Raw genomic sequence first — 55,068 nt, 5'->3', positions numbered from 1 at the left:
CAGCGTCTCGTTCATGGGCTCACTGCAGGGCGCGGAAGCGCCACTCGTCGACCTGGTAGACCCGGGTCGGGTGCGCTGGTTCAGGCGGCACGCGTCCGGCGCGCAGATCGGCCAGCGTGGCCGCCGGCCAGATCACCACCCAGCCCGAGCGGAACGGCTGCACCAGCAGCGCATAGCGCAAGGTGTTGTTGGTGAGCTTGTCCGGGTGCTCCACCACCAGCGCATCCGGGTGCTCATGGGCAAAGGTCTGCAGCGACGGGCCCTCGTAGAGCCGTTCGAGCGACCCGGTCAGGCGTCCGGCAAAATGGAACTGCCCTTCGTAGTTGCCCAGTATCCCGATGGCGCGGTGCTCCGCATCGGCGGCGCCCAGCAGCTGCGCCGAGGGCTGCAGGTCGAAGTTCTGCCACATGGTCAGGGTAAACAGCGTGTTGAGCGCCAGCGTGCCGACCAAGCCGGCGAAAGCGAGGCGCCGCATCTCGCCGCGGCCGCGCAGCAACAGCAGTGCGCCCAACAGCACGAACACCACGCTGAAGAAGCGGCTGTAGCGCTGGGTGCTGTCGAACCATTCCCCGTGCAGGTCGTTGTGCGACACCAGCACCGGCAACACGAACAGGAAGATGCCGAACAGGATGCCGCCCACGCCCAGCGGCCAGGTGCCCAGCCAGGGGTTGTTGGCCAGCGCCGGTCGCTGGTCGCGCAGCGCGGCCACCGCGCCGGCGATCAACAGTGCGCCACCGGCGAACTCCGGCAGCGGGTAGTACATCTGCTTGCCGCTGATGAACGAGAACACCAGCATCACCGGCAGCACCCAGCACAGCGCGAAGCGCAGGCCGCTATCGAGCGGGCGACGCAGGGTGCACAAGGCCACCCAGGCACGCGGCCAGCCGCTGAAGGGGAACAGTAGCGCGGGGATGATCGGCACGTACCACCAGAACGGGCGGGCATGGTCGAACGCATTGACCACGCGTCCGGCGGTCTGGGTGAAGAACAGTCGCTGGCGATACGCTTCGCCGCCGCTGAAGCCGGCCGGCAAGGCCCAGGCCAACAGCAGGGCGCCACCCAGCAGCACCGACAGCACGCCACGGCCGTACCAGCGCGCGCGGTGGTCGCGGGCCCAGTCGTTCCACAGCGGCCCCAGCAGCCAGGGAAAGGCGATGTGCAGCAGCATGACCGGGCCCTTGGTCAACAGGCCGGCGCCAATGCACAGTCCGAACAGCAGCCAACGCGGCTCGGCGCGCCCGGCCTTGGGCGTCAGGCAGAGCAGGGCCGCCAGCACGCAGACGGCCAGCAGCACCTCGTACATGATCTGTAGGCCGAACAGGAAGGCATAACCCAGCGCCAGCAGTATCCACGGCGCGGCCTTGGCCACCCAGGGGCGATTAGGGAACAGTCGCCGGGCCAGCAACGACACCAGCACCAGCTGGGTGCCGCCGAAGATCACCTCGAGCACGCGCGGCCAGATGTCGTTGACGCCGAACACGAACCAGCCGGCGTGGATCAGCCAGAACAGCAGCGGCACCTTTTCGCTGTAGGGCGCGCCGTTGATGTGCGGCACCAGCCAGTAATGGTGGTTCCACATCTCCCACGCCACCGCCAGCGTGCGGGTGGAGTAAAGCGGCATCGGCCCGTGCGAGAAGATCGCCAGCAAGGCGGCCAGCGCCCATAGGGGCAGCCATGGCCAGAGGGAGCGCAGGTGTTCGGAGCGGCTGTAGCTGCTGGATACCACGGGCAGTCTTCTTGGTGAGATGAGGCGATTCTAGCCCGAGCGGGTGGAGGCGGTTTGGATGCAGGGCTCGCCCCAGCCCCGCTCCCGCGGGGTTAGGGTCCCGCGCAACCGGGACCTCAGGCCCGACCCCAATAGCCGATCCGCCGCCGAATCTTCAGCTTGCGCCAGAAATTCCAGGGCTTGCGCCGCCGGTTGCGCCCGCCCGCCGCGATGAAGGTATCGATGGCCTGCAGGATCCGCTCGCTGGAATGGCCATCGCGATACGGATGGATGGCATCGCCGTACTCGCGGATGGCCTGCATCAGTTCCGGCGGCCGCGCCAGCGCCCGCTCGATGGCCGGCTCGAACTGCGACACCTCGTCGATGTCGATCAGCTGCGGGCCCGGGCGACGGTTCTTGAAAGTCACCACCGGCTTGCCGGTGAGCAGGAACTCGTTGAGCGCCGACGAGGTGTCCGAGCACATCATGTCCACCTGCGGAAACAGCTCCAGGATGTTGTCGTTCTCCGCAAACGTCAGGTATTCGTTCTGCAGCGCCTTGAACTTGGCCGTCGTCTCCGGGTTCATCTTCGGATGGAAGGTGACGATCCAGCGCCAGCGCCCATCGCGCGAGAGGCGCTTCACTTCCTCGTACAAGGTTTCGGCGGCGCTCCACGAGGGCGAGAAGGTGGAGTGGTACAGGATCACCGGCGGCTGGCGCACCGGCGGAATCGGGCCGGTGATCTCCCGCATGAAGGGATCGAGCTTGGGAAAGCCGGTCTCGATGACGGAGAAGTGGCCGACCCGGTCGGCGATGGCCTGGAACTTCGCCGTGTCGCGCGGCCCGGTGGTGCAGTACAGGTCGAAGAAACCGCGCACATAGATATGCCGCGGCTTGCCGGCATCAAAGCCGTGGAAGGTTTCCACCTTCACGCCGGGAAAGAAGTGCGGCACCGCGTTGCTGGAGGTGATCACCGCGCGCGGCTGCCATGCGCGCACCTCTTCGACGGTGAGCAGGCGCTCGCCTTCCACCAGGTCTTCCGCGCCGGGGCCGTCGAAGAACCAGGCCGCTTCGTCGCCACGGGCGCGGATGGCCTCCTGCACGGGACGCAGGATGGCCAGCGCGTAGCGCTCGGAGCCGTAGAGAAGGTAGTGCTGCTTGCTCATCGATCGATTCCGTGGCGGACCAGGGCATCCGCCGCGCTTTCCAGCGAGGCGGGATTGCGGCGCATTTCGTAGTAGCGCATGCGCTTGTAGGCGGCATACGAGGCGGCCGTCTGCGCGATGATGAAACCGCGCCAGCCGTCCATGAAGGCCAGCCGGAAAACATAGTCCTTGATGAAGGCTAGCAGGAACACGAACGGTGTCTGCCACATGCGCGCCGGCTTGTCTTTTTCCAGCCAGTCGCGGCATTTCAGCTCGGCATAACGCAACACCTTGATCTGCTTCTGCGGCAGGCTCGGGTTGTTCTCGTGGTTGAACGGGGCCTTCAGCGTGACCGAGGGGCCGTCGAAACGCAGCGACTCGTGCACGCGCACGTCGGCCCAGCGTGCGCGGTCGCGGTGGAACAGGCGTGCCATCTTTTCGCCCATCGCCGGCAGGTACCAGCGCATCGGCGCGCCCATGTAGATGGTGGCGCGGCGCAGGTAGGCCGCGCAGATATCGCTGGCCATCAGTTCGGGCAGGCGCTGCGCCAGTTCCCCGGCCAGCGCGGGCGAGAGGTATTCGTCCGCGTCGAGCGCGAGGATCCACTCGTTACTGCACTGGGTAGTCGCGAAATTGCGCTGGGCGCCAAACCCCAGCCACGCCTGTTGCACCACGCGGGCGCCATGCGCCTGCGCCACGGCGACGGTGTCGTCGGTGCTGCCGCTGTCGATCACCAGCTTCTCGGCCGCAAACGGCACGCTGTCCAGGCAGCGCGCAATATTTTTCGCCTCGTTGTAGGTGATGACCACGAGGGTGAGGGGCAAGGTAGGCATGGCGCGGATTCTAGCCGGATTCGCCCGGCCTTCCGTGCTTCCCGCGGCATCCCGGCGCCGTGCGATGGTCGGCTCATTTTCAGCTGCCGGTATGCACTATGTGCTGACAAAGGGCGCCCCAGGCCCGAGACTATCGGGGGCATCGGCGCCGTTCGACGCCGAACGGGCGGGGCGTCCCCCGGGCCGTAACGACGATCGAAGCAAACAGGCAGTATGGAAAGCAGGGCGACCTCATTGAACGCACAAGTCGAGCCGCGCAGTCGCGAAATCGGACGCTCGATCGTAGGGATGGGTATCGCCTGGATGATGCTCGGCATGGTGATCATGCCGGCGGGCGTCTCGTTCAATCCGGGCAAGGCTTACCAGGCCAGCCTGATCGTGCTGCTGTATCTGCCCGCGCTGTGGCTGGCCTTTTCGCAGCGCGCCCGGGTATGGCGCCAGTTGTGGCCATTGCCGGCCTTTCGCGTGTTCCTGTTGCTGCTCGCATGGGCCACCGCATCGCTGGCATGGGGCAAGCTGTCGCGTCCCGGCGACGAGTTGGGACGCCTGCTCAGCGTGCTGGCCTTCGTGCTCGGATGGCAGGCGTTCGCCGCCGACGAGGTGGCGCGCATTCGCGGCCTGCTGCTATCGGTGGGCGTCGCCATTGCGGCTTGCGCCGCCTTCTATTGCGTCACCTTCGCCATCACGCCGGTGTCGGACGGCCGCATCATCGGCGAGGGCACCATCGCCACGGCCAACTACGCGGCCGCCCTGATGGGGGTGGTGGCGCTGTGGCTGAGCCAGCTGGATATCGCCGGGCGCCAGTGGTCCGCATTGCGCTATGTCGCGATGGCGGTGTTGCTGGTGTTCGTCGGTTTTACGCATACGCGTAATGTTTGGCTGGCACTCTGCGCCACCCTGGTGCTGATGCCGCTGTGGCGGCCCGGCCGGGGTTATCGCTGGCTCGCCCTGGGTGTGTTCGCGGCGGTCGTGCTTGCCTTGTCCTGGCGGTCGGCGTTGCTGATGGAGCGTGGTACGTCGTTGCGTCCGGAGCTTTTCGCGCAGTCGATGCACCTGGCTTCCCAGCAGCCATGGCTTGGGCTTGGGCAGGGGGTGCCCTTCACGCTGATGGTGTACGGGCAGCCCTATACCCATACCCACAATGTGTTGACGCAGATGCTGGTCGAACTGGGCATCCCGGGCCTGCTGCTTACGCTGGCGCTGTGGCTGCTGGTGGGCTGGCAGGGCTGGCGCAGCCGCGGCCTGATGCAGGGGCGCCTGGTGCTGGCGCTGTGGGTCTACGCCTCGGTGGTGCTGCAGTTCGACATGCCGCAGATGCTCGATAGCCCCCGTCCCGCCTGGCTGCTGGTGTGGCTGCCGTTCGCGCTGGCGCTGGGCCTGGCCTGGCGCCAGCGTACGGTGGACCGGACAACTCCTATCCATTGAATTTAAAGTACCCCGATGTGGATTGGGGACTCGGGGGCTTCACGATGAACAAGGTGCTGGTAACCGGTGGTGCGGGCTTTCTCGGCTCGCACCTGTGTGATCGGCTGTTGAGCGATGGCCACGACGTGCTGTGCGTGGACAACTTCTTTACCGGCAGCAAGCAGAACATCGCCCATCTGCTCAACCACCCCTACTTCGAGCTGATGCGGCACGACGTGACCTTTCCGCTCTATGTGGAGGTCGACCGCATCTTCAATTTCGCCTGCCCGGCCTCGCCCGTGCACTACCAGTACGATCCGGTGCAGACCACCAAGACCAGCGTGCATGGCGCCATCAACATGCTGGGCCTGGCCAAGCGCACGCGCGCTCGCATCCTGCAGGCCTCCACCAGCGAGGTGTATGGCGACCCGGAAGTGCACCCGCAGCGCGAGGATTACTGGGGCCGCGTCAACCCGATCGGTTTCCGCAGCTGCTATGACGAAGGCAAGCGCTGCGCCGAGACGCTGTTCTTCGACTACCACCGGCAGAACAACCTCGACATCAAGGTGGTGCGCATCTTCAACACCTATGGCCCGCGCATGCACCCCAACGACGGCCGCGTGGTGAGCAATTTCATCGTGCAGGCGCTGCGCGGCGAGGACATCACCATCTACGGCGACGGCAGCCAGACGCGCAGCTTCTGCTACGTCGACGACCTGATCGAAGTGATCGTGCGCATGATGAACAGCGAGGCCGGCTTCACCGGGCCGGTGAATATCGGCAACCCGGTCGAGCACACCATGTTGCAGCTGGCGGAAAAGGTGCTGCAGCTGGTGGGCGGTCGTTCCAAGCTGGTGTTCCGCCCGCTGCCGTCGGATGACCCGCGCCAGCGCCAGCCGGACATCGCGCTGGCCAGGCAAAAGCTGGGCTGGCAGCCGCAGGTGAGCCTCGACGACGGCTTGCGTGAGACCATTGCCTACTTCCGCAAGCAGCTGGCGGGCGAGGTACGGGTATGAGCAACAGCGTCAGCTTCAGCGTCGTCATCACCAACTACAACTACCGCGACTATGTCGGTACGGCCATCGAGAGCGTGCTGGCCCAGACGCGTGCCGCGGCGCAGTTGATCGTGATGGATGACGGTTCCACCGATGGTTCCGCGGCGTGGCTTGTCGAGCAGTACGGCGACGATCCGCGGGTGACGTTGCGCTGCGTGAGCAATGGCGGGCAGCTCTCCGCCTTCGTGAAGGGGCTGGATGGCGTCACCGGCGATATCGTCTGCTTCCTCGATGCCGATGATCACTGGGACAAGAACTACCTGGCGCGTATCGGCGAGCTCTACGACAACCGCCGCGACATCGACTTCGTGTTCACCGACGTCAACCTGTTCGGCAACGAACAAGGGGTGCTCGGCTATGCGGACCGTCCCACCGATCTGGGTTATACCGCCATCAGTACCTGGGTAACCGCCTACTGGTACGGCGCCGCCACGTCCGCGTTGTCCATGCGCCGTTCGTGGGCGCAGCGGGCGCTGGACCTGCCCTCGACGTTCCAGGACACCTGGCGCATTTCGGCCGACAACTGCCTGGTGTTCGGCACCAGCGTGCTCGGCGCGCGCAAATACTTCCTGCCGACGGGCATGGTGCATTACCGCGTGCATGGCGCCAACGGCTGGTGGCATGCGCGGCACAAGGAAACCCAGTTCACCAATTGCTATCGCTCGCGCACGCTCATCAACTATTACGCCGAGCGCATGCGCATGAACATCTTCACGCTCGACCTGACCAAGCTGGAGTTCCGCAGCAAGCCGGAGCCGTCCTGGGATGAGGCGCGCCGCTACGCCAAGATCGCCATCCGTCGCAGTGGCGCCGGATGGATGAAGCGCGTGGAGCGTTCCGTCGCCATCCTGCGCCGCGGCTGGCGCCAGCGCCGCAAGGACGGTCGGCGCGCGTGAGCGAAGCCATGCCAGTGGATGCTGCCGTGATCCCGCGCGTCAGTGTGGTGGTGTTGACCTACAACTGGCCGGCGGCGCTGGAGCGGGTGCTGGAAGGCCTGGCACGGCAGACCGAACTTCCGTGCGAAGTGATCGTGGCCGACGACGGCTCGGGACCGGACACCGCCGCGCTGATCGCTCGCATGGCGCTGACGTTCCCCGTGCCGCTGCGGCACCTGTGGCAGGAGGATCGCGGTTTCCGCGCCGCGCGTGCGCGCAATCGCGGCATCGCGGCCAGCCGGGGTGATTACGTGATCCTGCTCGACGGCGACATGCTGGTGCACCCGCGTTTCATCGCCGATCACCTGATGCTGGCCGAGCGCGGCTATTTCCTGCAGGGCGGCCGCCTGAAGGCGACACAGGAAGAATCGCAACGCCTGCTCGCCGGTGGCCAACCGGTGTTCACCCCGTGGGTGCATGCCGATTTCGAGGAATTCGACGGCACTCGCCGGCTGTACGCGTTCCGCGCACCGTGGCTGGCGCGCTGGAAGGCGCGCTCGCGCAATGGCGGCCGCGTGATGAGCTGCAACATGAGTTTCTGGCGCGACGACCTCCTGCGCGTGAACGGCTTCGACGAACGCATGGAAGGCTATGGCGCGGAGGATCGCGAACTGGCCGCGCGCCTGGAAAACACCGGGCTGCGCCGTCGCGCGCTGAAGTGGGCGGCGCTGGCCGTCCACCTGTGGCACAACTCGCGTTCGCCGCCGGATGTCGATGACATGGCGCTGCCGAACAATCGGCTGTTCCATGCCACCCGCACGCAGCGCATCACCTGGTGCGAGCGTGGCATCAACCAGCACACCGAGCTGCTGCGCGAGGACGAGCGCGCGACATGAAGCTGCTCTATACCAACTTCCATGCCGGCGATGGCGGTGGCCACACCACCTACATCCGCGAACTGGCGGCAGCCCTGGCAGCGTCTCATGAGGTTCACGTGGCGGCGCCGCCCGGCAGTCGCCTGAATCGCGAGGCGCGCACCCTGCCTGGCGTGTTCGTCATCGACCAGCCGTTCCCGAACGGGCTGAACAGATGGAGGGCACGCCGACGCGCCCGCGCGCAGCTGGCGCACTACTTGCGTACACAGGCGTTCGACATCGTGCACGTCAACGGTTCGGCGGATCATCGGCTGGTGCTCTCGGCCATGCCGCCGACGCGCCCCGCGCTGGTGTGGACCAAGCACAACTCCAAGCCGGTGCGTGGCCTGGGTCATTGGCTGCGGGCGCGGGTGACGGACCAGGTCATCGCGGTATGCGAGTTCACCCGGCGCGAGCTTCTGCATACCGCCTACCGGCGATGCCGGCTCGATACCGTCTACAACGGAGTGGACATTGATCACTGGCTGCCATGGCCCGCCGGGCTGGCGGCGGCCGAGCGACAGCGGTGGCAGGGTGGCGATGAAGCCGTGTTGCTGCTGGGCAGCAATGCCGGCACCGCCAGCTACAAGGGCTGGATGGATCTGCTCGAAGCATTGGCGCAGTTGCCGGTCGAGACGCGCCAGCGCGTACGTGTGCTGATTGCCGGCGTGCCGCCCAAGGCGGAGCAGCTGGCGCGTGTCGAGGCGCTTGGCCTGGCCGGCCAGGTGGTGTTTCCCGGCGTGCTGACCGATCCCCGCCCGCTGGTGGCCGCGCTCGACGTGGGCTTCGTGCTGTCCTATGACGTGGAGACCATCTCGTTCGCCTGTCGCGAGATGATGGCGATGGGCAAGCCGGTGTTGCTCAGCGACTATGCGGGGTTGCCAGAGAATATCGATGCCGGCGTGGATGGCTGGCTGGTGCCGGTGCGTGATCGCCGCGCGATCGCGGCGGCGGTCGCTCGCCTGCTGGAGCAACGCGCCGCGCTGCCCGCCATGGGTGCGGCAGCGCGCCGGCATGCCGAGCGCGAATTCGGATTGCCGCAGTTCGTGCAGCGCACCGAGGCGGTGTACCGGCGCCTGCTGGATGCGCGCCGGCGCTGAGCGTCACTCTTCCAGCGACGCCGCCGACACGCGGTCGACGTTTTCGTCGGGCAGGCAGCCCGGCACCACCGCATCGGCCTTGAACATCCACCATTCGCGCCGGTTCGCATGCCCCAGGCTTACCGCCTTGCTGCGGTCCACGCAGTTGGCCATCACCGCGTCGAGCGCGAACAGCCAGCGGTGCGCGGGGTCCTGCGCCTGCCACTTCACCGCGGCGGCGTATTGCTCGTGCCACGGTCGGGTGAAGCCAAAATCGGTGGCCGGATGATTGAGCATCAGCAGGTTCTGTTCCTTCCAGGCGACCATGCCCAGCTCATCGCCGGGCGGCAGGCGCTCGCGCACGTCCTGCATCAGGCCGGCGGCGGAGCTGGAATCGTTGAGGATGGGATAAGCCCACAGGCTCCACACCAGCCACATCACGGCCATGCCGCCGACCACCGCCGCCACCGCGCGGCGCACGCGCAGGGTGGCGATCAGCAGCAGTTGCGCGGCGCCGATCACCACGAACATCCACCACAGCGCGTGGCCGCCGTCCTCGAAGCCGCGCGCGGTGGCGAATTCGCTGGCGAACTTCGGATGCGCCGCCAGTGCCACGCCGCCCACGCCGAGCATCGCGGCGCCCATGATGCCGATGAACAGCAGGCCCGCCACGCGCAGCCAGCGCTTGTGCAGCAATTCCTCCAGGTACGGCCCGCTGACCAGCGCCAGCATCGGCAGCGCCGGCATGATGTAGACGTCGCGCTTGCCCTTCGGGATGGAGAAGAACACCAGCAGCAGCACGATCCAGCCCAGCGGCAGCAGGATGCGCGCGTCCTTGGCCTTCAGCGCGCGCCACCAGCGCGGCAGCGTACCCGGATAGGTCAGCGACAGCGGCAGCCAGGTGAACAGCACGATGGGTATGTAGTACAGCGGCGAATGGTGGTGATCCCACGACTTGCTGTAGCGGCCGGCGGTCTGGTGGAACAGGATGTCGTTGACGTAGGCCGCATAGGCCGGGTCGCCCGCATGGCTTTTCGCGCCCAGCAGCATCGGCACCAGCCATAGCGCCACGGCCGCCAGCAATGCCACCAGGCCCAGCGGCCAGCGCCACCAGGCGCCCGCGCCCATGCGCGCCACGCCATTCCAGTGGCCGAAAGCGGCAACGAGATAAGGCAGGAACATCAGCAGCGCGAGCACGCCCACGCCCTTGGTGATCACGCCCAGGCCCGCGCAGAAACAGCCGAACCAGAACGCGCGCCAGTTCGGCCCCTTCAGCATGTGCACCAGCAGGCCCCAGTTCGCCGCCGTGATGGTGAACATCACCAGCGGATCGATCTGCGCGCGCTTGGTCTGGTAGACGAACTGGAACGTGATCAGCAGCGCCGATGCGGCATACAGCCCGACCTGCCGGTTCCACAGCCGCCGCCCGAGGTCGTAGACCAGCAGCAGCGTGCCCAGTGCGGCCAGCAGCGACGGCAACAGAAAGGCGATGCGCCAGCTGCCGACCACCGTATAGCTGGCGGCCTCCAGCCAGAACAGCATCGGCGGCTTGTCCGAGTACAGCTCGCTGCCGCGATGCGGGAACAGCCAGTCGCCGCTCTCCACCATCTGCTTGGCCGCCAGCGCGAAGCGCGGCTCGTCCGACGGCCAGGGATCGCGCAGGCCGATGCCGGCGCCGATCACGACCAGGGCGAACAGCAGAAACAGCCAGAACCGGCGGCGTTCCTGCGAGGTGGCTTGGGAAGAAGCGAGCATGCGTGGATTCCGGAGCGGCGGTGCCGCGTCGTAACGGGTTGAGCCTAAAGGGCGGTGCCTTGGGTCGCGGGCGCGGTCATTCTGCGCCGAGCCCGCAGCTGGCGTCAGGCCTTTTCGAGCACGGCATAGTACATGCCGTCCAGGTCGCCATCGCCGGGCAGGATCTGCCAGCCCACGCTGGCGGCCTGCCCGACCGGCAGCTCGAACGCGATGGACCGGGCATCCGCCTGGCCGGCCAGCCAGGCATCCACCACCGCATCGTTTTCGCGCCGCAGCAGCGAGCAGGTGATGTAGACCAGCCGCCCGCCCGGTGCCAGCAACGGCCACAGCGAGGACAAGATGCGGCTCTGCTGCGCCACCAGCGCGGCGATATCGCTTTCGCGGCGATGCAGGCGCACATCGGGCCGTCGGCGCAGCACGCCGGTGGCCGAACAGGGCGCGTCGATCAGGATGCGGTCGAACGGCCGGCCGTCCCACCATGCCGCCGGTTGCCCGGCGTCGCCGATGACCACGTTGGCGGCCAGGCCAAGGCGGTCGAGATTCTGGGTGATGCGCTGCGCGCGCTTCGGCTCGAATTCCAGCGCGGTCAGCGCCACCTCGGCGCGTTCCAGCACGTGGCAGGCCTTGCCGCCGGGCGCGGCGCAGGCATCGAGCACGCGCTGGCCGTCGCGCACTTTGGCCAGGTCGGCGGCGATCTGCGCGGCGCCGTCCTGCACGGCGAAATCGCCAGTGGCGAAGCCAGGCATGCGGGTGATGTCGCTGCTGTGCGGCAGCACGATGGCGTCGACAAGCCAGGCATGCGGTTCGGCCGTATAGCCGTCCGAACGCAGTCGATCGATGAATACATCGCGCGATGTGCGGCGGCGATTCACGCGCAACATCAGCGGCGGCTCGATATTGTTGGCCGCCATCACGGCATCGGCCTGGGCGGGCCAGTCATGGGCGATGGCCTTGGCCAGCCACGCGGGATGGGCATGCCGCGTCTGCGGCTTGGCGTCGAGCCTGGCGAGCAATTCGATGCGCTCGCGCTGCCAGCGGCGCAGCACCGCATTCACCAGGCCGGCCATGCGCGGACGTTGCAGCGTTCGCGTCGCCTGCACGGTGGCGGCCACGGCGGCGTAATCGGGTAGCTGGAGAATCTCCAGCTGCACCAGGCCCAGCACCAGCAGGGCGTGGATGGCCGGTTCCTTCTGGCGCAGCGGCTTGTCCAGCAGTTGGTCGAGCGCGGGGTCGAAGCGCAGCCACCAGCGCACGCCGTCGCTCAGCAGGGCCATCAACAGCGCGCGGTCGCGCGAATCGGCGAGTCGCGGCGCGTAGCGCTCCATGGCATCGCGCAGCGAGGCGCCGCGCAGGGCGATGTCGGCAAGGGCCTGGGCGGCGAGGGCGCGGGTGTCCTGGCTCATGGCAACCTCAGCGGCGCAGTTCGGGGCGTGCGTTGAGGTAGTCGACCGCGCCGATGCGCTTGCCGCCCGCGCGCTGCAAGGCGGTCACGCGCAAAGCGCCCTGGCCGCAGGCGATGTCGATGCCGTCGCGCCCGGCGCCGAGCACGCTGCCTGGTTCGGCATGGTGGTCGCGCTCGATGGCTTGCGCCGCCCAGATGCGCAGCGGCTCGCCGGCGATCTCGCCTTCGGCCACCGGCCACGGATCGAACGCACGCACCTGGCGTTCCAGCTCGATCGCGGGGCGGTTGAAATCCAGCCGCGCCTCGGCCTTGTCCAGCTTGTGCGCATAGGTGACGCCCTGGTCGGGCTGCGGACGGGGCACCAGCGTGTCGCCGGCCATCACCCGCGCCAGGCCTTCGGCGAGCACGTCGGCGCCGAGCGCGGACAGACGGTCATGCAGCGAACCGCCGGTGTCCTCGCGGCCGATCGGCGTGCGTCGTTCCAGCAGCACCGGCCCGGTATCCAGGCCCGCTTCCATCTGCATCAGGTCGACGCCGCTTTCGTGGTCACCCGCGAGAATCGCGCGCTGGATCGGCGCGGCGCCGCGCCAGCGCGGCAGCAGGCTGGCGTGCACGTTCCAGCAGCCCAGGCGCGGCATGGCCAGCACCTTGCGCGGCAGGATCAGGCCATAGGCCACCACCACCATCAGGTCGGGCCGGTAGGCGGCCAGCGTGGCCTGCACCTCGGCCGACTTCAGCGCCTCGGGCTGTTCGACCGCAATGCCTGCCGCCAGCGCCGCCTGCTTGACCGGGCTGGGCGTCAGCTTGCGGCCGCGCCCGGCGGGGCGATCGGGTTGCGTATAGACAGCCACCACCTCGGCGCCGCTGGCGCGGCACGCTTCAAGGCAGGGAACGGAAAATTCGGGAGTGCCCGCGAAAACGACGCGGAGCTTCAAGCGCTGGCCGCCTGCTTGCGCTGCTTTTCCATGCGCTTGAGCAGCATCGAGCGCTTCAGCGGCGATAGATAGTCGACGAACACCTTGCCGGCGAGATGGTCCATCTCGTGCTGGATGCACACCGCCAGCGGGCCTTCGGCCTCGACGATGATCTCGTTGCCGTCCACGTCCTGCGCCTTCACCTTCACCTTCAGGGCGCGGGTGACGTCGGCATAGATGCCGGGGAACGACAGGCAGCCTTCCTGATAAACCTGGGCGCCGTCCTTCTCGATGATCTGCGCGTTGATCAGCGCCAGCGGCTGGTTGCGTTCGTCGCTCATGTCGGCGACCAGCACCTGCCGGTGCACGTTGACCTGGGTCGCGGCCAAACCCACGCCATTGGCGGCGTACATGGTTTCGAACATGTCCGCCACGAACTGCTTCAGTTCGGCGTCGAACACGCGCACGGGCTCGGCGCGGGTGCGCAGGCGGGGATCGGGAAATTCGATGATGGTCAGTGCGGACATAAGCTTTGCCTCAGCGCGCAAACTGCGGGCAAATCGGTAAAAACCAAGCCCGGGCGCGATCTAGAATGGGCCTTATTGTACGTCGCCAAGCTCGTGTCTGGCATGCCATTTTGCCAACTGGCGCCAGTTGCGTGCTTGAACTGTTCGGTTACACTCGCCCGAGCGTCGGGGGATGGGGGATTCCCGTTTATGATCAGAAAGTCCATTGGGCTGCTGGCCGGCATGCTGGTCACGGTGGCTGTTTATGCTGCGGGCGCGCAACTGCGTGCCGATCACCCCGATACCTATACCGTGCGCAAGGGCGACACGCTTTGGGCGATTTCGGCGCGGTTCCTGTCCAAGCCCTGGTTGTGGCCGGAAATCTGGCAGGCCAATCCGCAGGTGCAGAATCCGCATCTGATCTATCCGGGCGACGTGCTCAATCTCTCCTTCATCAACGGCCCGCGTCTGGCCCTGCAGCCGCGCGTGCGCGCTGAAGGCGACGCCATCCCCGCCATTCCGCTGTCCGAGCTGCGCATGTTCCTGAGGGAGATGCGGGTGCTCGACTCCGATCAGGTGAAGTCATTGCCGTACGTGGTGGGCTTCGAGGAGGCCGACCTGCGCGGCACGGTCGGGCGCCTGGTCTATGTGCGCAACCTGCAGGCCAATCCTGGCCAGCGCTACGCCATCGTGCGTCCCACCCAGACCTTCCGCAATTTCAACGGCAAGGCCGGACGTGATGGCGGTGCCGACCTGGTGGCCCATACGCTCGATTCCGATGCCTCCACGGTCAAGAGCCCCTGGTCGGAAGATTTCCGTGCCGATGGCCATTACGGCCGCGGCGAGGATATCGGCACCGAGGTCAGCGTGATCGGTACCGCCGAGGTGCTGCGCACGGGCGATCCGAGCAGCCTGCTGCTGCTTGACTCCACCGTCGAGATCCGCAAGGGCGATCGCATCCTGCCGGTCGACGACAAGCCGTATGACCCTTACTACTACCCGCATGCGCCCAAATCGCTGCCAGGCAATGCCCGCGTGATCGCGTTTGCGCTCGACGCCTACGATGCCGTGGGCCGCAGCCAGGTGGTGGCGCTCAACATCGGCTCGCAGGACGGCGTCGAGAACGGCCAGACCTATTCGATCTACCAGCCGGGCGAAACCATTGCCGACGACGTGGCCAGCGACAGCTGGGACCGCGGCACCGGCAAGAGCGTGACGCTGCCGCAGGAGTTCGTGGGCCATGTGATGGTGTTCCGCACCTTCGACCGGGTCAGCTATGGCCTGATCATGGATGGCGTGCGTCCGGTGCATAAATTCGACAAGCTCGAACTGCCCGAGTAAGCCACCGCAGCGTTATGGGACGACAGAACGGCGCGGTGAAAACCGCGCCGTTTCCCTTTGGGGCCGCCCCTAGGCTTGGCGGCCATGGACCATGCGAATGACTTTCTCCCCTGGCTGACACTCCTGCGCACACCCAGCCTCGGGCCGAGCGGCCTGCGTGCGCAACTGACCGAACATGGCGGCGACATCGCGGCGGCGCTTGCCGCCCTCCGGCAGCGCCAGGCCACGCTGCCCGATGAGGCCGGCAGATGGCTGCGGCAGCCCGATGAAAGACGGCTGGCCGCCGACCTCGCCTGGCTGGCCGAACCGGGCCGGCGACTGCTGTGCTGCACGGACGAGGACTTCCCGCCCCTGCTGGAGGCCATCCCGCAGCCGCCAGCGGCGTTGTTCGTGGTGGGGGACCCCAGCCTGCTGCTGCATCCCCAGGTGGCCATCGTGGGCGCGCGCGCGGCCACCCTGGGCGGGCGGACCCACGCCCGCGCCTTTGCCCAGGCGCTGGGCCTGGCGGGTTTCACCATCACCAGCGGGATGGCCGATGGCATCGACGGCGCGGCCCACCTGGGCGCGCTGGATGCGGGCCTGCCCACGCTAGCGGTGATCGGCACCGGGCCGGACCGGGTCTATCCGCCCAAGCATCGCGAGCTGGCGCGCCGCATCGCCGCGCATGGCGCCCTGGTGAGCGAGTTTCCGCCGGGCACGCCGGCCCGTGGCGACCACTTTCCGCGCCGCAATCGCCTCCTTTCCGGGCTGGCGCTGGGTACCCTGGTGGTCGAGGCGGGCCTGCAGTCCGGATCGCTGATCACGGCCCGCCTGGCGGCCGAGCAGGGCCGCGAGGTATTCGCGCTGCCCGGTTCCATTCATAATCCGCTCGCCCAGGGCTGCCATCGGCTGATTCGCGATGGCGCCCGGCTGGTGGAAACCGCCAGCGAGATCGCCGAAGCGCTGGCGCCGGCCGCGGTCGCGCTGGGCCGCGAACTGGCCAGCCGGCTCGATGGCGGGTCGGAACCCTCGGCGCGTTCGGTCGTCGTGGACCCGGCCAGCCAGGCCCTGCTGGATGTCCTGGGGCATGGATCGATGGCGCTGGACGAGCTGGCGGCCCACACTGGCCAGACTGTCGCCAATCTGTCGTCGGCCCTGCTGATGCTGGAGCTCGACGGGGTGATCGAGGCTTTGCCAGGCAACCGGTACCAGCGTTTGCCTGGCTAAAGACTCGTACTGCAGCGCGTTTTCACATGGCCGAGCTTGACGCCGTCGAGCTGCCATGCCTTTAACTAGATATAGAGGCCAGCCCGGACGGGCTTGGCCATTGATGGCGGATACCGAGTTACATGGCAAAAAACCTGCTTATCGTCGAGTCACCGGCCAAGGCCAAGACGATCAACAAATACCTCGGCAAGGACTTCCAGGTCCTGGCCTCCTACGGTCACGTGCGTGACCTCAAGCCGAAGGAGGGTGCCGTCGATCCCGATCACGGGTTTGCCATGGCCTACGAGGTGATTGACCGCAACGAGAAACACGTCGACGCCATCGCCAAGGCGGCCAAGCTGGCCGACGACATCTATCTGGCGACCGACTTGGATCGCGAGGGCGAGGCGATCTCCTGGCACATCAGCGAGATCCTCAAGGAGCGTGGCCTGACCAAGGGCAAGCAGTTGCACCGCGTGGTGTTCTCCGAGATCACCCCCAAGGCGATCAAGGCCGCCGTGGCCAGCCCGCGCCAGCTGTCGCTGGACATGGTCGACGCGCAGCAGGCGCGCCGCGCGCTGGATTACCTGGTGGGCTTCAACCTGTCCCCGGTGCTGTGGCGCAAGGTGCAGCGCGGCCTGTCCGCCGGCCGCGTGCAGTCGCCCGCGCTGCGCATGATCGTGGAGCGCGAGGAAGAGATCGAAGCGTTCAAGGCGCGCGAGTACTGGACCATCGAGGCGGCGCTGCGCCATCCCGAAGGCGACTTCAGCGCCCGCCTCACCAAGCTGTACGGCAAGAAGTTCGAGCAGTTCGGCCTCACCAACGAGGACGACGCCATGGCCGCCCGTGCGGCGCTGAAGGAAGCGGCGCACGGCCGCCTCACCGTCAGCGACGTCACCAGCAAGGAGCGCAAGCGCCGCCCGGCGCCGCCGTTCACCACCTCCACGCTGCAGCAGGAAGCGGCCCGCAAGCTGGGCTTCTCCACCAGCCGCACCATGAAGATCGCGCAGGGCCTGTATGAAGGCGTCTCGCTGGGCAGCGAGGGCAACGTCGGCCTGATCACCTACATGCGTACCGACTCCGTGGCGCTGTCCGAGGACGCGCTAGGCGAGCTGCGCGAACTGATCAAGCGCGATTTCGGCGCCAAGGCGTTGCCCGACCACGCGCAGGTCTACAAGTCCAAGTCCAAGAACGCCCAGGAAGCGCATGAGGCCGTGCGCCCCACTTCCGCGCTGCGCACGCCGCGCGAGGTATCGGCGTTCCTCAATGACGAGCAGCGCAAGCTGTACGAGCTGATCTGGAAGCGCACCGTCGCCTGCCAGATGATCCACGCCACGCTCAACACCGTGTCGGTGGAATTCGCGCTGCCGCACGCCAAGGGGGGCGAGGCGTCGTTCCGCTCCACCGGCACCACCGTGGTCGATCCGGGCTTCCTCGCCGTGTACGAGGAAGGCCGCGACCAGAAGAGCGCCGAGGACGAGGACGAAGGCCGCCGCCTGCCCAGGCTGGAGGTGGGCGAGCAGATCGCGCTGCATGACATCGCCGCCGAACAGCACTTCACCGAGCCGCCGCCGCGCTACTCCGAAGCCAGCCTGGTGAAGACGCTGGAAGAGCACGGCATCGGTCGTCCGTCGACCTACGCCAGCATCATCCAGGTGCTGCTCAACCGCGAATACGTGTTCCTCGACAGCCGGCGCTTCAAGCCGACCGACGTGGGCCGCGCGGTAAGCAAGTTCCTCACCGCGCATTTCACCCGCTACGTCGACTACGACTTCACCGCCAAGCTCGAAGATGAGCTGGATGCGGTGAGCCGCGGCGAAGAAGCCTGGGTGCCGCTGATGGAGCGCTTCTGGCAGCCGTTCAAGCAGCAGGTGGACGAGAAGACCGAATCGGTCGACCGCAGCGAAGCCACCGGCGCGCGCGAGCTGGGCAGCGATCCGAAAACCGGCAAGCCGGTGTCGGTGCGGCTGGGCCGCTACGGGCCGTACGCGCAGATCGGCGACAAGGACCAGGACGAAAAACTGCAGTTCGCCAGCCTGCGCCCGGGCCAGAGCATGCACACCATCACCCTTCCCGAGGCGCTGGAGCTGTTCAAGCTGCCGCGCACGCTCGGCACCGCCGACAACGGTGACGAGGTGAGCGTGGGCGTGGGCCGCTTCGGCCCGTTCGTGAAGCAGGGCAGCACCTATGCCTCGCTCAAGGTCGAGGACGACCCGTACACCATCGAATTGCCGCGTGCCCTGCAGATCGTGCAGGAAAAGCTGGAGATGATCGCCAACCGCATCATCAAGGACTTCGGCAACGGCGTGCAGGTGCTCAACGGCCGCTATGGCCCGTACATCACCGACGGCGAGAAGAACGCGCGCATTCCCAAGGACCAGGAGCCCAAGGACCTGACCGAGGCCCAGTGCCTGGAGCTGCTGGCTGCTGCACCGGTGAAGCCGAAGAAGGGACGTGGCGCGTTCAAGAAGGCTGCGTCCAAGAAGACCGCCGAGAAGAAGCCCGCGGCCAAGAAGGCTGCTGCCAAGACCGCCACCAAGAAAACCGCGGTGAAGAAAGCGGCGACCAAGAAAACCGCCAGCAAGAAGACGGCCGCCAAGAAAACCGCGGCCAAGTCCACGGCGAAAAAGGCGGCCAGCAAGAAGACGGCGGCCAAAGTCGAGGGCTGAGTGACATCGCGCTTCACCCTGGACGATCTGGCCGCCGCCGCCGCCCTGCTGCGCCATGGCGGCGTGCTGGCCTATCCCACCGAGGCGGTCTATGGCCTTGGCTGCGATCCGCATGATCGCCAGGCGTTCGAGCGCCTGTTCGCCCTCAAGCAACGGCCGCCCACCCAGGGCGTGTTGCTGATCGCCGCGGAGCTGGCCCAGGTCGAGCGCTATATCGACCTGGCTGCCGTGCCTGCCGAAGTCATGGCGCAGGTGCAGGCCAGCTGGCCCGGCCCCAACACCTGGATCTTCCCGCGTTCGCCGGCCGTGCCCGACTGGGTGACCGGCGCGCATGCGGGCATCGCCTTGCGGGTGACCGCGCACGCGCCCGCGGCGGCGCTGTGCCGGGCCTTTGGTGGTGCGTTGGTATCCACCAGCGCCAATCCCCATGGTGAGCCGTCCGCGCGCTCCGCGGCCACGGTGGAGGCTTACTTCGGCCCTGCACTGGATGGACTGCTCGATGCCCCGCTGGGTGGTCAGCAACGGCCCACAGTCATCCGCGACGCGCTCTCGGGCGCTATCATCCGAGCCTGATTGAGTATCGTCGTCCGCAAGTTGTTTCGAAGGATGAATGCGCTCTACACGCCACGGGTCGCCGGTAGGGGCCGATTCAGTGGCCGCCCTGAGGATGGGGATCCTCGCGGGCTTCAGGTTTCCACCGTCCGCACGTCGGTCCGGCGCGAGCCGGTCGTGGCGAGCTGATGTCAGTTGTCGGAGAACATCTTGGCCATCGTTTTTGAAAATTACCGGCAGGACCAGGCGGCCACCGGCCTGCCCATGCTGGTGGCTGGCCAGCCGGCGCGCACGGTTGCGTGGCGCCATGGCGAGCCGGTCAGCGCGGCGCGGTTCCTGGCGCATGTGCAGGCCATCGCCGAGCAGCTGCCGCCCGCCGCCACCGCGGTGAATCTGTGCGAGGACCGCTACGCCTTCCTGGTCGCGTTCTGCGCCATCGCGTTGCGCGGCCAGGCCAACCTGCTGCCTTCCTCGCGCGCACCGCAGGCCGTGGCCGAGGTGATGGCCGCCCATCCCGGTTGCTACGCGATGGGCGAGCTGGCGCTGGATACCCCGCATTACCGTCACCTGCCGGACCTGTTGCTCACGCCACCGGCGGCGGCCGCGGCGGCGGCATTAGTGATTCCCGCCGACCAGATCGTGGCCATCGGCTACACCTCCGGCTCCACCGGCGTGCCCAAGGGCAACCCCAAGACCTGGGCCAGCTTCCACGCCAGCAACGCCGGCAACCTGCGCATGCTGCATGCCGCAGTGGGCGCGGGCTTCCACGTGGTCGCCACGGTGCCGCCGCAGCACATGTACGGCATGGAGATGTCGGTGCTGCTGCCGCTGCTCGATGAGGTGAGCGTACACGCGGGGCGTCCGTTCTTCCCCGCCGATGTGGCTGCCGCCCTGGCCGAGGTGCCGGCACCGCGGGTGCTGGTCACCACGCCTGTACATCTGCGCGCCTTGATCGAAGCGGGCGTGTCGCTGCCGCCCATTGCCGCCATGGTCTCGGCCACGGCCCCCATGCCGGTGGAGCTGGCGCAGGCCGCCGAGGCGCGCTTTGGCGCGCCGCTGCTGGAGGTGTTCGGCTCCACCGAAACCTGCGTATTCGCCAGCCGCCGCGCGGCCGCCGACGAGCCGTGGACGCTGTACGACGACGTGCAGCTGCATCCCCAGCCCGACGGCACGCAGGTGCGCGCCCCGCAGTTGGAGCAGCCCATGGCGCTGGCCGATATCGTCACCTTGCATGACGGTGGCCGCCGCTTCCGCCTGTGCGGCCGCCACGCCGATCTGCTGGAGATTGCCGGCAAGCGTGCTTCCCTGGGCGACCTCACCCGTCGTCTGCTGGCCATTCCGGGCGTGAAGGACGGCGTGGTGTTCCAGCTCGATGGCGGCGATGCGCTGGGCGTGAACCGCCTCGCCGCGCTGGCCGTGGCGCCCGGGCTGGACGAGGCGGTCATCCTCGATGCGCTGCGCCTCGCGGTCGACCCGGTGTTCCTGCCGCGCCCGCTGAAGCTGGTCGACGCCCTGCCCCGCAACGAAACCGGCAAGCTGCCACGCGCCGCCATGCTGGCGCTGCTGGACGGCCGCCCCTCGCCAACCGCCCGCTGAAGCCGCTCCCATGCTGCGCTGCGCAATCCAGGCCCAGCCTCTACAATGACGCGCTGCGCCGGCCCCGGCGCCCTCTTCTGGTAGTGGAGCAAGCATGAAAGTCCTGGTCATCGGCAGCGGCGGGCGCGAACACGCGCTGGCCTGGAAGCTCAAGCAGTCGCCGCGCGTCAGCGAGGTGATCGTCGCTCCGGGCAATGCCGGCACCGCCCGTGAAAAGGGCGTGCGCAACGCCAACGTGGCCGTCACCGACCTGGACGGCCTGCTCAAGCTGGCCAAGGACGAGAAGATCGAGCTGACCGTGGTCGGCCCCGAAGTGCCGCTGGTGGCCGGCGTGGTCGACAAGTTCCGCGCCGCCGGCCTGCGTTGCTTCGGCCCCCGCGCCATCGCCGCGCAGTTGGAAGGTTCCAAGGCCTTCGCCAAGGACTTCCTGCATCGCCACAACATTCCCACCGCCCACTATGCGGTGTTCACCGAACTCAACCCCGCGCTGGCCTATGTGCGCAAACATGGCGCGCCGATCGTCATCAAGGCCGACGGCCTGGCCGCCGGCAAGGGCGTGGTGGTGGCGCTCACGCTTGCCGACGCCGAGCTGGCACTGCATGACATGCTGGGCGCGCACGCCTTCGGCGACGCCTCCGCCCGCGTGGTCATCGAGGAATTCCTCGACGGCGAGGAGGCCAGCTACATCGTCATGAGCGACGGCCAGCATGCCCTGCCCATGGCCAGCAGCCAGGACCACAAGCGTCGCGACGAAGGCGACCTGGGGCCCAACACCGGCGGCATGGGCGCGTATTCACCCGCGCCGGTGGTCACGCCCGAGGTGGAGCGCCGCATCCTCAAGGAAGTCATCGAGCCCACCCTGCACGGCATGGCGATGGAAGGCGCGCCCTTCATCGGCTTCCTCTACGCCGGCCTGATGATCGACAAGAGCGGTGCGCCCAAGGTCATCGAGTTCAACGTACGCTTCGGCGACCCGGAAACGCAGCCCATCATGCTGCGCCTGAAGTCCGACCTGGTCGACCTGATCGAAGCCGCGCTGGACGGCGAGCTGCATCACACCCACGTGCACTGGGACCCGCGTCCGTCGATCGGCGTGGTGATGGCCGCCGGCGGCTATCCCGGCAAGGTGCGCAACGGCGACGTCATCACCGGCCTGGACGCCGACTTCGGCCCCGACGTGAAGGTCTTCCACGCCGGCACCCAGCTCGACGCGCAGGGCCGCCCGGTCACCGCCGGCGGCCGCGTGCTCACCGTCTGTGCGCTTGGCAAGGACATCGCCGTCGCCCGCGAGCACGCCTACGCCGCCGTGGCCAAGATTCACTACGACGGCGCGTTCTGCCGTCGCGACATCGCCCACCGCGCCCTGCATCGCGGCTGACGATGTCTTACGCGCGCATGCCTAGTCCGCAGGCATCGCATTGATGGTGACGTAATACCCGTCGGGATCCCTGAGCGAGAACTCCTGGGTTTCGGTGTTGGGATTGAGGTTGGGTTCCTCCTCGAACCGCGTCACCAGGGTGCGTGCCCTGGCCACGGCCGCGTTGAAATCATCGACGCGGAAAAACAGCAGCAGACCGTTGCCGGGCGTCGCGTGAACGGGGCTCGTCAAAGAGGGATGGTCATGGCCACCCCATTCGTGCAGGCAAAGCAAGACCGTTCCATCCGAGTCGAGGATCTGCCCGAAGTAGGTATGGGCAGGTGATGTCCTGGGCAGGCCAAGCAGCGACTGGTACCAGTGGAAGCTGCCAGCAACATCGCGTACCCCGATGATCGTCCATAGGCGCTTCATGGTGGGCTCCTGGCCGGGCGTGTGCGGCGAGATCCTTTCACGGTGTAAGTGCAGCGGCAAGCCACGGCAGTCGGTCGCCGCCACAGGTGGAACGGAATGATCGCCGCCCTGGTTTCGCGCTAGGCTTGCCCGCGACCATTCGCCAAGGCCTCGCATGAGCCAGTTCAACCTGCTTGGAAGCCGCCGCTTCGCCCCGTTCTTCTGGACGCAGGCGCTGGGCGCGTTCAATGACAATGCCTTCCGCAATGCGATGGTGATGCTGGTGGCGTTCCAGATGGGGCTGGACGACAAGACGGTGTCGCTCTACACCAATCTGGCGCCGGCGTTGTTCATCATTCCCTATTTCCTGTTCTCCGCGACGGCGGGCCAGCTGGCGGAGAAGTACGAGAAGTCGCGGATCATTCGCTACGTGAAGTTGTTCGAGATCGCGGCCATGCTGATCGCGGCCATCGGCTTCTATACGCATCACACCGCGTTGTTGCTGGTGGTGTTGTTCCTGATGGGCCTGCACTCGACTACGTTCGGTCCGATCAAGTACGCCATCCTGCCGCAGGCGCTCAAGCCGCAAGAGCTGGTGGGTGGCAATGGCCTGGTGGAGATGGGCACGCAGATGGCCATGCTGATCGGCATGGTGGCGGGCAATTCGCTGATGCGCATTGCCGGCTACGGCCCGGTGGCGGCATCCGCGGCGACGATACTGGTGGCGGTCATCGGCTATCTCGCCAGCCGGCGCATTCCGGCGGCGCCGGCCACCGCGCCCGATCTGGTGTTCAACTGGAATCCGCTGACCGAGACCACGCGCGTGCTTGGCATCACGCATCAGGACCGCAAGGTGTTCAACGCGGTGCTGGGCATTTCGTGGTTCTGGTTCTTTGGCACGGTGCTGATTGCGCAGCTGCCCAACTACACGCGCCTGAACCTGGGCGGCGATGGCTCGCTCTACACGTTTGTGCTGACGCTGTTCTCGCTCGGTACCGGCGCCGGCTCGCTGCTGTGCGAGCGCATGTCTGGCCGACGTGTCGAGGTGGGCCTGGTGCCGCTGGGCGCGTTTGGGCTGACGGCGTTCGGCGTCGACCTGTACTTCGCGCATCCGGCACTGGCGACGGTGCATGGGCTGAACTGGCTGGCTTTCCTGGGCAGTGCGGGCAGCTGGCGCATCGCACTCGACCTGACCTTGATCGGTGTCTTTGCCGGTTTCTACGTGGTGCCGCTGTTTGCCTATGTGCAGGCGCGCACGCCGCGCGACCGCTTGTCGCGCGTGATCGCCGGCAACAATATCCTCAATGCGCTGCTCATCTGCCTGGCCTCGGGCTTCGGGTTGGCGCTGGGCATGCTTGGTTTCACTGCGGTGCAGATCTTCTTTGCCGCCGCCGTGCTCAACGTGGCGGTGGCGGTGTACATCTTCACCATCGTGCCCGAATTCCTGATGCGCTTTATCACCTGGGTGCTGGTGAACACGCTTTATCGCGTGCGCGTGGATGGGCTGGAGCATATTCCGGAGGAAGGCCCGGCCTTGCTGGTCTGCAACCACGTCAGCTTTATGGATCCGCTGCTGCTGATGGCCAACCTGCGCCGGCCCGCGCGCTTCGTCATGTACTACAAGATCTTCAATATCCCGGTGCTGCGGTTTGTGTTCCGCACTGCCAAGGCCATTCCCATCGCGGGCCAGAAGGAAGATCCCGTGGTGCTGCAGCATGCCTATGAGGACGTGGATGCCGCGCTCGCCGCGGGCGAGCTGGTGTGTATTTTTCCGGAGGGTGGGTTGACGCGCGACGGCGATATCGCGCCCTTCCGCCCGGGCGTGGCGCGCATTCTTGAGCATCGCCCGGTACCGGTGGTGCCACTGGCGCTGCGTGGCCTGTGGGGCAGCGTGTGGAGCCGGCGTGACTCGATGCTGCATCGGGCGCGTTTGCCGCGACGTTTCCGTGCAAGGGTGGAACTGGTGGCGGGTGCGCCGATAGCGCCAGTCGATGCAGATATCGCGAGCCTGGAGGCGCGCGTGCGGGAATTGCGCGGGGACTTTGCCTGAGGTCCTTGCACGGATTCCGCGAGCTTACGCGAAGCGTCAGCTCATCCACCCCGCCAGCACGATCACCGCCACCACGCTGAGCCACGCCAGCAACGCACGCAGCAGTGCGCCGCGCAGGCGGACCAGTTCGGCGATAGGGTCGCTGCGTTCTTCGGCATAACCGTCGCCCGCTTCGATATCCACTTCCACGTCGGCCCGCGCGGCGGCACCGAGAAAGCCCGGGCCTTCCACATACCAGCTGTTGGGCGACTGCTGCTGGTGCCATTGCTTCCAGGCGCCGATCACGGCGTCCCAGTGGCCCACCAGTGCCAGCGTGAACACCATCAGCTGCGCCGGCAGCCAGTCGGCGACGTTGGCGAAGGCATGTGCCGAGGCGCGTGCCCGCGGGTCCAGCCGCAGGCTGGGATCGCGGCCCAGGGTTTGCGCCAGGCGATACAGCAGCGCGCCGGCCGGACCCAACAGGAAGAACCACAGCACCACGCCAAAGCGACGATGCAGCGCGGCGTAGGCGGTGGCCTCGCCCAGCGCAATGGCGTTCCACGCCACGGGCTCGCCGTCATCGGAAAGCGCCTGGGCGGCGGCCTCCCGGGCGGGCTGGTCCGGTGCCTTGAGAATGGCTTCCAGGTCCGCCTCGAACGCGTGCGGGCCGAAGCAGTACAGCAACACCACCAGCGAGAAGATCAACCGCAGCAGGTCGCTGATCGGCAGCAGTCCCAACAGCCACACCAGCAGCAGGCACAGCACCACCGGCACCGCCAGCGTCACCGCCACGCGGGCCGGGCCGCTGGTGTCGCCCAGTTGCGCTACCCAGCGCCGGAATCCGCCATCGCCACGCCAATGCGCCAATTGCGGCATCACGTGCAGCAGGCCAAGTGCGATGAGCGCGGTAAGCAGGCTGACAGCCATGGACGCAGTTCTCCCTGTCGATGGCGGCATTGTAGGGCAACGTCAGTGACCGCAACTCGTTCCACCGGACCCGATGCAGGTAGTGCGCTAGCGCGTGTGCTGGGCGACCAGGGCGTCGAGGTCCAGGCCCGCCCGCTGCTGCAGCCAATGCGCCAGCAGGTGATAGGACACCGACAACGGCAATGACGGCAGGAAGCTGCCATCGGCCAGGCCGTCGACGATCTCCTGCGGCGTAAACCAGCGCGCTTCTTCCAGTTCGTGGTCGCGCAGGCGAATGGTGCGCGACACCGCGGTGGCGGTGAAGCCCACCATCAATGACTGCGGCAGCGGCCATGGCTGCGACGAGTGGTAATGCACGTCGCCCACGATGACGCCCGATTCCTCGGCCACCTCGCGGCGCACCGCGTCTTCCAGCGCCTCGCCCGGCTCCACGAAGCCGGCCAGGGTGGAATAGCGGCCCTTCGGCCAGCCGGCCTGGCGACCGAGCAGGCAGGCGCCCTCGTGTTCCACGATGACGATCACGGCGGCGTCGGTGCGCGGGAAGTGCATGCGGCCGCAGTCGTTGTTGGTGCATTGCGCGCGGTGGCCGGACGCCACCAGCACCACTGGCGCGCCGCAGCGGGCGCAGAAGCGTGTCTCGCGCTGCCAGTGCGCCAGGCCCTTGCCGTAGGCGAACAGTCCCGCTTCATCGGCGGCCAGCTGCAGGCCCACCTCGCGCAGGTTGGCGCGTCGTGCGTTGAGCAGGCTTTCCAGCTCGGCGGCCTGTTCGCTGTCGTCCAGCGCCAGCAGGAAGTGCGGTTGTTCCCCGGCGAAGCCGAGAAAGCTCGCCTTCAGCTCGCCCAGCCGTTGCTCGCGCTCGCGCGCATCCAGCCAGCGCAGCGCGTCGCGGTCCGGCTGCAGATAGGTCTGCCCCAGCGGGTCCAGCAGCAGGTAGCGGGCGCGTTCGGAGGTCGCCAGTTCGTTTACCCACATCGACTCGTCGCGTCGCTCGGCGACCCGGTCGAGGATCAGGCTCAATCCCGCGAAGGTGTTGGGTCGCGGCAAGGGGGTGCGTTCCATGCCGTGCCGAGCTCAGGTGGAAAAGGAGGAGCCGCAGCCGCAGGTGGTCTTGGCGTTGGGGTTGCGGATGACGAACTGCGAACCGCTGAGGCTTTCCGAGTAGTCGATCTCGGCGCCCGTGAGGTATTGCAGCGAGAGCGGATCGACCAGCAGCGTCACCCCTTCGCGATCGATCGCGAAGTCGTCCTCCGCCTGGGCCTCGTCAAAGGTGAACCCATACTGGAAGCCCGAGCAGCCGCCGCCCGTGATGTACACGCGCAGCTTCAGCTCCGGGTTGCCCTCCTCGACGATCAGCTCATGCACCTTGCGCGCGGCCGCCTCGGTGAAGACCAGGGGCGCGCCGGCACTGCGGTAGTCGGGGATGGTGGGAAAGGGGACGAGGGTATCCATGATGCTCAAGTTGGGGTGCAACGGCTCAGGCGCAAGGATAGCGCGATCAGGCGGGCAAGGCCTCGGCGCCTGCGAGCGTCGGTGCCGGCAGTTCCCGCGGGGCCTCGGTGGACTGGTGGCTCATCCGGCCGTTCACCTGGGCACCGGCGGCCATCTCCAGCGTGCGGTAGTGAACGTCGCCGGAAATGCGGGCTTCAGGCGCCAGCTCCAGGCGTTCACCTGCATGAATGTCGCCATGTACCTGCCCGTTGATGATGGCGTGGGGCACGCGGATCTCGCCCTGAACGACACCGTTTTCGCTCAGCGTGAACACGGCACCGCTTTCATCGGCCAGCACCAAGCCCTCGATGCGTCCATCCAGGTGCAAGGTGCCGCTGAAGCGTACGTCGCCGCGGATGACGGTGCCGCGCGCGATCAGGCTGGTGTCATGGCTGGTCGGCGTGCGTTCGCCGCGCTTACGGTTGAGCATCCTGTTCCCCTTGGGTTGGTGTGAGGTGGCCGGACAGCGCGTCGGCCCAGGCGACCGTGCGGTTGACCGCATCATCTCCCGCCGGCTGGGCCGTGATCTGCAGCCGGGTGGGCCGAAAGTCGGCCGGCAGCACGATGGTGGCGTGCAGCTGCTGGAAGTATTTGAACTTGAAAGGTATGCCGTCGCCTTGCGAGGTGTCGCCCAGGGCTTTCCAGTCGAGCTGGACCACCTTGTCGCCGCGCAGTCCTTCCACGCCCACGGTCGCGATACCGGTCACGTCATCACCGCGCTTGGCGTTCTGGGTCAGGCTCAGGGTGAGGTTCCACGCATGCGAATCGGCCACTGGCTGCAGGCGCACTTCCTGCACCTTGAGGCCTTCGCGCTGGGCATCGCCGCCGGTCAGGCGGGAATAGAAGCCCAGGTCCGCGCGCAAGCCGCTGATCTCTTCCTCGCGCTCGGCCAGGGTCTGGCGCAGCGAGCGGGTGGCGATGTCGGACACCTGCTCGCCGCGCTGCAAGTTGGCGACCTGTTGCTGAAGTTCGTCGTTCTGCTGGGCAAGTGCAGCGATCTGGCGTTTTTCCACGGCGGCCGGGGTGGCGCGGCGCACCAGTCCGCCAACCACCAGGGCGGTCACCACCAGGCTGAGCAGCCAGGCGGCGCCCAGCCACAGCGCACGACGTCGCTGACCGGCCGCGTCATGCGTCCGGACCACGAAGCGCGGTGGTGGGCGTGATGCCATGCGCGGCGTTCCCAGGGAAAACCAAGGTATAGCCGCGCCGTGGCGAAAGCGTCAAGGAACGACGCCTCAGCTTTGTCGCCATGCAGGTTGGGGCTGCGGAACGGCCCCCAATGGCTCAGCTGTCGAGCTTCGCCTGCAGATAACGCTCGATGCTGATGTCCTTGATGATGCTGAGCTGTGTTTCCAGCCAGTCGATATGTTCCTCCTCGTCGTGGAGGATGTTCTTGAACAGATCGCGGCTGACGTAGTCGGCGATGCCTTCGCTATAGGCAATGGCCTCGCGCAGGTCCTTCACGGCGGCCATCTCCAGGTGCAGATCGCCCTGCAGGCATTCCAGCGGATTCTCGCCGATGCGCAGCTTGCCCAGGTGCTGCAGGTTGGGCAGGCCATCGAGGAACAGGATGCGCTCGATCAGATGATCGGCGTGCTTCATCTCCTCGATCGACTCCTTGTACTCGTGCTCGGCCAGTTCCTGGTAACCCCAGTCCTTGTACATCCGGTAATGCAGGAAGTACTGGTTGATGGCAGTCAATTCGTTGTAGAGCACCTTGTTGAGGAACTCGATGACCTTGGCGTCGCCCTTCATAAGAAGTCTCCTTGCGGTTACAGAACGCGACTATACGGCGTCCTTCAGGCGGGCGACGAAACGAGAATGACTAAGGGTGGCACATGCAAGAACGCGCAGCCTGGGCTGCGCGTTTTCCGGGGCTACCTCGTGGCTGCCGTGCGACTCAGGCGATGGCGGCGATCGGTAGTGCCAGCCTGACCTGCTGCACGGCCTTGTCGAGCGTGGCGCGCGCTTCCTGCTCACAGCAGCCGCAACAGTCGGAGCAGCCGGTGCGTGCCTGCAGGTCGTTGAAATGATGAACGCCATCGGCCGCGGCGCGGCGGATGTCGCTATCGGTAACGGCGTTGCACATGCAGATATACATGGGTGCGTATGGGAACGCAAATGCGAATGATTGTCAACCAGTACGCCGGAAGGACAGGCAGCCCTTGATGGCCCGTTCAGGCGGCGGCCCGACCCTTGCGGGGGCTGTCACCGGCGTCGCGCCCGTTGCGCTGGGGCAGCTCGCCCAGTTGAAGGCTCAGCAGGGACTCCACCAGCGGCGCGAACTGGCGCAGGGCGCGTTCGTAGACCTGGCGCTTGAAATTGACCACATGCGAGGCCGGGTACCAGAAATCCACCCAGCGCCAGATATCGAATTCGGGCTTGTCGCAGGCATCGAGCTTCAGCGCTTCCTCGCCGCCCACCAGCCGCAGCAGGAACCACACCTGCTTCTGGCCGATGCAGGTCGGTCGCTGGTGATGCCTTACATAGCGGCTGGGCAGGCGATAGCGCAGCCAGCCGCGGGTGGCGCCGATCACCTCGACGTGATGCGGGGCCAGGCCGGTTTCCTCTTCCAGCTCGCGGTACATCGCCTCCAGCGGCGTCTCGTCGCTGCGCATGCCGCCCTGGGGGAACTGCCAGCCGTCACGATTGACGCGGCGCGCCCAGAACAGTCGGCCGTCTGCATTCAGCAGCACGATGCCCACATTCGGACGGTAGCCATCGACGTCGATCATGTTGCCTCCTTGGGTCGGCCCGCACGACGAAGAATCGCCCGTCGCGGAAGCCGTTGCCCGCGCAACGATTCAACCATGCGGGTGAGGCTGGGGCAAGCCAAACACTTGAACCAAAGGGCGTAGACGACTAAACTGCCGCGCCCCGCCTGATCGACACCACGTCGACGCCTGTGGCGGGCGGCACCCAAGGCTATGTAGCTCAGCCGGTTAGAGCACAGCACTCATAATGCTGGGGTCGGTGGTTCGAGTCCACCCATAGCCACCATCTGCTTGCACGGCAGATTTCCCTGGGATATGCCCTGGGCATCTCTTCGATTTGTGGCCAGATAGATGCCGTTGCTCAGCAGCGGGCATCGTCCGGGTGTGCCTCTTACGGTGGTTCGCCGGTTGCCGTGACGGCGGCTGGCGCGGCTTGCCCTGCCAGTGGCCCGATCGGCAGCGGGCTATGTCCCAGGCCGCCGCGCTTCAGCAACAGGCAGGGGCGCTCGATCGCGATCCAGGACAGCAGGGCCATCAGCAGGGTTGCCGCAAAGGTGAAGGCCAGCGAGATGGGCTGGCTCTTCAGGCCAACGTAGAGAAGCACGTTGATGCAGGGCATGTGGTAGATGTAGATGCCATAGGAGATGTCCTGCCTGTGCAGCAGCCGGTCCGCCAGGGTGGGCCATGTATAGGCCAGCGAGAACACACAGGCGGCCAGCAGGACATAGAGGGCCGGGTGGATATCGTTCGAGGCTCCCCAGCCGAGATAGCGAGTGGCCAGCAAGCTCGCCACCACGTAGCTCGCACACACGTAGATGGCCCGCCCTGACAGCCATTGATGCAGCCAGTGGAAATGGCGCTGCGCCAATACGCCCACCAGGAACATGTAATACCAGGGCAGGAACGTCACGCCGAGCAGCTTGAGGGCCATGCCGGGGTGGTTCTCCGGATCGGCGTGCCAGTACGCCAGGTTGGGCGCCAGCAAGGCAAGGCTCAGCAGCAGCAAGGGCAGTGTGCCGCGCCGATGCCTGAGTCCGAATAGTGCATAGACCAGCGGCGTCACCAGATAGAACTGCAGTTCGACGGTGATCGTCCACAGGCTGCCGTTGAGTACGCCCACGCCGAAGGCACGCATGAAATCTGGGTTGTAGAACTGCACGACGGTCATTTGCGCCAGCATCCACACGGCCACATCGCGCAGGGAGACGCCCGCGCGCGGCAGGTAATCCAGCGCGAAGACCGCGCCGACGCTCACCAGGGTGCAGATCACCAGGGCGGGATAGATGCGCAGCACGCGGTTTCGCGCATAGTCGAGCACGCTGGGGCTGCTCTCATACGATTTGCTGATCAGAAAGCCGCTGACGAAGAAGAAGATCGGCACGCCCGGAAAGAACCGTATGAGCTGGGCGATCAGGCCGACCAGTCCCGAGTGGCGATCCAGGCCCAGGTGATCGATGGCGTGATGGGCCACCACCTGGACGGCGGCGAGCAGCCGGATCAAGTCAAAGTTGTTTGTCTTGATGGGCGCTTTCATGTCGTAGCCGTGGACGATGACGCCGCTTGCGCGTTGTCGTTCGACGCTAGCACGGGTGGATGGGTGCTTCGCCTGGCCGTCCGGAGGGGGCCATAAGCACTACGACCACACCATCGGGGCGACCCATCAAGGGAGCCTGCCGGTGCCTTGCCGGGCCAGGCGGTAGAATGGCGCCATGCATATCTTCAAAGTCTTTCATATCGAGGCGGCTCACCGCCTGCCCAACGTGCCGCCTGGCCACAAGTGCGCGCGGCTGCATGGTCATTCCTTCCGCATCGAGATCCACGTCGCCGGCGAGCCCGACCCGGCCCTGGGTTGGGTGATGGATTTCGCCGACGTGAAGTCGGCGTTCGCGCCGCTGTTCGACCAGTTGGACCATCACTACCTGAACGACATCGAGGGATTGGAGAACCCGACCAGCGAGATGCTGGCGCGCTGGATCTTCCGTCGCCTGCAGCCGCAGTTGCCGGGCCTGGACAAGGTGGTGGTGCACGAGACCTGTACCTCCGGTGCCAGTTGTAGCCGCGACAGTTTTTGATGCGTCGCAAAATTTCATGGCGATGTCTTAAGGCAATGCAATTGTTGAATTTTTTGTGACATTGGCGGTCGTTCAGCAAAAATATATTGCACTGCACCAAATGGCTTGATAAGGTGTAGCTCACACCCAAACCTCCCGCCGAGGGATCAAGTCATGACGCAGCAACTCAACACCCAGGTTTTTGCCTACGCCAAGCAGCTGGCCGACAGCGCCTTCAAGGCTCAGTCCGTCGCGCTGAAGGGTCTGGAAAAGGTCGCCGAGCTGCAGATCAAGGCGCTCGAGAAGCAGGCCGAAGCCGCTGCTGAGTTCATCAGCGAAGCCTTCGAAACCCGCGATATCGATGGTCTGCGCGCGCTATGGGAAAAGGGCGCCGCCGCTAGCCGCGAGAACGCCGAGCGCGCCGTGGCCGTGACACAGGAAATCATTGCCGTGACCCAGAAGACGGCCGAGTCGCTCAGCGCGCTCGCGCAGGAACAGCAGCAGGCTGCCAATGACGCGGTTGCCGCGCCGGTGGCCGCCGTCAAGAAGGCCGCCGCTGCCGCGGGCAAGTAATCACGTTTTATCGACGCAGCGCCTCTTCCCCCCAGTTGCGTCCAAGGGCCGGACCTATGTCCGGCCCTTTTTCTTGCGTGTATGCAAGCGCGCCGAATGTGAACGAATAGGCTTCAGACAAGATGCCGCAGCAAGTGCGGCTTGTCGCTATAAATGCCCCGCTGATATACTTTTTGGGATTGGACCGTGGCCCGTAGCTGGTTCGGTGCCGCCTAGAGCGAAACCGCGCGGGAACCTCGAGTGCTCAACAGTCTTGCTTCCGGTCGTCGTCTGGCGCTGCGCATTATTTTGCTGCAGCTCGCCGTCGCGGTGATCGCAGGCCTCGCCTTCCTGACGCAGGGGCGCCGCGATGCACTGGCGGCCGCTGCGGGCGCCGCAACCGTGGCGCTGGGTACCTCGCTTCTGGCGTGGCGTACCTTCGCCGGTTTGGGTGGTGGCGGCATGACGATGGGACGCCTGCTGGCGGGCATGGTCTTGAAGTGGATTGCGATCCTAGGGGGATTGGTCGCGATCCTGGGTCAATGGAAACTGCCGCCGCTAGCCGCCATCACGGGGCTGGTGGCTGCTTACGCAATAAATCTGCTGGCGTTCAGATTCAAGGGCTAACACATGGCAAGCGAGCCGCAGGGCGGACTAACCGAATACATCCAGCATCACCTTCACCACAACACGGTGAGCCTGGGTGATGGTGCGTTCATGAAGATCCACCTCGATTCGCTGGTGGTGTCCTTCGTGCTGGGTGCGCTGTTCTGCCTGTGGTTCTGGCTGAAGGCCCGCAAGGCCACCTCGGGCGTGCCGTCCAAGGGCCAGGCCTTCGTCGAGATCATCGTCGAGTTCGTCGATACCCAGGTGAAGGACACCTTCCACGGCGATCGCCGCACGGTGACCCCGCTGGCGCTGTCGATCTTCATGTGGGTGACCTTCCTCAACGCGATGGACCTGCTGCCGCTCGATGCTCCGGGCTGGGGCGTGAAAACCTTGGCGGGCGCAGAAACCGCTCATCACACGTTCTTCCGCTGGGTTCCCACCGCCGACATCAACACCACCATGGGCCTGGCCCTGGCCGTGTTCTTCATCGTGCTTGCGCACGGCATGAAGGCCAAGGGTGTGGGTGGTTTCGGCTGGGAGCTGCTCACGGCGCCATTTCATGCGGACAACACGGTCGTCAAGATCATCCTGATGCCGTTCAACCTCGCGCTCAACGTCATCGAATACCTGTCTAAGCCAGTATCGCTCGCCATGCGACTGTTCGGCAACATGTACGGTGGCGAGCTGGTGTTCATGCTGATCGCGGGCCTGTTCGCGGGTTGGCTGAGCTTCCTGCCGGGTGTGATCTTCAACACCGCATGGGGCATCTTCCACATCCTGATCATCCTGCTGCAGGCGTTCATCTTCATGATGCTGACCATCGTGTACATCGCCACGGCGCGTGAGCATCACTGACGTTTTGTTCCACCCGGTTTCGCTTTAATCCGTTTCGCTTTAACCACCACTCTTTAGAAAGATTCATCAGGAGATTTCCATGAACCTCGCCGAACTCATTTCCCATGTTCAGGGCCTCACCGCGATCGCCGTGGGCATCATCATCGGCCTCGGCGCGCTCGGCGCTTGCTTGGGTATCGCCATCATGGGTTCCAAGTTCCTTGAGTCCGCTGCCCGTCAGCCGGAGCTGGTGCCGCTGCTGCAGGGCCGCATGTTCCTGCTCGCCGGCCTGATCGATGCCGCCTTCATTATCGGCCTGGCCGTGGCGCTGCTGTTCGCGTTCTCGAACCCGCTGACCTCCCAGGTCATCGCCAACTTCGGCCATTAATCGGTCCGAAGGGGATCGCCGCGGCCTGAAAACGCCGCGGCGATCGGCGGTTTAACGCGTTACCGGAGTTAATTGGAAAGCTCATGGATATCAATCTGACTTTCCTGGGCCAGATGGTTTCTTTCGCCATCCTGGTCTGGTTCACCACCAAGTTCATCTGGCCGCAGCTCAATCACGCGATTGAAGAGCGCCAGAAGAAGGTTGCCGATGGTCTGGCTGCCGCCGAGAAGGCGCGCGCCGAACTCAAGGACGCCGACGCCAAGGTGGCCGTCGAGATCAAGCAGGCTCGCCAGCAGGCCAACGAGATCATCGAGCGTGCGCAGCAGCAGGCCAACCAGATCGTGGACAAGGCTCGCGCCGAAGCCACCACCGAGGCCAATCGCCTGAAGGCTGCCGCCGCCGACGAGATCGTCAGCATGCAGCAGCGCGCTCGCGAAGAGCTGCGTGGCTGGGTGGGCCGGCTGGCTATCCAGGGTGCCGAGAAGATCGTGCAGCGCGAAATCGATGCGTCGGCCCACAAGGCCATGCTCGACCAGCTCGTGGCCGAGATCTAAGTCATGGCTCAGGCAATCACCCTCGCCCGCCCCTATGCGCGTGCTGCCTTCGAGCTGGCCCATGAGGCCGGCTCGCTTGGCGCATGGTCGCAGGCGCTGGCCTTTGCCGCGGAAGTGGCAAAGGACCCGCGCGTGGCCGGCTTCGGCAACGATCCGCGCGTGCAGCCGCAACAGCTGGTCGCACTGCACCTGCCGCAGGGCATGGCTGCCGATGCGCCGTTCGCCCGGTTCCTGGGCGAGCTGGCCGAACATCGCCGCCTGGCGCTGCTGCCGGAAGTCGCCGAGCTGTTCGAGCAGTACAAGCGTGAATCGGAGTCGCAGCTGCTGGTCAAGGTGACCAGCGCGTTCGCACTGGATGCCGCGCAGGCCGAACAGCTCAAGGCGTCGCTGAAGCGTCGCTTCAAGCGCGAGATCGAGCTGGAGACCAGTGTTGACGCTACGCTGCTTGGCGGGGTGGTGATCGACACCGGTAGCGAAGTGATCGATGGCTCTGCCCGTGGACGTCTGGCGCGCTTGTCCAGCGCGCTGGTCTAGGTTTCACGCGACTTCCTGTCGCGAAGAGCAAAACCGGCCACCCGTGGCCGGACTCTTAAAAAGTTATACGCGAAGTCCGTTTCGCGAAGAGCAAAAGCGGCTTTCAAAAAATTTCAGGATACCGACCATGTCCAGCACCACTCTCAACCCGTCCGAGATCAGTGAACTGATCAAGAGCCGCATCGAGCAGTTCAAGCTCGGCGCGGAAGCCCGCAACGAGGGCACGATCATCAGCGTGTCCGACGGCATCGTGCGCATCCACGGTCTGGCCGACGTGATGCAGGGCGAAATGATCGAACTGCCGGGCAATGCCTATGCGCTGGCTCTGAACCTTGAGCGTGACTCGGTCGGCGCCGTGGTGCTGGGCGAGTACCAGCACCTGCGCGAAGGCGACGTTGCCAAGACTACCGGCCGTATCCTCGAAGTGCCGGTCGGCCCGGCCCTGCTCGGCCGCGTGGTCGACGCGCTGGGCAACCCGATCGACGGCAAGGGTCCGATCAACACCACCTTCAGCTCGCCGATCGAAAAGGTCGCGCCGGGCGTGATCTGGCGTAAGTCGGTCGACCAGCCGGTGCAGACCGGCTACAAGTCGGTCGACTCGATGATCCCGATCGGCCGTGGCCAGCGCGAGCTGATCATCGGCGACCGCCAGACCGGCAAGACCGCGCTGGCCATCGACGCGATCATCAACCAGAAAGACTCCGGCATTAAGTGCATCTACGTCGCCATTGGCCAGAAGCGCTCGTCGATCGCCAACGTGGTGCGCAAGCTCGAAGAGCACGGCGCGCTGGCCAACACCATCATCGTGGTCGCTTCGGCTTCCGAGTCGGCGGCGCTGCAGTACATCGCGCCGTATTCGGGTTGCGCCATGGGCGAGTACTTCCGCGACCGCGGCGAAGACGCGCTGATCATCTATGACGATCTGTCCAAGCAGGCCGTGGCCTACCGCCAGATCTCGCTGCTGCTGAAGCGTCCGCCGGGCCGCGAAGCCTATCCGGGCGACGTGTTCTATCTCCACTCGCGCCTGCTCGAGCGCGCTTCCCGCGTCTCCGAGGAGTACGTCGAGAAGTTCACCAACGGCGAAGTGAAGGGCAAGACCGGTTCGCTGACCGCGCTGCCGATCATCGAGACGCAGGCCGGTGACGTGTCCGCGTTCGTGCCGACCAACGTGATCTCGATCACCGACGGCCAGATCTTCCTGGAAACCGACCTGTTCAACGCCGGCATCCGCCCGGCCGTGAACGCGGGTATCTCGGTGTCGCGCGTGGGTGGCGCCGCCCAGACCAAGATCGTCAAGAAGCTGTCCGGCGGCGTGAAGCTGGCCCTGGCGCAGTTCCGCGAGCTGGCTGCGTTCGCGCAGTTCGCCTCGGACCTGGACCCGGCCACCCGCGCCCAGCTGGACCGCGGCCAGCGCGTGACCGAGCTGATGAAGCAGTCGCAGTACGCGCCGCTGTCGATCGCCGAGCTTGCGCTGTCGGTGTACGCCGCCGAGAAGGGCTACCTCGATGACCTGCCGGTCAACAAGGTGCTGGCGTTCGAGAAGGGCCTGCACGCCTTCATGCACCAGAACCACGCCGAGCTGATGAAGAAGATCGTCGCCACCGGTGACTGGAACAACGAGATCGAAGCCACCTTCAAGTCCTCGCTCGACGAGTACAAGAAGACCGGCAGCTGGTAAGCAATAAAGGGTGTACGGCCGCTCCATGGGCGGCTGTACAGCACTCCGGCTGACAGGCCGGGATCGCAATCACCCCATAGGTTGAGGCAAACGTGGCAAGCGGACGCGAAATCAAAACCAAGATCAAGAGCACGCAGAACATGCGCAAGGTGACGCGCGCGCTCGAAATGGTCTCGGCCTCGAAGATCCGCAAGGCGCAGGATCTGATGAAGGCCTCGCGTCCCTATGCGCGTGCGATGCGCAAGGTGATCGCGCATGTGGCCCAGGCCAGCACGGACTTCAGCCATCCGTTCTTGCAGGAGCGCGAGAAGGTCGCCCGCGTCGGTTACGTGGTCATCACCACCGATCGCGGCCTGTGCGGCGGCTTGAACTCCAACCTGTTCCGTCGCCTGCTGCCGGCTATCCGCGAATGGCAGGACAAGGGCGTCGAGGTGGACGTCGTCGCCATTGGCCAGAAGGCGGTGCAGTTCTTCCGCCGCATCAAGGGCGTCAACCTGATCGGCAGCGTCAGCCACCTCGGCGAAAAGCCGAAGCTGGAAAGCCTGGTGGGCGTGATCAAGGTGGTGCTGGACGCCTACATGGAAGGCAAGCTCGATCGCGTGTTCCTGGCCTACAACGACTTCGTCAACACCATGACGCAGAAGCCGTCGGTGCACGCGCTGCTGCCGTTGCCGGTGGTTGCTGAAGAGATGGCAGCCGTGGCCGGCGAGTCGGCACCTTCGCCGGATTACCCGGTGGCCGGCCTCAAGCTGGAGCAGAAGCACGACTGGGACTACATCTACGAACCCGATGCCGCCACTGTGCTGGAGCATGTGCTGGGTCGCTACATCGAGTCGGTGGTGTACCAGGGCGTGCTGGAAAACCTCGCCAGCGAGCATGCCGCACGCATGGTGGCGATGAAGAGCGCGTCGGACAACGCGAACAAGGTCATTGGCGAACTGACGCTGATCTACAACAAGGCACGTCAGGCTGCGATCACCCAGGAAATTTCCGAAATCGTAGGCGGCGCCGCGGCTGTATAAGTGCAGGCATCGCTGCCTGCAAGAGCAGATCAAAAAGCGATCATCCATGATCGCGAGAATCAAAAAGCAACCATCCGTGGTTGCGCTTTAAATAAGAGCGACGCCCAGGCGGCGCTGGTATCGAACCTTAAAGATCCATCCGGAGCACATCCATGAGTCAGGGCAAAGTTGTACAGATCATCGGCGCGGTCATCGACGTGGAATTCCCGCGCGATCAGGTGCCGCAGGTTTACGACGCGCTGAAGATCGACGGCACCGACATCACGCTGGAAGTCCAGCAGGTGCTGGGTGACGGCGTCGTCCGCACGATCGCCCTCGGCTCGACCGATGGCCTCAAGCGCGGCCTCGAAGCGCGCAACACCGGCGAAGGCATCAAGGTGCCGGTCGGCAAGGCCACCCTCGGCCGCATCATGGACGTGCTCGGCAACCCGATCGACGAAGCCGGCCCGATCGACACCAAGGACCATTGGGTCATCCATCGCGAAGCGCCGAGCTACGACGACCAGGCGGCTGCGACCGACCTGCTCGAAACCGGCATCAAGGTCATCGATCTGGTCTGCCCGTTCGCCAAGGGCGGCAAGGTCGGCCTGTTCGGCGGCGCCGGCGTGGGCAAGACCGTGAACATGATGGAGCTGATCAACAACATCGCCAAGGCGCACTCGGGTCTGTCCGTGTTCGCTGGCGTGGGTGAGCGTACCCGTGAGGGCAACGACTTCTACCACGAGATGAAGGACTCCAACGTGCTGGACAAGGTCGCGATGGTGTACGGCCAGATGAACGAGCCGCCGGGCAACCGTCTGCGCGTGGCGCTGACCGGCCTGACCATGGCCGAGTACTTCCGCGACGAGAAGGACGAGCACGGCAAGGGCAAGGACGTGCTGCTGTTCGTGGACAACATCTACCGCTACACGCTGGCCGGTACCGAAGTATCCGCACTGCTCGGCCGCATGCCGTCGGCGGTGGGTTACCAGCCGACGCTGGCCGAGGAAATGGGCGTGCTGCAGGAGCGCATCACCTCGACCAAGACCGGCTCGATCACCTCGATCCAGGCCGTGTACGTGCCCGCGGACGATTACACCGATCCGTCGCCGGCCACCACCTTCGTGCATCTGGACTCGACCGTGGCGCTGTCGCGCGATATCGCCAGCCTGGGTATCTACCCGGCAGTGGATCCGCTGGCCTCGACCAGCCGCCAGCTCGATCCGCTGGTGATCGGCAACGAGCATTACGACGTGGCTCGCCGCGTGCAGGGCACCTTGCAGCGTTACAAGGAGCTCAAGGACATCATCGCGATTCTCGGCATGGACGAGCTGTCGCCGGAAGACCGCCTGGTCGTGGCCCGCGCGCGTAAGTGCGAGCGCTTCTTCTCGCAGCCGTTCCACGTGGCCGAAGTGTTCACCGGCTCGCCGGGCAAGTACGTGCCGCTGAAGGAAACCATCCGTGGCTTCAAGATGATCGTGGACGGCGACGTGGACCACCTGCCGGAGCAGGCCTTCTACATGGTCGGCGGCATCGACGAGGCCATCAAGAAGGCCGAGGACATGGCTGCCAAGAAGGCCGCCTGATCCTTCCGGGCGGACTTCACCAGTCCGCCCGTCGCCTTACGCATCCGGAATTCGAGTCATGAGCCACACCATTCGCGTCGAAGTCGTCAGTGCCGAAGCCGAGATCTACTCGGGCGAGGCCACGATGGTCGTTGCCACCGGCGAGATCGGCGAGCTGGGCATCACGCCGCGCCACGCGCCGCTGATCACCCGCCTGAAGCCGGGCAAGGTCGTTGTTACCCAGCCCAACGGTGAGAAGGTGGATATCTCCATCACCGGTGGCGGCATTCTCGAAGTGCAGCCACAGGTGGTCACCGTGCTGGCCGATTCGGCGATCCGTTCCGAGGACATCGACGAAGCCGCCGCGCTGGCTGCCAAGCAGCAGGCCGAGGACGCCCTGGCCAACCGCACCGATGCGGTCGAGATCGCCGAGGCCCAGGCCAAGCTGGCCGAGGCGCTGACGCAGCTGCAGGCGCTGGAGCGCCTGCGCAAGACCCTCAAGCACTAACCCTCCTCCCCTGCACCCAGCGGCAGGGAGGCGCACACAGGACGCCGGCCTTGGGGTCGGCGTTTTTGTTTATGCTGGCTCCAGCCAACAGGGAGAGGGATGGCATGGGCGCGAAGCGGTCGGAACGGGCAGGCACGCGGCATCGGTTGGGCAATGGACTGACCATCGGGATGGTGACGTTGCTCGCAGCCTGCGCCAGCACGCCCACTTCCTCGCCGGCCCCGCCTTCGCCGGAAGCAGACACCTCGTACCGGTCGGTTTCGAAGGACGGCATGCGGCATTACCAACTGGCGCTGGGCGAGGTTTCCACAGGCGCGACACCGTATGACCATCCCGCGCCGGTCTATCCCGCTACGCTGCTCGCCGCCCGGCTACCGCCGCAAGAGGTGGAGGCGCTGCTTATCGTCGACACGGAAGGCAGGGTCAGCGAAGTGCGCATGGCCGATGAAGCGCAGGCCGATCCGCAGCAACGCCTGTTCATGGCGGCCGTGCGCACCGCCGCCATGCAGTGGGTCTTCGAGCCGCTGCGGGTCAGCCAGTGGGCCTCCGACGCCAACGGCAACACGCATGAAGTGGGTAGCGAGGTGCGGCCGTTCAGTCTCTACTATGTCTTCCGTTTTGCCTGGAAGGACGGCAAGCCGGTCACCGATGCCAACGCGACGGGCAAAGCCTCCCATTAACCCTTTTCCCGACTCCCAGGTGCCAGCGGCGCCCACGCCGGCGGCTGCTATGCTCCGCCGCTAGCCAAGACGGGCCAGCTCATGATCAAGAACGCTCCCCTGCACGTCATTGTCCTCGCCGCCGGCGAAGGCAAGCGCATGAAATCCAAGAAGGCCAAAGTGCTGATGCCGCTGGCCGGCCGGCCGCTGCTCGCCCACGTGCTGGAGGCGGCGCGTTCGCTGCAGCCGCAGGCCATCCACCTGGTTTACGGGCATGGCGGGGACCAGGTGCGGGCGGCCTTCGAAGGCCAGGACGATTTGCGCTGGGTACTGCAATCACAGCGACTGGGCACGGGCCATGCGGTGCGCGAGGCGTTGCTCGATGTGCCCGATGCGGCCACCGTGCTGGTGCTCTATGGCGACGTGCCGCTGACCCGGGGCCAGACCCTGCAGCGGTTGGTGGGCGCCGAGGGCACGGTGAGCCTGCTGGCGACCCGCGTGGCCGATCCGCAGGGCTATGGCCGCGTGCTGCGTGACGGCAACGGCCTGATTCGCGCCGTGGTCGAGGAGAAGGACGCGGACGACAGCCAGCGCGCCATCAACCTCGTCAACACCGGCATCGTGGCCGCCGAGGCGGTGGCGTTGAAGCGTTGGACGTCCAAGCTCGATCGCAACAATGCGCAGGGTGAGTATTACCTCACCGATATCTTCGCCATGGCGGCCGCCGAGAATCGCGCCGCCACCTGCGTGGAGTGCGAGGACGAATACGAGGCCGCCGGCGCCAACAATCCCTGGCAGCTGGCCGAACTGGAAGCGCAGTACCGCCTGCGTGCGGCCAAGGCGCTGGCGCTGGACGGCGTGCGCATGGCCGACCCGCAGCGTATCGATGTGCGCGGCACCGTGCGCGCAGGGCAGGATGTGGAAATCGATATCGACGTCATCCTGGAAGGCGAGGTGTCGTTCGGTGACGATGTGCGTATCGGCGCCTTCACGCGCCTGAAGAACGTACAGCTGGCCGCGGGTACGGTGGTGCAATCGCATTGCGATCTGGAAGGCGTGGTTACGCATGGTGCGTGCACCATTGGCCCGTTCGCGCGCCTGCGCCCGGGTACCGAGCTGGCCGCCGGCGTGCACATCGGCAACTTCGTGGAAACCAAGAAGGCCACGCTGGGCGAAGGCAGCAAGGCCAACCACCTGAGCTATCTCGGTGACAGCGTGATCGGTGCCGGCGTGAATATCGGCGCGGGCACCATCACCTGCAACTACGACGGCGTCAACAAGCACCTCACCCTCATTGGCGATGGCGCCTTCATCGGTTCCAACAGCGCGCTGGTGGCGCCGGTGACCATCGGCGCCCAGGCTACCATCGGCGCCGGCTCGGTGATCGGCAAGGATGCGCCCGCCGGCGAGTTGACCGTGGCGCGTGCGCGCCAGATCAGCCTGCCTGGCTGGCGGCGACCCGTCAAAAAGGAGTGAGGTCGCTTCGGCGTCCCGCCCGGGTACGGCGGGATGTTTTGACATACAGGTTTCCCCAGCCAAGCTACGCCAAGGGCAGTTCGGTATGCTGACGATGTGACTCGCCCATCATCGGTTGGGGCAGCGTGAAGGCCGGCCCTGCCCACGTGACAGGAGGAACTTATGCGCGTTCGGTTCGTCAGCGTGTTTGTCGCCACCACCATGGTCGTGTTCTGCGCATTGTGCGCCCCCGTGCTGCATGCCACCGATGGCATACGGGAGCTGCGAAGCACCCCGCAGCTGCAGTCGTCGGCCGGCACCGATTACGTGTTGCGCATGACCTCGTTCGGCGGCCTCGCGGTCACCCTGATCGACGTGCATTCGGGCTCGGGCGACTGGATCAAGGCCGATGTGTCGAAGTTGCCGCCGCTTCCCGCCGCGCCGCCCGCATCGTCGAAGGAATCGCCGGTACAGTGGTTCTACGGCGATAGCGTGGGCTGGATGCCAGTGCCTGCCGGCTGGCGCGTGCAGCGCGCTGCCATTGGCGCCGACGGCAACACCATCTACACCTTCACCGCTCCCGACGGAGCGTCCGCCGGCTGGCTGAGCTATACGGTGATCCCCGCCTGCGAGTCCTGCATCCTGCAGGCGGCGGCGGGGCTGTTGCCCGGTGCCGGCGAACGCCTGGCTTCGACCAACCAGCAGCCCGTGATCAACCTGGGGCAGACCCATCCGGTGATGAGCTGGCAATCGCGCCCGGACGACTGCTCACTGCTGTTTCGCTATCGCACCGGTACATTGACCGTGCGGGCGGCAGTGCTCGGCAGCGTGTCGATGGCGATGGACGACACCAAGGGCGACCTGTCATTGGCCGATGTCTATGCCGCCTTGCCGGATCGCCAGTCCGCCCTGGCGGACTATCTGGTCGGCCACTTCCAGCAGGCGTTTCCCGCCTGCCGTTCACCCCATGGCTGGCCTCAGGCGTAGCGCCAGCCGTCGATCTCCACCAGCAGCTCCTGGCGGCAGATGTCGCCGTGCAATAGCAGCACCGGTACCCCGGGCAGGCGACGCTGCATGAAGTCGCGCACCAGCGGGGCATCCGTGGGATGGCGTACGTAGGCCTTGAGTGGCGACTGGGTATCGAAGCCGGCGGCCATGCCGGCGCTGGCCAGCAGGGCTTCGAGATTGATCAGGGTCTCGTCCAGTTGGGCGATCAGGTCGTCCCGGTGGGCGGAGGCGTGGCCGACCACGGCGGCGGTGCCGGAGATGGCCAGCGCATCCTGCGCGGGCAACGCCATGGCGCGGGCGAAGCTCGGCGACGTGCGGCCGTACTGGCGCGGGTAGCGCCAGGCGCTGACCTGGCGGGGGTTCTCCACGCGCTGGCCCGGTTGGTCGCAGGCCAGCAGATAAACCTGCAGGCGGGGCTCGGCGGCATGGTGGCCAATCGCCGTGGCGGCGGGAAAACCCTCGGCGAAAAAATCGGCCATGCCGGCGGCGCGGCCATCGCAGAATTGCTTGTAGCGCTCATCGTCGCCAGCGCCCTGGTTGATGTCGCCCAGGTAGTTCCACAGGCGTTGCACGTGGCGTTCGCTGCGCGTGGCCAGGAACCGGCATAGCTGCGCATAGGCCGCTGCTGCCGTGTCGCGCGGGCCACCATGGTCGCGTTCGTCCAGCTCGACGGCGGCAAACAGCCAGCCGCCGCCGGCGGACCAGCGCAAGTCGCCGGAGCGCCCCGGCGTGACCGGTTCGGCGACCTGCCAGATTTCCACCGCGGCGGGGGCGTCGAAGCTTTCCAGCGCCACCCCCAGCCAGCGCGGATCGGCGCTGCGGACGGCGCCGGCGCCGAAGCCGAATACCGCCAGCGTGCCGGGCTCGGCGAGTACCACGCCGGGCTCGGCCTGGCGGTAGGACACCTGGGGCGCCCGCCGGGGTAAGGGGTGACGCATCACGTTTTCAAAACCCTGAACCATGGAGTCCAGCCGGGGCGGTGGGGCCGCTATGTTACACTCGCCGACCGCCGCCTCTGGGGGAGAGGCGCATGTACCGGGTACGGAATCAGGCATGGCCGAGCAGAGCACCGCACAACACGAACTGGCCACTTTGATCGTGGAAAGCCTCAATCTGGAGACGGTGAGCGCCGACCAGATTGAACCGGATGCACCGCTGTTTGGCGGCGAGCTGGGCCTGGATTCCATCGATGCGCTGGAAATCGCGCTGGCCGTGTCCAAGCGCTACGGCTTTCAGCTTCGTTCAGACAATCCCGAAAACCGCCAGATTTTCACCAGCTTGCGCACGCTTTCCGAGCACATCGAGCGACACCGCGCCGCGTAACGTTCATCGGGCATGATGCCGCCAGGCGGCATGCTTCCGCCGCATCGTCCGTGTATCCAGCGAGCAGGCAGATCCATCCATGTCGTTCCATCCTCCCACCCACCCGAGACGTACGCCGCGGCGCTGGCTGCCGCTGCTGTGCGTCTATCCGGTGCTGGCGCTGGCGGGCGTGCTGACCCATCGCCAGGAGTTTTCGCTGGTCGCCTGCGCGCTGCTGCTGACCTTGCTGATGGCGCCCGCACTGGCATCGCGCCGGCCGCTGCCGTGGACAGCCTGGGCGCTGACGCTGGCGGCGATGGGCTGGTTGTGGCGGCACGGCATGGTCGGGTGGCTGCTCGAGTGCGTGCCCATCGCGATCAATCTGCTGCTGGCCATGCTGTTCGGCCGCAGCCTGCGTGCGGGCTCGATGCCGCTGATCGCGCGCTTCATCGAGGCCGTGGAAGGCCGCGAGCGATTGCAGGCGCCGGGCGTGGCCACTTATGCGCGCCAGCTCACCTGGTTCTGGACCTTGCTGATGGCGGCACAGGCGTCGGTACTGGCGATATTGCTGCTGTGCGCCGAACCGGGCGGCCTGCTGGGGTCGCTGGGCATCGCTTCGCCCTGGCCGGTGCCGGCCGGGTTGGCGCAGGCTTATGTGCACGTGGGGGGCTATGTGCTGATTGCCGCGGCTTTCCTGCTGGAGCATGCGTTCCGTCGCTGGCATCTGCGACATATCACGCATCCACGCATGCATGAATTGGCGTTGGGCATTGCGGCGCGCTGGCCGCAACTGGTGCGTGGCGAGGATCCGGCGTCGTCATGAATCACGCGACGTTTCAGCGCGAGATTTGCGTGCCCGCGGATCATCCCTGCCTGCCCGGCCACTTTCCCGGCGCGCCGCTGGTGCCGGGCGTGGTCCTGCTCGAACAGGTCGCCATGGCCTTGCGCGACTGGCGCGGGCAGCGACTCGCTCGCGTGGCCGAGGCCAAGTTCGTGGCGCCGCTGCTGCCGGCGCAGGACGCCGTCATCAGCTTGATGGAAAGCGGCGGCCGCCTGCGTTTCGAGATCCGTCGCGAGCATGAGCTGCTGGCGCGCGGCACCATCGAGGGCGCGCCATGAGCGAGCACTGGCAGAGCCGCCCCGAGGGTGGTGGACGCTTCGCGATATGGCTGATCCGCACGATCGCCCTGGTGGGTGGCCGGCCGTTTGGCCGTCTATGCCTCTATCCCATCACGCTGTACTTCTATTTGCGCCGGGGTCCCGAGCGGCAGGCCTCCAGGCGTTTCCTCGAGCGGGTGCTGGCGCGGCCGGTGACGCCCTGGCAGGTGATGAAGCATATCCATTGCTTTGCGGCGACCCTGCTCGATCGCATCTTCCTGTTGGCACGGGGCGAGAAGGGCTTCGACATCACGGTGGATGGCCTGGACGAGCTTGAGGCCTGCGTCGCGCAAGGGCGCGGCCTGCTGTTGCTGGGCAGCCACCAGGGCAGCTTCGAGGCGCTGCGCGCGTTGAGTTCGCGTCGGCCGGATATCCCCTTGCGCGTGGTGCTGGACAAGCAGAAGACGCCGGCGATGACCGAGCTGCTTGAAGCGCTGGCACCGGAGGTGGGCGCCAGCGTAATCGACGCATCGCTAGGCGGCGCCTCCATCACTCTGGCCATGGCCGAAACCTGTGCGCAAGGAGGCATGGTGGCGCTGCTGGCCGATCGCGGCCGCGAGCACGAAGTGCTGCGGCGTACGCCGTTTCTTGGCCAGCCGGCGCCGTTCCCGGTCGGTCCCTGGTTGCTGGCGCATTCGTTGCGCGTACCGGTCATGCTCTGCTTTGGCCTGTACGAAGGCGGCAACCGCTACCGGCTGGTGTTCGAGCCGTTCGCCGATCACGTGGAGATTCCCCGGCATGCGCGCACCGAGGCGCTGGACGCGTGGCTCGCCCGTTACGCTCGTCGCGTGGAACACTACGTCCACGCCGCTCCCTACAACTGGTTCAATTTCTATGACTTCTGGCAGCAAGACGTGGATGCTCCTGTGCGGCCTGATGCTGTCGCTGTGCGCGAACGCGTCGGCGCCTGAAGACGCTGCCACGGCCCGTGAGCTGGTGATGTCGCTGGGGCGTCCGGCGCCGGCACGCACGCCGTTTGCCGAAGCGCGCTTCATGAAGATGCTGGACCGGCCGCTGGTCGTTTCCGGCCAGCTGGCCTGGCTGGGTGACGATCGCCTCGAACGCCAGGTCGAGCACCCCAATCGTGAGGTATCGACCATTGCCGATGGCGAGGTGACCCAGCAACGCGAAGGGCGCGAGCCTCGCCACTTCTCGCTCGCCCGCGCGCCGCAGCTGCAGATCCTGCTCGACAGTTTCGTGGCTCTGCTTGGTGGCGATTCCGTCAGGCTGGAGCAGTCCTTCGACGTCCAGCACAGCGCCGATCATGCCGGGCATTGGACGCTGGCGCTGACGCCGCGCGATGCAAAGCTGGCCCGCACGGTCAGCCGCATCGAGATCGACGGTCGCGGCAACCAGCCGCGCTGCCTGCGCATGCAGGAAGCCGACGGGGATCTGGCCGTCGACCTGCTCGGCGAGCTTGCCGCGAAGATGCCGGCGACGCCCACGCGCGACGCGTTGCAAGCGCTCTGCCAGAGCGACTGAGCATGCGTCGCGGCGGGCAAGTGCTGCTGCTGGTGGCGTGGCTGGCGACATTGGCCGGGCTGGGTGCGCTGGTGGCGCAGCGGCTGCGCATCAGCACGGACCTGCGCAGCTTCATGCCCGCGCCTGCCACGCCCGACCAGCGCCTGCTGATGGAACAGGTCGGCGAGGGCCCGGGCTCGCGCCTGCTGTTGCTGGCGATCGCCGGCAAGCCGGGCGCGCCACTGGCCGAGTTGAGTCGGCAGCTGGCTGCCGCGCTGCGCAAGGACAGCCACTACACCCAGGTGCTCAACGGCAGTTTCGATATCGGCGCGCTGGATGCCCGCCTGTTGCCCTATCGCTATCTGCTGTCGCCCACGCTGGACAGCGAACGCATGGATGCCGGGTTCCTGCGCGATCAGCTGCAGCAGCGGCTGGAGGATCTCTCCTCGCCGGCGGCGAGCCTGCTCAAGCCACTGCTGCCGCGCGATCCCACGCTGGAGGTATTGAAGCTCGCCGAGCGCTGGACGCCGCCCAAGTCACCCGAGATCCGTGATGGCGTGTGGTTCTCCGCGCAAGATGAGGCGTTGCTGCTGGTGCAGACGCAGGCGCCGGGATTCGATCCGGATGCACAGGCCATCGCCATCGACGGCATCCAGCGCGCGTTCGATCGCCTGCCCGATCATGCTGGCGCCACCCTCACGCTGAGTGGTCCCGGCTATTTCAGCGTGGTGGTGAATGCCCAGACTCGAGGGCAGGCGGAGTGGATCGGCCGCGTTTCCACGGTGGGTTTCATCCTGCTACTGTTGCTGGCCTATCGCAGCGTGGGCTCGCTGCTGTTGTCGGCGCTGCCCATCGCCAGTGCAGCCCTGGCGGGTATCGCGGTGCTGGTGCTGCTGTTTCCGCAGGTGCATGGCATCACTCTCGCCTTTGGCTTCACCCTGCTGGGGGTGGCGCAGGAATACCCCATCCGCGTGCTCAGTCATCGGCGTGCCGGCGAGAACGCGCTGCAAAGCGTGCGTGACCTGTGGCCGCTGCTGCTCACCGCCATCGCTTCGGCATGCATCGCCTACCTGGCGTTCTATGCGTCCGGCGTGAATGGCCTGCGGCAACTGGCCGTCTTCACGATCACCGGCCTGCTGGTGGCGGGGTTCAGCACGCGCTACCTGCTGCCCCATCTGTTGCCTGTTCGCGTGCGCGACGTGGCCGATATGCGCTGGCTGATCGCCGCGCGCCGGCTGGTCGATGCGCTGCCGCGGCCACGCTGGGTGCCACTGGCAGCCGCCTCGGCCACCGTGTCGATGTTGGCGTTTGCGCAGGGACCCTTCTGGCAGAACGACCTGGCGGCGCTGACACCGCTGCCCACCGATCTGCTGCAGCGCGATGCGCGACTGCGTGAGGCATTGGGCGCGCCGGATGTGCGCTATCTGCTGATCCTGGAAGCCGACAGCGAACAGGGCGTGCTTGCCTTGTCCGAGCGCTTGCAGCCCGCGGTCGATGGATGGATCGCCCGCCGCGCGGTCGATGCCGTCGAGCTGCCCTCGCGCTATCTGCCCAGCGAGGCGGTACAGCGTGCACGCCAGCAGCGGCTGCCCGATCGCGCGACGCTGGAACAGGCGCTGGCCGAGACGCAGCAAGGCATGCCATTCCAGTCTGGCCTGTTCACGCCGTTTGTCGATGACGTGCAGCAGGCACGGCAGTTGCCGCCGCTGACGCCGGCGCGCTTCGCCATGTCGCCGTTGGGCCAGCGGCTGGCCGCCATGCTGGTGCGGCGCGGCGATCGCTGGCTTGGCCTGGGCACGCTCAGCGGCGTGCACGACGTGGCAGCCCTGCAGCAGTGGGCGCAGGCCAGCGGTGGCGCCGTGCGCGTGCTCGACCTGAAGGGGGCCGCCGAATCGCTGGTGGTCGACTACCGCACCCGCATCCTGCATGCACTGCTGGCGGCGGCGCTGCTGCTGGTGATGACCATCACCCTGGCCTTGCGCAGCCTGCGCCGCGCCTGGCACGTGCTGGCGCCGATGACTTTGGCCACCTTCCTGGTGTTGGCCGTCGAGCGCGTCGCCGGCGTCGAGATCTCGCTGTTCCACCTGGTGGCCCTGATCCTCGCCGCCGGGCTCGGGCTGCACTACGCCTTGTTCTTCGAACGCGACACCGGCGACGCGGCCGAGCAGCGGCGTACCCTGCACGCGACGCTGGTGTGCGTGCTGTCGGCGCTGCTGGTGTTCGGCATGCTGGCGTGGAGTTCGATCCCGGTGCTGCGTGCGATCGGCCTTACCGTGAGCCTGGGCGTCGCCTTCCACTTTTGCCTTTCGATCCTGATGGCTCCCCATGCTCGCCAAGACTGACTGGATGCACTTGATCCCGCACCAGGGTGCGATGTGCCTGCTGGACGCCGTGATGGCGTGGGATGACGCTGCCATTCATGCCATCGGCGAGACCCATCGCCATGCCGGCCATCCGTTGCGTGGCGTGCGGGGTTTGCACGCCGTGCACCTGGCCGAGTACGGTGCGCAGGCGATGGCCGTGCATGGGGCGCTGCTGGACCGCCGGCGCGGCGATGCGACGGTGCGCCCGGGGCGCCTGGTGAGCCTGCGCGACGTAACGCTCGCCGTTGACTATGTGGATGCCGCCTATGGACGTCTGGACGTCCATGCGTGGCGGATTCATGCCGATGCGTCGGGCGCGCAGTACGGCTTTCGGGTGGAGCATGCGGGTCGGCTGCTGGCCGACGGTCGCGCCACCGTGATTCATCCCGTCACCTGACCGAGAGGCTCCCCATGTCGCAAGCCAATCTTCCTCGTCGCGCACTGGTGACCGGTGGCAGCGGTGACCTGGGCGGGGCGATCTGCCGGGCGCTGGCCGCGGGTGGTTACCACGTGATCGTGCATGCGAATGCGGCGCTGGCCCGCGCTGACGACGTGGCGGCCGCGATCCGCGACAGCGGCGGCAGCGCGCAGGCGCTCGCGTTCGATGTCACCGACGCGGGCGCTACGCGGCATGCCATCGACGCCTTGCTGAGCGATGGCGCCATCCATGCCGTGATCAACAATGCCGGCATCCATCAGGACGCACCCATGGCCGGCATGTCGGACGAGGCCTGGCACCGGGTCATCGACGTGTCGCTGCATGGCTTCTTCCACGTGACGCAGCCCTTGTTGCTGCCGATGGCGCGTGCGCGCTTCGGCCGCATCGTGTCGGTCAGCTCGGTGGCCGCGCAGCTGGGCAATCGCGGCCAGGCCAACTATGCGGCGGCCAAGGCGGCCCTGCATGGCGCCACCCGCTCGCTGGCGCGCGAGATGGCCTCGCGCGGCATCACCGCCAACGTGGTGGCGCCCGGGGTGATCGAGGGGCGCATGGCCGGCGAGGATTTTCCGATCGAGCGCATCCGCGAGATGGTGCCCGCGCAGCGCGCCGGCAAGCCGGAGGAAGTGGCCGCGCTGGTGGCGTTCCTGTGTTCGGACGCGGCCGGCTACATCAACGGCCAGGTGATCGGGGTGAACGGCGGGATGGTGTAAGGCCGATCAGGGGCGACGGTCAGGTCACTGCGGCGTCGTACACGATCGGCTGCGACGCGCGCGAACGGCGGTAACTGGCGAGCACGTCGCCATGGCGGAAGATCTGCCCCACCGTGTAGAACGTGATGCGCGAAACATCGCGTATCGGGCTGAAATGGCTGATGCGGAATTCGCCGTGGTAACGCGAGGCGATGGGCACCGAGGCCACCCCCAGGCCCTTCTCGCGCGACGCGGCAATCAGGATGGCGGCTTCGAACACGAAGTTCTCCGCCGGCAGGTCGACCAGGTCGAGCGCGGCACGCGGATACCAGCGCTGACCGCTCTGCGTGTCGGCCACCGGCTGCGCGCACGCCCACGAGATGCCCCAGTCCGCCACGTTGTTGGCGCGACGGCGGTTCTTCGGTTGCTGTTCGCGATCGAGCAGGCGGGCGCCGATCACGATGTGGTTGGGATAGCGCTGTGCGGCGGCCACGATGCGCGGAATGTCGCTGGCCAGGTGCTGGCCATCGCCGTCCATGGTCAGCACGGCATCGAAACCCTGGCGCAGCGCTTCGCGAAATCCGGTGCGCAGCGCCTCGCCCTTGCCGCGTCGTTGCGGGTGACGCAGCAGCGTCACCGGCAACGCGCCGACGATCTCGGGAGTGCGGTCGTCCGAGCCATCGTCCACCACCATCACCGGCACGCCAAGCGCCAGCACGGACTGGATGATGTTGCCGATCGCCGCTTCCTCGTTGAGGCAGGGAATCAGTACGCACCAGCGGACATCGGATGTATTCAAGCAAGCTTCTCCAGAACAACTTGCAGAGCCAGGGTGGGGGCTGCGGCAAGGGTGCAACACCCGCCGCCACGTGCAAGATTCTGCAACAGTGGCCACGCGGATGCGGCAGTGGGGTTGGCCTCGTACCAGGCCCCCGTGGGCGGTCCGGGCTGCAAAGTATCCTCGGCATGAGGCTGCAGCGTAAGGTGAAGCTGCGCGAGGGCGTTCATCCCAGGTTGCGGCGACAGCACCAGGGCGCAGCCGAACGCGATGCGCGAGCCGCTCATTTCGCCCAATGGGCCGTGGCCGGCGATGTCGCTGCACACCAGCAATACCGGACGCTGCTCGGCCACGCACAGCGTGGCCGCTTCCAGCAGCCCCGCGCCGAAGCTGGCATGGCCGGCGCTGATCGCGCTGGATGCCGCGTGGCAGCCGGTGGCGATGGTCCAGTAGCCGGCGGGGGCGTTGTGCACGGAATTGTGGAAGCGCGTGGGCGAGAGTTCGGCGGGCGCCTGGGCCAGCGTCGCGCACATGTAGTCGGAAATCAGCTGATCGCCATAGGCAGAGCTGAACACGCAGGCCAGTTCGCTGGCCGTCCGTCCGCTCATGGCCACCGCCTGTCCGGCCACTTCGACCGCCAACAGCACGCTGTCCGGGGCGCGGCGCCGTTCGTTGGCGGGCAATGCCGCGGCGGTTGGGCGTGCCGGTGGCGCGGCCGGGGCAAGGCCTTGCTGCCGTGCCTGCAGGGCGGCGAAGTCAGCCATCTCGGCTGACCACAGGCCGACACCTTCCAGCTGGACTTGCAACGTGGTCATGCCGGCGCGCTCCCGAAGGCGAGGCAGGCGTTGTTGCCGCCAAAGCCGAAGGAATTGCTCAGCGCCACCTCGACGCGGCGCGGCTCGTTGACCAGCGCGAATTGCGGGCCGCAGGCGGCATCCAGTGTCGTGCAACCCAGGTTGCCGGGCACCAGGTCGCGCTGGATGGCCAGCAGCGCGAACGCCGCCTCGAGGATGCCGGCCGCGCCCAGCGTGTGGCCGGTGTAGCCCTTGGTCGAACTGGCGCGGGTAGTGGCCGGAAACGTGCGGGTGATCAGCGCCGCTTCCACTTCATCGTTCTTCTGGCTGGCCGTGCCGTGCAGGTTGATGTAGTCCACCTGCTCGGCGCGCAGGCCGGCGCGGGCCAGCGCTTCGCGCAGGGCGAGTTCGGCGCCCAGCCCTTCCGGATGTGGCGTGGACATATGGTGCGCATCGCTGGATTCGCCGTAGCCAAGCAGGCGCGGCGCGCGTGGCGCGGCGTCGATGCGTTCCAGCAAGGCGAAGCCGGCCGCCTCGCCGATGGAAATGCCGCAGCGCGCCTGGTCGAATGGCCGGCACGGTTCGGGCGACACCAGCTCCAGCGCGTTGAAACCGAACAGCACGCTGTCGCACAGCGTATCCACGCCACCGACCACGGCGGCATCGGCCAGCCCCAGCCGGATCAGCCGCTCGGCGTTGGCGAACACCTTGGCGCTGGAGGAACAGGCGGTGGAAACGGTCAGGCAGGGGCCTTCCAGGCCCAAGGCCTCGGCCACGAAACCGGCCAGCGAATGCGGCGCGTGGATCGCGGGGCGGCGCAGTTCGGGCGGCATGCGGCCATCCGCGTCGAGCCGCCGGTAGGCTTCCTCGGTGGCGCCGATGCTGGCGGTGGAGGTGCCCAGCACCAGCGCGACGCGGGCGGCGCCATAACGCTGGCGGGCGTCCAGGGCGTGGGCCAGGAAATGATCCTGGTGCAGGCCCAGCCAGGCGAGGCGATTGTTGCGGCACTCCCAGGTGGCATGGGCGGCCGGCAGCGCGGCCTCTTCCACGCCGTCGACGCGACCGATCCAGCAGGCCAGCGGCGCGCTGCTGAAATCGTTCGGTCGGAGCCCACCGCGGTTGGCGGCCAGGGCGGAAAACTGGTTTTCGAGACCTTGGCCGAGCGCGGAAGTGGCCGTAAAAGCACTCACGGCAAGGGGTTGGAACGGTACTGACATCGCGCGAGCCTAACCAGCGACCGCTCCATTGCCTAGTCTGGACAAACCACGGTGGAGCGGCCATTCATGTTTCCAGCGCGGTTGGCGGAGGCGATTGTGCCCGCATTGCCCGCGGCGCACGACGCGAAGCCAGTCCCCGTGGGACACTCCATCCCTTGTCGATCTGTTGTCTGCCATGGGCCGCCGTGCCGCCGATCATCGCTCCGCTCAAACGTGGTCCCTGGCGCTATCTGAGCGACCGGGACGTGCTGCATGCGGCCCTGGTGACGCTGCTGGCGCTGGTGCTGAGCCTGGGCCTGATCTGGGTGGGCTATTTCGTCTACGTGTGGCGCGTGGCAGCGCGCAGTCCGCTCACCCTGCCCCGACCCATGACCGTGCTGGTGTTCGGTCGCCGCCTGGTGCATGACCAGCCCGAGCGCGACTACCAGCAACGCCTGTCCCGGGCACTCGCCCTGATGCGCGCCGAGCAGACCGACCATGTGCTGCTGCTGGGTGGCCGCAGCGGTGGCGGCCTCAGCGAGGCGGCCGCGGGGCGGGCCTGGCTGGACGGCCACGAACTGCCGCCCGGGGTGACCTTGCAGCTGGAGCAGGCCTCGGTGGATTCACTGGAAAACCTGCGCCACGCACGCAGCCTGCTGCAGGAGGACGGCCCGGTGATCCGATTGCTGCCGCCGGTGGCGCTGGTGACCAGCCGCTACCATCTCGCGCGCTGCCTGTTGCTGGCCCGCCGGCTCGGCTTCGACAGCGTGCCGGTGGCGGCCGAACCGAAGCTCGTGCTTAGCCGCCGCTACCTGGTGCGCCTGCTGGCCGAGTCGGGCTATCTGATGTGGATCGACGTGGGAGCCCGCTGGGGTCGCTTGATCGGCCACCGGCGCATCGTCGCGCGGCTCAGCTGATCGCCTGCGCGACGCCCCGCCGCAGCGGGGCGGGCATCGGTGCTTGCTAAGCTTGCGCATTGCGAACGACCACGAGTCATCCGATGAGCCAGCAAGCCGACCAAGCCGAAACCTTCCTGCGCGAGCTGCAGGACCGCATCTGCGCGGCCATCGAAGGGCTCGACGGCAAGGCGCGTTTCGAGGAGGACGCCTGGACGCGTCCCGCCGGCGGCGGTGGGCGCACGCGCGTGTTGCGCGACGGCGCCATCTTCGAACAGGCCGGGGTGAATTTCTCGCGCGTCTACGGCAACCAGCTGCCGCCAAGCGCCACCGCGCATCGGCCCGATCTGGCCGGCGGCAGCTTCGTCGCCACCGGCGTGTCGCTGGTGCTGCATCCACGCAACCCGCATGTGCCCACCACGCACGCCAACGTGCGCTATTTCGAGGCGAGCAAGGAAGGCGTGCCGCCGGTGTGGTGGTTCGGTGGCGGCTTCGACCTCACGCCGTTCTATCCGCACGATGAGGACGTGGTGCACTGGCACACGGTGGCGCGCGACCTGTGCGCGCCCTACGGCGCACAGGTCTATGCGCGCTACAAGCAGTGGTGCGACGAATATTTCTATCTCAAGCATCGCGGCGAGACGCGTGGCGTCGGCGGCCTGTTCTACGACGACTTGAACGAAGGCGGCTTCGAGCGCTGTTTCGCCTTCACGCGGGATGTCGGGCAGGGTTTCCTGGAC

58 protein-coding genes and 1 tRNA gene (2 of these 59 cut by a window edge) are annotated in these 55,068 nt (G+C 66.6%); 37 read left to right on the top strand and 22 right to left on the bottom strand.

The window, feature by feature from the left end; translation table 11 throughout:
• The 4 genes from MJ606_RS05375 to MJ606_RS05360 all read right to left on the bottom strand — a co-directional run.
• Positions 1-15, bottom strand: the beginning of a protein-coding gene (locus tag MJ606_RS05375; RefSeq protein ID WP_243048360.1) for a tetratricopeptide repeat protein. It extends 312 nt beyond the left edge of the window; the window shows 15 of its 327 coding nt (coding positions 1-15); it begins with the start codon at positions 13-15; the stop codon falls past the left edge of the window.
• 4 nt (positions 16-19) lie between these two features.
• Complete coding sequence (locus tag MJ606_RS05370) at positions 20-1,726, bottom strand: glycosyltransferase family 39 protein (protein WP_243048359.1); 1,707 nt, start codon at positions 1,724-1,726, stop codon at positions 20-22.
• A gap of 116 nt (positions 1,727-1,842) precedes the next feature.
• Positions 1,843-2,871, bottom strand: coding sequence for a CDP-glycerol glycerophosphotransferase family protein (locus MJ606_RS05365; protein WP_243048358.1), 1,029 nt, complete (start codon positions 2,869-2,871; stop codon positions 1,843-1,845).
• A complete protein-coding gene (locus MJ606_RS05360; RefSeq protein WP_243048357.1) occupies positions 2,868-3,683 on the bottom strand; it encodes a glycosyltransferase family 2 protein in 816 nt (271 codons plus the stop codon). Before MJ606_RS05360 ends, MJ606_RS05365 begins: the two co-directional genes overlap by 4 nt.
• Positions 3,684-3,971: 288 nt before the next feature.
• On the opposite strand from MJ606_RS05360, the gene MJ606_RS05355 reads away from it, so the two are divergent.
• The 5 genes from MJ606_RS05355 to MJ606_RS05335 are packed head-to-tail and all read left to right on the top strand — an operon-like array spanning position 3,972 to position 9,031.
• The gene (locus MJ606_RS05355; protein WP_243048356.1) at positions 3,972-5,108 is read left to right on the top strand and encodes an O-antigen ligase family protein; all 1,137 of its coding nucleotides are present in this window, start codon (positions 3,972-3,974) and stop codon (positions 5,106-5,108) included.
• A 44-nt stretch (positions 5,109-5,152) separates the two neighbouring features.
• Entirely contained in the window at positions 5,153-6,103 is a 951-nt protein-coding gene (locus tag MJ606_RS05350; RefSeq protein ID WP_243048355.1) for a UDP-glucuronic acid decarboxylase family protein, read from the top strand.
• On the top strand, positions 6,100-7,038 hold the full coding sequence (locus tag MJ606_RS05345; protein WP_243048354.1) for a glycosyltransferase family A protein: 939 nt from the start codon (positions 6,100-6,102) through the stop codon (positions 7,036-7,038). The genes MJ606_RS05350 and MJ606_RS05345 overlap by 4 nt, the downstream gene beginning before the upstream one ends.
• A complete protein-coding gene (locus tag MJ606_RS05340; RefSeq protein WP_343214794.1) occupies positions 7,035-7,913 on the top strand; it encodes a glycosyltransferase family 2 protein in 879 nt (292 codons plus the stop codon). The genes MJ606_RS05345 and MJ606_RS05340 overlap by 4 nt, the downstream gene beginning before the upstream one ends.
• Positions 7,910-9,031 (top strand): glycosyltransferase, encoded by a 1,122-nt coding sequence (locus tag MJ606_RS05335; protein WP_243048353.1) that lies wholly within the window; start codon positions 7,910-7,912, stop codon positions 9,029-9,031. The genes MJ606_RS05340 and MJ606_RS05335 overlap by 4 nt, the downstream gene beginning before the upstream one ends.
• A 3-nt stretch (positions 9,032-9,034) precedes the next feature.
• Here the strand turns inward: MJ606_RS05335 and MJ606_RS05330 are convergent, their stop codons facing one another.
• The 4 genes from MJ606_RS05330 to def all read right to left on the bottom strand — a co-directional run bounded on the left by MJ606_RS05330 (position 9,035) and on the right by def (position 13,608).
• Positions 9,035-10,765, bottom strand: coding sequence for a glycosyltransferase family 39 protein (locus MJ606_RS05330; protein ID WP_243048352.1), 1,731 nt, complete (start codon positions 10,763-10,765; stop codon positions 9,035-9,037).
• Positions 10,766-10,869: 104 nt separating this feature from the next.
• Positions 10,870-12,168, bottom strand: a complete 1,299-nt coding sequence (gene rsmB / locus MJ606_RS05325; protein ID WP_243048351.1) for a 16S rRNA (cytosine(967)-C(5))-methyltransferase RsmB — start codon at positions 12,166-12,168, stop codon at positions 10,870-10,872.
• A gap of 7 nt (positions 12,169-12,175) precedes the next feature.
• Positions 12,176-13,102, bottom strand: coding sequence for a methionyl-tRNA formyltransferase (gene fmt, locus MJ606_RS05320; protein ID WP_243048350.1), 927 nt, complete (start codon positions 13,100-13,102; stop codon positions 12,176-12,178).
• On the bottom strand, positions 13,099-13,608 hold the full coding sequence (def, locus tag MJ606_RS05315; RefSeq protein WP_243048349.1) for a peptide deformylase: 510 nt from the start codon (positions 13,606-13,608) through the stop codon (positions 13,099-13,101). Before def ends, fmt begins: the two co-directional genes overlap by 4 nt.
• A gap of 189 nt (positions 13,609-13,797) precedes the next feature.
• Between def and MJ606_RS05310 the strand changes: the two genes are divergently transcribed.
• The 6 genes from MJ606_RS05310 to purD all read left to right on the top strand — a co-directional run bounded on the left by MJ606_RS05310 (position 13,798) and on the right by purD (position 22,308).
• Positions 13,798-14,928: a LysM domain-containing protein gene (locus tag MJ606_RS05310; protein ID WP_243048348.1), complete on the top strand. Its 1,131-nt coding sequence runs from the start codon at positions 13,798-13,800 to the stop codon at positions 14,926-14,928.
• 84 nt (positions 14,929-15,012) lie between these two features.
• The gene (dprA, locus tag MJ606_RS05305; RefSeq protein WP_243048347.1) at positions 15,013-16,134 is read left to right on the top strand and encodes a DNA-processing protein DprA; all 1,122 of its coding nucleotides are present in this window, start codon (positions 15,013-15,015) and stop codon (positions 16,132-16,134) included.
• A 122-nt stretch (positions 16,135-16,256) separates the two neighbouring features.
• The gene (locus MJ606_RS05300; protein ID WP_243048346.1) at positions 16,257-18,782 is read left to right on the top strand and encodes a DNA topoisomerase I; all 2,526 of its coding nucleotides are present in this window, start codon (positions 16,257-16,259) and stop codon (positions 18,780-18,782) included.
• Positions 18,783-19,355, top strand: coding sequence for a Sua5/YciO/YrdC/YwlC family protein (locus MJ606_RS05295; protein WP_243048345.1), 573 nt, complete (start codon positions 18,783-18,785; stop codon positions 19,353-19,355).
• Between the two features lie 189 nt (positions 19,356-19,544).
• Entirely contained in the window at positions 19,545-20,930 is a 1,386-nt protein-coding gene (locus MJ606_RS05290) for an AMP-binding protein (protein WP_279236621.1), read from the top strand.
• Positions 20,931-21,024: 94 nt separating this feature from the next.
• Positions 21,025-22,308: a phosphoribosylamine--glycine ligase gene (purD, locus tag MJ606_RS05285; protein ID WP_243048344.1), complete on the top strand. Its 1,284-nt coding sequence runs from the start codon at positions 21,025-21,027 to the stop codon at positions 22,306-22,308.
• A gap of 21 nt (positions 22,309-22,329) precedes the next feature.
• Here the strand turns inward: purD and MJ606_RS05280 are convergent, their stop codons facing one another.
• Positions 22,330-22,719: a VOC family protein gene (locus tag MJ606_RS05280; RefSeq protein ID WP_243048343.1), complete on the bottom strand. Its 390-nt coding sequence runs from the start codon at positions 22,717-22,719 to the stop codon at positions 22,330-22,332.
• Between the two features lie 154 nt (positions 22,720-22,873).
• Between MJ606_RS05280 and MJ606_RS05275 the strand changes: the two genes are divergently transcribed.
• Positions 22,874-24,748, top strand: a complete 1,875-nt coding sequence (locus tag MJ606_RS05275) for an MFS transporter (protein ID WP_243048342.1) — start codon at positions 22,874-22,876, stop codon at positions 24,746-24,748.
• A 36-nt stretch (positions 24,749-24,784) separates the two neighbouring features.
• On the opposite strand, the gene ampE is transcribed toward MJ606_RS05275, so the two are convergent.
• From ampE to MJ606_RS05235, 8 genes are all read right to left on the bottom strand, one after another.
• On the bottom strand, positions 24,785-25,654 hold the full coding sequence (gene ampE / locus MJ606_RS05270) for a regulatory signaling modulator protein AmpE (protein WP_243048341.1): 870 nt from the start codon (positions 25,652-25,654) through the stop codon (positions 24,785-24,787).
• Between the two features lie 87 nt (positions 25,655-25,741).
• Positions 25,742-26,713 (bottom strand): NAD(+) diphosphatase, encoded by a 972-nt coding sequence (gene nudC / locus MJ606_RS05265; RefSeq protein WP_243048340.1) that lies wholly within the window; start codon positions 26,711-26,713, stop codon positions 25,742-25,744.
• Between the two features lie 12 nt (positions 26,714-26,725).
• Positions 26,726-27,103 carry an iron-sulfur cluster insertion protein ErpA gene (erpA, locus tag MJ606_RS05260; protein ID WP_243048339.1) on the bottom strand — a complete coding sequence of 126 codons (378 nt, stop codon included), beginning with the start codon at positions 27,101-27,103 and terminating at the stop codon, positions 26,726-26,728.
• A 46-nt stretch (positions 27,104-27,149) separates the two neighbouring features.
• The gene (locus MJ606_RS05255) at positions 27,150-27,572 is read right to left on the bottom strand and encodes a polymer-forming cytoskeletal protein (protein WP_243048338.1); all 423 of its coding nucleotides are present in this window, start codon (positions 27,570-27,572) and stop codon (positions 27,150-27,152) included.
• Positions 27,559-28,311: a DUF6776 family protein gene (locus tag MJ606_RS05250; RefSeq protein WP_243048337.1), complete on the bottom strand. Its 753-nt coding sequence runs from the start codon at positions 28,309-28,311 to the stop codon at positions 27,559-27,561. The genes MJ606_RS05255 and MJ606_RS05250 overlap by 14 nt, the downstream gene beginning before the upstream one ends.
• A 115-nt stretch (positions 28,312-28,426) precedes the next feature.
• Positions 28,427-28,897 (bottom strand): bacterioferritin, encoded by a 471-nt coding sequence (bfr, locus tag MJ606_RS05245; RefSeq protein ID WP_243048336.1) that lies wholly within the window; start codon positions 28,895-28,897, stop codon positions 28,427-28,429.
• A gap of 145 nt (positions 28,898-29,042) precedes the next feature.
• Positions 29,043-29,243, bottom strand: a complete 201-nt coding sequence (locus MJ606_RS05240; protein WP_243048335.1) for a (2Fe-2S)-binding protein — start codon at positions 29,241-29,243, stop codon at positions 29,043-29,045.
• 76 nt (positions 29,244-29,319) lie between these two features.
• Positions 29,320-29,877, bottom strand: a complete 558-nt coding sequence (locus MJ606_RS05235; protein WP_243048334.1) for an RNA pyrophosphohydrolase — start codon at positions 29,875-29,877, stop codon at positions 29,320-29,322.
• 188 nt (positions 29,878-30,065) lie between these two features.
• Here MJ606_RS05235 and MJ606_RS05230 point away from each other — a divergent pair.
• A tRNA-Met gene (locus MJ606_RS05230) sits at positions 30,066-30,142 on the top strand.
• 105 nt (positions 30,143-30,247) lie between these two features.
• Here MJ606_RS05230 and MJ606_RS05225 read toward each other — a convergent pair.
• Positions 30,248-31,390: an acyltransferase gene (locus MJ606_RS05225; RefSeq protein WP_243048333.1), complete on the bottom strand. Its 1,143-nt coding sequence runs from the start codon at positions 31,388-31,390 to the stop codon at positions 30,248-30,250.
• Between the two features lie 175 nt (positions 31,391-31,565).
• Between MJ606_RS05225 and queD the strand changes: the two genes are divergently transcribed.
• The 14 genes from queD to MJ606_RS05155 all read left to right on the top strand — a co-directional run bounded on the left by queD (position 31,566) and on the right by MJ606_RS05155 (position 43,231).
• Complete coding sequence (gene queD / locus MJ606_RS05220) at positions 31,566-31,928, top strand: 6-carboxytetrahydropterin synthase QueD (RefSeq protein WP_243048332.1); 363 nt, start codon at positions 31,566-31,568, stop codon at positions 31,926-31,928.
• Positions 31,929-32,081: 153 nt separating this feature from the next.
• Entirely contained in the window at positions 32,082-32,480 is a 399-nt protein-coding gene (locus MJ606_RS05215; protein ID WP_243048331.1) for a phasin family protein, read from the top strand.
• Between the two features lie 240 nt (positions 32,481-32,720).
• Positions 32,721-33,086 (top strand): hypothetical protein, encoded by a 366-nt coding sequence (locus tag MJ606_RS05210; protein WP_243048330.1) that lies wholly within the window; start codon positions 32,721-32,723, stop codon positions 33,084-33,086.
• Between the two features lie 3 nt (positions 33,087-33,089).
• The gene (gene atpB / locus MJ606_RS05205; RefSeq protein WP_243048329.1) at positions 33,090-33,923 is read left to right on the top strand and encodes a F0F1 ATP synthase subunit A; all 834 of its coding nucleotides are present in this window, start codon (positions 33,090-33,092) and stop codon (positions 33,921-33,923) included.
• A 79-nt stretch (positions 33,924-34,002) separates the two neighbouring features.
• Complete coding sequence (atpE, locus tag MJ606_RS05200) at positions 34,003-34,290, top strand: F0F1 ATP synthase subunit C (protein WP_243048328.1); 288 nt, start codon at positions 34,003-34,005, stop codon at positions 34,288-34,290.
• An 83-nt stretch (positions 34,291-34,373) separates the two neighbouring features.
• Entirely contained in the window at positions 34,374-34,844 is a 471-nt protein-coding gene (locus MJ606_RS05195; RefSeq protein ID WP_243048327.1) for a F0F1 ATP synthase subunit B, read from the top strand.
• A gap of 3 nt (positions 34,845-34,847) precedes the next feature.
• Entirely contained in the window at positions 34,848-35,378 is a 531-nt protein-coding gene (locus MJ606_RS05190; RefSeq protein WP_243048326.1) for a F0F1 ATP synthase subunit delta, read from the top strand.
• A gap of 127 nt (positions 35,379-35,505) precedes the next feature.
• On the top strand, positions 35,506-37,056 hold the full coding sequence (gene atpA, locus MJ606_RS05185; RefSeq protein WP_243048325.1) for a F0F1 ATP synthase subunit alpha: 1,551 nt from the start codon (positions 35,506-35,508) through the stop codon (positions 37,054-37,056).
• A gap of 92 nt (positions 37,057-37,148) precedes the next feature.
• The gene (gene atpG / locus MJ606_RS05180) at positions 37,149-38,078 is read left to right on the top strand and encodes a F0F1 ATP synthase subunit gamma (RefSeq protein WP_243048324.1); all 930 of its coding nucleotides are present in this window, start codon (positions 37,149-37,151) and stop codon (positions 38,076-38,078) included.
• A gap of 152 nt (positions 38,079-38,230) precedes the next feature.
• Entirely contained in the window at positions 38,231-39,643 is a 1,413-nt protein-coding gene (atpD, locus tag MJ606_RS05175) for a F0F1 ATP synthase subunit beta (protein WP_243048323.1), read from the top strand.
• A 58-nt stretch (positions 39,644-39,701) separates the two neighbouring features.
• Complete coding sequence (locus MJ606_RS05170; protein WP_243048322.1) at positions 39,702-40,130, top strand: F0F1 ATP synthase subunit epsilon; 429 nt, start codon at positions 39,702-39,704, stop codon at positions 40,128-40,130.
• A 272-nt stretch (positions 40,131-40,402) separates the two neighbouring features.
• On the top strand, positions 40,403-40,810 hold the full coding sequence (locus MJ606_RS05165; protein WP_243048321.1) for a hypothetical protein: 408 nt from the start codon (positions 40,403-40,405) through the stop codon (positions 40,808-40,810).
• 84 nt (positions 40,811-40,894) lie between these two features.
• Positions 40,895-42,265, top strand: a complete 1,371-nt coding sequence (gene glmU, locus MJ606_RS05160) for a bifunctional UDP-N-acetylglucosamine diphosphorylase/glucosamine-1-phosphate N-acetyltransferase GlmU (RefSeq protein WP_243048594.1) — start codon at positions 40,895-40,897, stop codon at positions 42,263-42,265.
• A gap of 162 nt (positions 42,266-42,427) precedes the next feature.
• Positions 42,428-43,231 (top strand): DUF4850 domain-containing protein, encoded by an 804-nt coding sequence (locus MJ606_RS05155; protein WP_243048320.1) that lies wholly within the window; start codon positions 42,428-42,430, stop codon positions 43,229-43,231.
• Here MJ606_RS05155 and MJ606_RS05150 read toward each other — a convergent pair.
• A complete protein-coding gene (locus MJ606_RS05150; protein WP_243048319.1) occupies positions 43,222-44,214 on the bottom strand; it encodes a pteridine-dependent deoxygenase in 993 nt (330 codons plus the stop codon). The two genes, MJ606_RS05155 and MJ606_RS05150, sit on opposite strands and share 10 nt — an antisense overlap.
• A 91-nt stretch (positions 44,215-44,305) precedes the next feature.
• Between MJ606_RS05150 and MJ606_RS05145 the strand changes: the two genes are divergently transcribed.
• The 8 genes from MJ606_RS05145 (at position 44,306) to fabG (ending at position 50,685) form a co-directional block, all read left to right on the top strand.
• Complete coding sequence (locus MJ606_RS05145; RefSeq protein WP_243048318.1) at positions 44,306-44,575, top strand: phosphopantetheine-binding protein; 270 nt, start codon at positions 44,306-44,308, stop codon at positions 44,573-44,575.
• 79 nt (positions 44,576-44,654) lie between these two features.
• On the top strand, positions 44,655-45,377 hold the full coding sequence (locus tag MJ606_RS05140; protein ID WP_243048317.1) for a xanthomonadin biosynthesis protein: 723 nt from the start codon (positions 44,655-44,657) through the stop codon (positions 45,375-45,377).
• Positions 45,374-45,673, top strand: coding sequence for a hydroxymyristoyl-ACP dehydratase (locus MJ606_RS05135; RefSeq protein WP_243048316.1), 300 nt, complete (start codon positions 45,374-45,376; stop codon positions 45,671-45,673). The genes MJ606_RS05140 and MJ606_RS05135 overlap by 4 nt, the downstream gene beginning before the upstream one ends.
• Entirely contained in the window at positions 45,670-46,623 is a 954-nt protein-coding gene (locus MJ606_RS05130; protein ID WP_243048315.1) for an acyltransferase, read from the top strand. Before MJ606_RS05135 ends, MJ606_RS05130 begins: the two co-directional genes overlap by 4 nt.
• The gene (locus tag MJ606_RS05125; protein WP_243048314.1) at positions 46,571-47,194 is read left to right on the top strand and encodes an outer membrane lipoprotein carrier protein LolA; all 624 of its coding nucleotides are present in this window, start codon (positions 46,571-46,573) and stop codon (positions 47,192-47,194) included. The genes MJ606_RS05130 and MJ606_RS05125 overlap by 53 nt, the downstream gene beginning before the upstream one ends.
• A gap of 2 nt (positions 47,195-47,196) precedes the next feature.
• Positions 47,197-49,515, top strand: coding sequence for an MMPL family transporter (locus MJ606_RS05120; protein WP_243048313.1), 2,319 nt, complete (start codon positions 47,197-47,199; stop codon positions 49,513-49,515).
• Positions 49,499-49,933 carry a phosphotransferase gene (locus MJ606_RS05115; RefSeq protein ID WP_243048312.1) on the top strand — a complete coding sequence of 145 codons (435 nt, stop codon included), beginning with the start codon at positions 49,499-49,501 and terminating at the stop codon, positions 49,931-49,933. Before MJ606_RS05120 ends, MJ606_RS05115 begins: the two co-directional genes overlap by 17 nt.
• A gap of 14 nt (positions 49,934-49,947) precedes the next feature.
• Positions 49,948-50,685: a 3-oxoacyl-ACP reductase FabG gene (fabG, locus tag MJ606_RS05110; RefSeq protein ID WP_243048311.1), complete on the top strand. Its 738-nt coding sequence runs from the start codon at positions 49,948-49,950 to the stop codon at positions 50,683-50,685.
• 19 nt (positions 50,686-50,704) lie between these two features.
• On the opposite strand, the gene MJ606_RS05105 is transcribed toward fabG, so the two are convergent.
• From MJ606_RS05105 to MJ606_RS05095, 3 genes are read right to left on the bottom strand one after another with little or no spacing between them, the layout of a single operon-like run.
• Positions 50,705-51,463 carry a glycosyltransferase family 2 protein gene (locus tag MJ606_RS05105; RefSeq protein WP_243048310.1) on the bottom strand — a complete coding sequence of 253 codons (759 nt, stop codon included), beginning with the start codon at positions 51,461-51,463 and terminating at the stop codon, positions 50,705-50,707.
• Entirely contained in the window at positions 51,460-52,257 is a 798-nt protein-coding gene (locus MJ606_RS05100; protein ID WP_243048309.1) for a beta-ketoacyl synthase chain length factor, read from the bottom strand. The genes MJ606_RS05105 and MJ606_RS05100 overlap by 4 nt, the downstream gene beginning before the upstream one ends.
• Positions 52,254-53,453 (bottom strand): beta-ketoacyl-[acyl-carrier-protein] synthase family protein, encoded by a 1,200-nt coding sequence (locus MJ606_RS05095; RefSeq protein WP_243048308.1) that lies wholly within the window; start codon positions 53,451-53,453, stop codon positions 52,254-52,256. Before MJ606_RS05095 ends, MJ606_RS05100 begins: the two co-directional genes overlap by 4 nt.
• Positions 53,454-53,608: 155 nt before the next feature.
• On the opposite strand from MJ606_RS05095, the gene MJ606_RS05090 reads away from it, so the two are divergent.
• Complete coding sequence (locus tag MJ606_RS05090; protein WP_243048307.1) at positions 53,609-54,349, top strand: YdcF family protein; 741 nt, start codon at positions 53,609-53,611, stop codon at positions 54,347-54,349.
• Positions 54,350-54,432: 83 nt separating this feature from the next.
• Positions 54,433-55,068 carry the 5' portion of an oxygen-dependent coproporphyrinogen oxidase gene (gene hemF / locus MJ606_RS05085; protein ID WP_243048306.1) on the top strand. Its footprint extends 267 nt past the window's final position, so only the first 636 of its 903 coding nucleotides appear in the window; the start codon lies at positions 54,433-54,435; its stop codon lies beyond the right edge, outside the window.

It is taken from the genome of Dyella sp. RRB7 (assembly GCF_022761115.1).
Lineage (GTDB): Bacteria > Pseudomonadota > Gammaproteobacteria > Xanthomonadales > Rhodanobacteraceae > Dyella.
The sequence above is the reverse complement of the archived record's forward strand: the minus strand, read 5'-3'. Positions and strand labels throughout refer to the sequence as shown.

Bases quoted from the DNA above. Each gene is read 5' to 3' on its own strand.
- MJ606_RS05365 (WP_243048358.1), bottom strand. From the start codon at position 2,871: ATGAGCAAGCAGCACTACCTTCTCTACGGCTCCGAGCGCTACGCGCTG.
- MJ606_RS05360 (WP_243048357.1), bottom strand. From the start codon at position 3,683: ATGCCTACCTTGCCCCTCACCCTCGTGGTCATCACCTACAACGAGGCG.
- MJ606_RS05355 (WP_243048356.1), top strand. From the start codon at position 3,972: ATGGGTATCGCCTGGATGATGCTCGGCATGGTGATCATGCCGGCGGGC.
- MJ606_RS05350 (WP_243048355.1), top strand. From the start codon at position 5,153: ATGAACAAGGTGCTGGTAACCGGTGGTGCGGGCTTTCTCGGCTCGCAC.
- MJ606_RS05345 (WP_243048354.1), top strand. From the start codon at position 6,100: ATGAGCAACAGCGTCAGCTTCAGCGTCGTCATCACCAACTACAACTAC.
- MJ606_RS05335 (WP_243048353.1), top strand. From the start codon at position 7,910: ATGAAGCTGCTCTATACCAACTTCCATGCCGGCGATGGCGGTGGCCAC.
- MJ606_RS05330 (WP_243048352.1), bottom strand. From the start codon at position 10,765: ATGCTCGCTTCTTCCCAAGCCACCTCGCAGGAACGCCGCCGGTTCTGG.
- rsmB (WP_243048351.1), bottom strand. From the start codon at position 12,168: ATGAGCCAGGACACCCGCGCCCTCGCCGCCCAGGCCCTTGCCGACATC.
- def (WP_243048349.1), bottom strand. From the start codon at position 13,608: ATGTCCGCACTGACCATCATCGAATTTCCCGATCCCCGCCTGCGCACC.
- MJ606_RS05310 (WP_243048348.1), top strand. From the start codon at position 13,798: ATGATCAGAAAGTCCATTGGGCTGCTGGCCGGCATGCTGGTCACGGTG.
- dprA (WP_243048347.1), top strand. From the start codon at position 15,013: ATGGACCATGCGAATGACTTTCTCCCCTGGCTGACACTCCTGCGCACA.
- MJ606_RS05300 (WP_243048346.1), top strand. From the start codon at position 16,257: ATGGCAAAAAACCTGCTTATCGTCGAGTCACCGGCCAAGGCCAAGACG.
- purD (WP_243048344.1), top strand. From the start codon at position 21,025: ATGAAAGTCCTGGTCATCGGCAGCGGCGGGCGCGAACACGCGCTGGCC.
- MJ606_RS05280 (WP_243048343.1), bottom strand. From the start codon at position 22,719: ATGAAGCGCCTATGGACGATCATCGGGGTACGCGATGTTGCTGGCAGC.
- MJ606_RS05275 (WP_243048342.1), top strand. From the start codon at position 22,874: ATGAGCCAGTTCAACCTGCTTGGAAGCCGCCGCTTCGCCCCGTTCTTC.
- ampE (WP_243048341.1), bottom strand. From the start codon at position 25,654: ATGGCTGTCAGCCTGCTTACCGCGCTCATCGCACTTGGCCTGCTGCAC.
- nudC (WP_243048340.1), bottom strand. From the start codon at position 26,713: ATGGAACGCACCCCCTTGCCGCGACCCAACACCTTCGCGGGATTGAGC.
- erpA (WP_243048339.1), bottom strand. From the start codon at position 27,103: ATGGATACCCTCGTCCCCTTTCCCACCATCCCCGACTACCGCAGTGCC.
- MJ606_RS05255 (WP_243048338.1), bottom strand. From the start codon at position 27,572: ATGCTCAACCGTAAGCGCGGCGAACGCACGCCGACCAGCCATGACACC.
- MJ606_RS05250 (WP_243048337.1), bottom strand. From the start codon at position 28,311: ATGGCATCACGCCCACCACCGCGCTTCGTGGTCCGGACGCATGACGCG.
- bfr (WP_243048336.1), bottom strand. From the start codon at position 28,897: ATGAAGGGCGACGCCAAGGTCATCGAGTTCCTCAACAAGGTGCTCTAC.
- MJ606_RS05240 (WP_243048335.1), bottom strand. From the start codon at position 29,243: ATGTATATCTGCATGTGCAACGCCGTTACCGATAGCGACATCCGCCGC.
- MJ606_RS05235 (WP_243048334.1), bottom strand. From the start codon at position 29,877: ATGATCGACGTCGATGGCTACCGTCCGAATGTGGGCATCGTGCTGCTG.
- MJ606_RS05225 (WP_243048333.1), bottom strand. From the start codon at position 31,390: ATGAAAGCGCCCATCAAGACAAACAACTTTGACTTGATCCGGCTGCTC.
- queD (WP_243048332.1), top strand. From the start codon at position 31,566: ATGCATATCTTCAAAGTCTTTCATATCGAGGCGGCTCACCGCCTGCCC.
- MJ606_RS05215 (WP_243048331.1), top strand. From the start codon at position 32,082: ATGACGCAGCAACTCAACACCCAGGTTTTTGCCTACGCCAAGCAGCTG.
- atpB (WP_243048329.1), top strand. From the start codon at position 33,090: ATGGCAAGCGAGCCGCAGGGCGGACTAACCGAATACATCCAGCATCAC.
- atpE (WP_243048328.1), top strand. From the start codon at position 34,003: ATGAACCTCGCCGAACTCATTTCCCATGTTCAGGGCCTCACCGCGATC.
- MJ606_RS05195 (WP_243048327.1), top strand. From the start codon at position 34,374: ATGGATATCAATCTGACTTTCCTGGGCCAGATGGTTTCTTTCGCCATC.
- MJ606_RS05190 (WP_243048326.1), top strand. From the start codon at position 34,848: ATGGCTCAGGCAATCACCCTCGCCCGCCCCTATGCGCGTGCTGCCTTC.
- atpA (WP_243048325.1), top strand. From the start codon at position 35,506: ATGTCCAGCACCACTCTCAACCCGTCCGAGATCAGTGAACTGATCAAG.
- atpD (WP_243048323.1), top strand. From the start codon at position 38,231: ATGAGTCAGGGCAAAGTTGTACAGATCATCGGCGCGGTCATCGACGTG.
- MJ606_RS05170 (WP_243048322.1), top strand. From the start codon at position 39,702: ATGAGCCACACCATTCGCGTCGAAGTCGTCAGTGCCGAAGCCGAGATC.
- MJ606_RS05165 (WP_243048321.1), top strand. From the start codon at position 40,403: ATGCGGCATTACCAACTGGCGCTGGGCGAGGTTTCCACAGGCGCGACA.
- MJ606_RS05155 (WP_243048320.1), top strand. From the start codon at position 42,428: ATGCGCGTTCGGTTCGTCAGCGTGTTTGTCGCCACCACCATGGTCGTG.
- MJ606_RS05150 (WP_243048319.1), bottom strand. From the start codon at position 44,214: ATGGTTCAGGGTTTTGAAAACGTGATGCGTCACCCCTTACCCCGGCGG.
- MJ606_RS05145 (WP_243048318.1), top strand. From the start codon at position 44,306: ATGGCCGAGCAGAGCACCGCACAACACGAACTGGCCACTTTGATCGTG.
- MJ606_RS05140 (WP_243048317.1), top strand. From the start codon at position 44,655: ATGTCGTTCCATCCTCCCACCCACCCGAGACGTACGCCGCGGCGCTGG.
- MJ606_RS05135 (WP_243048316.1), top strand. From the start codon at position 45,374: ATGAATCACGCGACGTTTCAGCGCGAGATTTGCGTGCCCGCGGATCAT.
- MJ606_RS05130 (WP_243048315.1), top strand. From the start codon at position 45,670: ATGAGCGAGCACTGGCAGAGCCGCCCCGAGGGTGGTGGACGCTTCGCG.
- MJ606_RS05125 (WP_243048314.1), top strand. From the start codon at position 46,571: ATGCTCCTGTGCGGCCTGATGCTGTCGCTGTGCGCGAACGCGTCGGCG.
- MJ606_RS05120 (WP_243048313.1), top strand. From the start codon at position 47,197: ATGCGTCGCGGCGGGCAAGTGCTGCTGCTGGTGGCGTGGCTGGCGACA.
- MJ606_RS05115 (WP_243048312.1), top strand. From the start codon at position 49,499: ATGCTCGCCAAGACTGACTGGATGCACTTGATCCCGCACCAGGGTGCG.
- fabG (WP_243048311.1), top strand. From the start codon at position 49,948: ATGTCGCAAGCCAATCTTCCTCGTCGCGCACTGGTGACCGGTGGCAGC.
- MJ606_RS05100 (WP_243048309.1), bottom strand. From the start codon at position 52,257: ATGACCACGTTGCAAGTCCAGCTGGAAGGTGTCGGCCTGTGGTCAGCC.
- MJ606_RS05095 (WP_243048308.1), bottom strand. From the start codon at position 53,453: ATGTCAGTACCGTTCCAACCCCTTGCCGTGAGTGCTTTTACGGCCACT.